The following is a 56309-nucleotide window of genomic DNA, read 5'->3' on the forward strand; positions in this document are numbered from 1 at the left end:
TCGCTGTCATCGGAAGCTCGTCACGGAACTCGATGATCCTCGGATACTTGTACGCCGCGAACTGCGCCTTGCCCCACTCCAAGAGTTCTGCCTCGGTCAGCGTCACACCGTCGCGGCGCACGACGACGGCCTTCACCTCTTCGCCGTGCACCTCGTGCGCAACACCCACGACCGCAACCAGGGAAACGTCCTCGTGTGTCATGAGAACCTCCTCCAGCTCCCGCGGGTACACGTTAAAGCCGCCGCGGATGATGAGGTCCTTCATGCGGTCGACGATGTAGTAGAAGCCCTCGGCGTCCCGGCGCGCGAGGTCACCGGTCCTGAGCCACCCGTCCCGCAGGGCGGCCGCGGTCGCCTCGGGCCGCTCGTGGTACCCCCGCATCACGTTGTGGCCCTTGACCGCGATCTCACCAACGCCTGAGAACTCGTCGCCGTCGCCGGGCGGAGGGAGCGGGTGCCAGTCCTCGTCGAGGAGTGCGAGCTCGACGCCGGGCAATGCCCGCCCGACCGAGCCCACCCGGACCGGCTCGCCGAGCCGTGCGGAGCTGGCGGCCGGCGAGGTTTCCGACAATCCGTACCCCTCCAGGATCGTGACCCCGAACGACCTCTGGAACCGCGCGTGCGTCTCGGCGGCGAGCGCCGCGCCACCCGAGGCCGCGACTCGCAGTGTGCTGCCGATCCGGTCGGTGCGAACGCCCGCGTCCCGGGCCGACTGCAGGGTGTTGATCAGCCTCCAGTACATCGTCGGCACGCCCGCGAACACCGTGACACCGTCATCGGCCATCCTGCGCAGGACCTCGACCTCGTGGAACCGGTCGAGCAGGACGAGTTTCCCACCGGAGGCGACGGAGGCGTTCTGCAGGCAGGTCTGACCAAACGCGTGGAACAGCGGCAGCGCGCAGAGGAACGTGTCCGGGGGATCGGTCCGGATCTCGTACACCGCGCTGCTCGCCAGTGCGTTGTCGCGGAGGTTCCGGTGCCTTAACTGCGCCCCCTTGGGCTGACCGCTGGTCCCGGAGGTGTAGATGAGGACCGCGACGTCGTCGGAGTGCACGTCCAGGGTGCCGAAGTGGGGACTGCGCTCGGCCCATGGCACGACGCCGCCCGGGCCGACCTTGATGGGGTACACGTCCGGCACCGCATTGGATCGGCCCACGTCCGCACCGGCGAGGTCCTCGACCGCGCGGTACGCGATGTGGAACCGGGCACCCGAGTCGCGGAGGTGGTAGGCGATCTCCCGCGGACGAAGGAGAACGTTCAGCGGGACGACGACACCTCCGGCCTTGAGGATTCCGTAGTACGCAGCGGTGAACTCGGGGACGTTGGGACAGGAGAGAGCCACGGATTCACCCCGGCGGAGGCCGAGACCGGTGAGATGTCCGGCAACCTTGTTCGCCTCGGCCAGCAGTGCCGCGTAGGTCCAGCTCCTGTCCTCGTGCGCGACGGCCACTCGATCCGGATGGGCGGCGGCCGTGACGTCCAGGAAACTCGCGAGATTGACCATGAAACCTCCACCCGGCCACACGAATGCAACATTTGACGTCAATGTAGCAATCTCGCGGTGGGACCGGTACCCTTGCCCGGAAGTGACGGCGACCTCACCGGAGCACGCACAAGGATCGGAAGCCTCAACGATGAGCGCGATTACCCTCAACGGCGACGAAATCCACTACGCCGACGTTCCCGGACCCACGCACGACGCGCCGGTTCTGGTCTGGGCACACGGCTTTCTGTTGTCGGCCAAGTTCTACCTGGACATCATCTCCACACTGCCCGCCTACCGGCACGTCATCGTCGATCACCGTGGCCACGGCCGGTCCGCGGCCATCGAGACCGATGCCACGCTGCGGCGCATGGCCGACGACATCTGGGGCGTCGTGTCATCGCTGGGTATCAACCGTTTCGGCTACGTCGGGCACTCCATGGGAAGCGCGGTCGGCTGGCGGCTCGCCGCGGAGCATCCCGCCGCCATCGCGGCCGGAGTCGCCATAGCGGGTATCCCGGTCACCGGGAAACGGCCGGAGAGCCGGGAGTGGGTGCTGAGCATGATCGACATGGCGGGAAAAGAAGACGTACTGGCAGAGATGATCGGTGGCCTCTACAAGCATCTCGCCCCGGGGTCCGATCACGTGCGCTCGGCCGGCGCGGAGGCGGCGCTGGTGCCACGCGAATGCATCCGCGAGATCGTGACCGGCCAGTTCCATGTCGACCAGCGTGCCGAAGCCTTACCGGCCCTGACCCAGCCGTGGCTGTTCGTGGTCTCGTCGGACGACGAGTCCGAACCCCCCGAGCACCAGCTCACGTGCTCGGCACTGCTGCCCGACTCGACCTCGGTCATCCTGGAAGGAGAGGGGCACATGGTCTGCCAGGAACGACCTGAACAGGTCGCCCGGCACATCGCGGATTTCCTCGGCCGCCTCCAACTCCGATAGGGAGCGCTCAGGCCCGGCGACTGCGCCACGGACCCAACTCGTCTGGCGCGAACAGTCCTGCGTGAGCAAATAGATCAGTTCGGGACCCAGCGAGGAACCCGTCCGGCCTACAGGGCCAAAGCCAATCCGGCGTCCAGGACAGGGCCTCGAACGAAACCAGGACGCTGGCGGTATCCGTCGCGCCGAACCTTGGCATGAGCGGGCTTCACAGCGACCGGTAACCCGCTGACCACCTGGAACCGCGCCCGGGTGGTGTCAGCGTCGCGCAAGGTGCCTGTCGCCGAGGGAACACCAACGCGGTCGCCGTTCCACTGACCCGGCTGTGTCCGAACAGGACTGAAATCAAAGCCGTCGTGGTGCACTGGTGGTGAGCTGTGCCCCCGGCAGGATTCGAACTGATCCCGTCTCGACCCGTTCTCAAGAGGGACAAGTCCAGAGCAACCGGCTAACGGGCAGTCCCCACTTGCGCCGCCGCCTCGCGTAGGACGAGGGCGAGCAGGCCGGGGAAGCGTTGCTCCAGATCCTCGCGGCGGAGGGAGTTGATGCGGCGCGTTCCCTGGTCCCGTTGGCGGATCAGGCCGGCCTCGCGCAGGACGCGGAAGTGGCGACTGCTGGTGGATTTGCCGACCGGGAGGTCGAAACAGCCGCAGGCCACCTCGGGCTCGGCGCCGAGGGTGGCCACGATGCCCAGGCGGACCGGGTCGCTCAGCGCGGCCATCACCGTGAACAGGTCCAGGTCCCGCACGTCGGGGTGCAGCAACGGGGACGAGGTTCGGCTGGCCACGCCATCAGTATCCACGAGGCAGTCCATGTTCGCATTTGAGCGAACATGGGATACGGTGGCGATCACCAGCCGGCCACGCCATCCGATGGGAAGGGGAACTGCCATGTCCTCTCCGGTCTCGTCCACGCCCGCAGCCGGGTCGCCGGCCCCGATCGGCGTCGGCATCGTCGGGCTCAGCGCCGGCGCCGGCCGGGCTGGGACGGCCCACGTTCCCGCCCTCGCCGCCCTGCCCGGCGCCTACGAACTGCGCGCGCTGAGCACCAGCAGCCCCGAATCGGCCAAGGCGGCCGGGGCGAAATTCGGTGTTCCGCTGGCGTTCGGCAGCGTCGAGGAGCTAGTGTCCTGCGCCGGAAATCGTGTGACTAAGTCTAGTATGGGTGGATGGCGCGGACTGGGCGACCGAAGGTCGAGTTGGTGTTGACCGCTGAGGAGCGGGAGACGTTGCAGCGGTGGGCGCGTAGGTCGACAAGCGCGCAGGCGCTGGCCCAGCGGTGCCGGGTCGTGCTCGCGTGCGCGGAGGGGTTGTCCAATGTGGAGGTCGCGGCGCGGCTGGGGGTGCATCGGACGATGGTGGGCAAGTGGCGTGCCCGGTTCGCCTCGGACGGCTGGACGCCCTGATGGATGAGGACAGGCCGGGCCGGCCTCCGTCGATCACGGTCGACCGGGTGGAGGACGTCATCGTGGCGACGCTGGAGCAGACTCCCCGCAATGCCACGCATTGGTCGCGGGCGTCGATGGCGGAGAGGTCGGGGTTGAGCAAGTCGACTATCGGCCGGATCTGGCGCGAGTTCGGGCTCAAACCTCATCGTGCGGAGACGTTCAAGCTCTCGACCGATCCGCTGTTCGTGGAGAAGGTCGTGGATGTCGTTGGTCTGTATCACAACCCGCCCGAGCGGGCGGTGGTGCTGTGCGTGGATGAGAAGAGTCAGATCCAGGCGCTGGATCGTTCCCAGCCGGCGTTGCCGATGATGCCGGGCATGCCCGAGCGGCGCACCCATGACTACGTCCGCAACGGCATCACCAGCTTGTTCGCCGCGTTCGATATCGCCGACGGAACGGTGATCGGCGAGTTGCACCGCCAGCACCGCGCCGCTGAGTTCAAGAAGTTCTTGATCACGATCGACAAGGCCGTGCCCGCCGAGTTGGACGTGCACCTGGTCTGCGACAACTGTGATGATGATCAGGTGCCGTCCCGGGCTGTGGCCTGACCCGTGCGACAACCGGCCGTGGTGCCTTTCCGTAGATCTGTCGGCTCCAGCCTGGGACGGTGCTTGCTGCCGCCGGACCGGCGGGGCGTGTCCCGATAGGGGCCTTGCCGTGAACAGGGCACCATCACAGTTCTGACCGCCTCGACCGGCCCGGCGACGGCCATCCGTTCCCGAGTGGTCAGGAGACAGACGACTGTGCCCAGCATGCCCCACACCGCCCTGCCCAGCCAAGACGACGCCCCGCCCGCGAGGTCGTTCTCGGCGTGGATACGCACAAGGATCTGCATGTTGCGGCGGTGATCACGGCCCTCGGTGCCCTGCTGACGTGGGCACGTGCGTTCGGTCCGCTGCAGCGGGCTGGGGTGGAATGCACTGGCTCCTACGGCGCGGCGCTGGCTCGGCACTTGCGCACCGAAGGCGAGCAGGTGATCGAGGTCAATCAGCCGGACAAGGCCACTCGCCGCCGACGCGGCAAGACCGACGCCATCGACGCGGAAACGGCCGCTCGCGCCGTCCTGTCCGGCCGGGCGACCGGCAGCATGAAGACTGGTGACGGGCCGGTGGAAATGCTCCGAATATTCAAGCTGGCCAAGGCATCCGCTATCAAGGCCCGGACGCAGACGATCAATCAGCTCAAGGCCGTGCTCATCGCTGCCGACCCAGCGCTACGCGAAGCATTGACAGGTCTGAGCAACCCCATACTCTTCCGGCGCTGCGCGGAACTCCCGCCCACCACACCCAACGACGTCACCAGCGCCGCGGTCTACACGCTTCGCCTGCTGGCCCACCGGATTCGTGAACTGACCGGCGAGATCCGCGATCTGGAACACCGGATCACCGATGCTGTTGCCGCGCATACTCCGGCACTGCTGGAACGTCCCGGAATTGGCCCCGACAGCGCGGCCGCCCTGCTCGTCACAGCCGGGGACAATCCAGACCGCCTGCATAGCGAGGCGTCCTTTGCGGCGTCAGCCCCGTGCAGGCATCCTCGGGCAAGACACACCGACGCCGACTCAACCGCGGTGGCGACCGCCAGGCCAACGCCGCGCTCTACCGCATCACGCTCTCCCGCCTGCGCTGGGACCAGCGCAGCCGCGACTACCTCGACCGACGCACCGCCGAAGGCAAGACCCGTCGCGAGGCCATCCGCTGCCTCAAACGCTACATCGCACGGGAGATCTACCACTTGATCACCAGTCCCGCATCCACGCCGAGCACGCAATCACAACCCGCCGCCGCTTGACATCCATAGGGGCATCTACGGCACGCACAAGACCCCCGCGATCAAGGCCTGGCTCGCCCGCCATCCCCGGTTCCACATGCACTTCACCCCGACCGGCTCCTCGTGGATCAACCAGGTCGAACGCTGGTTCGGGTTGCTGGCGGAGCAGAAGATCAAACGCGGCGCCCACAGGAGTGTGCAGGCGCTGGAGAAGGATGTTCGAGCCTGGATCGCCGATTGGAACACCCATCCCCGGCCGTTTCTGTGGACCAAGACCGCGGAAGAGATCCTCGAGTCCCTGGCTCGATTTTGCAGGCGGATTTCTGACGCAGGACACTAGTCGAGCGCGACGAGGTGGACCTGGTGGTGGTCTCGGTCAAGGTGCCGCACCACCTCGAGCTGGTCATGGCCGCGCTGGCGGCGGGCAAGAACGTGCTGAGCGAGTGGCCGCTGGGCAACGGGACCGCCGAAGCCGAGAAGATGGCCGCCTTCGCGAGTTCGCGGAATCTGCGGGGGTTTGTCGGGCTCCAGGCGCGCTTGGCGCCCCCGGTCCGCTACCTCCACGACCTGATCGCGGACGGCTACGTCGGAGAAGTGCTTTCCACCAGCGTTATCGCCTCCGGCCCGCACTGGGGCGCGACGTCCGACGACCGCCACGCGTACCTGGCCGACCGGGCCAACGGCGCGACGCTGCTGTCCATCCCCTTCGGGCACACCATGGACGGACTCGCCTCGGTGCTGGGCGAGTTCACCCAGCTCAACGCCACGCTCGCCAACCGGCGCCCCGAGGTCCGCCACGCCGGGACCGGAGCGGCCATGCCCAAGAACGTCGACGATCAGATCGCCGTGACCGGGCTCCTCGAGTCGGGCGCCGTCGCCTCCGTCCACTATCGCGGCGGAGTCACCCGCGCGACCAACTTTCTCTGGGAGATCAACGGAACCGAGGGCGACCTGCACGTCACCGGCGCCTCCGGGCACCTCCAGTTCGGACAGGTCACCATCCACGGCGCCCGGGGCGAAACGGACGAGCTGAGCGAGCTTCCGGTCCCGGCCCACTACGACGCGAACGTCCCCGCTCTCGCGCACGCCCGCGACACCATGGCCTACACCGTCGCCCACGCCTACGTCCAGTTGCACGCCGACCTCACGGAGGGCACCCGCGTGATGCCCGACTTCGCCCACGCGGTGCGCCGCCACCGTTTCCTCGACCAGGTCGAGCAGGCGGCCGCCACCGGTGCACGCCAGTACGTCGGCTGACCAGGGCTGCAGATCCGCCCACTCGGTCGGCACCGTGGAGTGACGTAGGACACAACGCCAGGAGAACCGGTCAGCCGAAGCCCGCGTCTTCCCCGATGCCGGAGGGGATTCGGCAAGCAGGCGGGCAACGAGGCAGGGGGCAGACCGGTGACGACACGGGTACTCGGCACGGATCGTGTGGAACATCGGCGGCAAGGGACGGCGCGGGTGCTCGGCATCGAGCTGCGCCGGTCGACCGCGCCGGTGGCCGGCGCGCTGGCACTGGTGCTGGGGCTTGTCTCGGTGCTGTACCTGCTGAGCGGCATGGAGCCCGCGTTTGGGCAATGGACCACCTTCACCGGCCTGCTGCGCGACACCCTGGAATTCCTCTGCCCGGTGGCTCTGGGCGCCGGGGCCTGGCAGGGACGGCGGGAAGGCCGGCCCGAGGTGGCCGAGCTGATCACGACCACCGCGCGGCCCGCTTGGCGGCGCGCGCTGCCGGTCGCCGGCGCGCTCGCGATCACCCTGACACTCGCGTACCTGCTCGTGTTCGCCTACGGCGCGGTCCAGGTCGCGGGCAACACCTCGTACCAGCACCTCGGCTGGTTGCCGCTGCTACTCGTCGGCGAGCTGTCGCTGCTCGCGGCCGCGTGGCTAGGCCTGGGCATCGGCACCGTGTTGCCTTCGGTATACACCACGCCGATCCTCATCGTCCTGAGCTTGGCCGTGCTGCGGGTCCTGGCGTTCGCGGTCACCGGGAAGTCTTCGCTGCTGGGCCCCGGGACGCACTTGCGCAGCCAGATGCTGACCATCGCGCCGCAGGTCACTCTCGGCCAGGCGTTCTGGTTCACCGGGCTGGCCGTGGGCGGCCTGGTGCTGGTGATGGTCCCCGGACGCCGCCGTTACCTGGCGTTGCTGGCGATCGGCGCCGGGCTCGCGGTGGCGCTGCCGCTGTTCCCGGCCACCCGGGACGAGGCCAGCGTCATCGACGCGGAAGCCGCCGCACCGGTCTGCACCACGGACGCGCCGCGCGTCTGCGTCGCCAAGGCCCACGCCGATGCGCTGGACGACATCACCGGCCCCGCCCGGGACGCGCTGCACCGGCTGGCGCCGCTGGCCTCCGCGCCGGCCTCGGTCTCGGAAATCACGGTGAGCCCCTACGACAACAGCCCGAAGCCCCAGCCGTCCGGGGTGGTCTCGTTCGACCTGTACAGCGCCGACCTGGACGACCAGTCTCAGCCGAAGGTGCCCGCGGAAGAGCTGGAAACCCGGATGCTGGAGGGCGCCGGGACGACGTGGTGCACCGTGCTGCCCCCGGAGGAGCAGCGGGACCGGGAAGCCATGGAGCGGCTGGACCGCGAGTACTCCGCGCGGGAGCTGTCGGCCTCGATGCTGCTCGGCAAACCGGTGGGGACCTTCGACTCCGAGGCGGCCCCGTTCTGGCCCGTGCTGCACGCGCTCCCGGCCGCGGAACAACAGCGACGGCTCAGCGCCCTGCGTCAGGCCCTCCTGTCCTGCCAGGGTGACCCGCTGGCCATCCTCACCCAGGGTCTGGCGCCGCAGTGACGTTCGGGCAGAGATCGTTGCGGCGGTTGAAGTCCGGTGACCGTCGGTGGCAGCGTCGGACTCGCACTGGCCGGCCCGGAACTCACCCAAGGAGCGTTCACGAATGAGTATCTCGCGCAAGGCGGGGGCGACCGGTCTCCTCGTCGCCGTCTCCACGGCCGTCGCGATCGCGGCCGCCGGTACCGCCAACGCCGGCGCCGGCCCGCCGCAGATCTACGGCTCGTACGGCGACTGCATGGCAGCGGGCAACACGCTGGCGCAGCAGGGTGAGGCGCACGGCTTCCACTGCGTGGACATCGGCGCGGCCCCAGTCGGCGTCCCGTCCTCGCAGTGGAAGCTGGTCATCGACTTCTGATCTCCGGCTGCTCCGTCCAGAACGCCCGTACCGCGGTTCTGGACGGAGCAGTTTTCACTTGGCCGCCAAGGATTCCAGGGCCGCCGCGGTCTCCAGCGAGATCAGCCGCGAGTTCTGCAGCGCCGCGACCTGCCAGCGGTCGTCCTGCCACACCATGGCGTACAGCTGCAGGAAGGACCGGTGCGCCGGCGGCTCCTGCTCACCTGGCATCAGCATGGCCATCCGGTGGTGCACCACACCCCATCCCGGCCGGACGATCCGCGCGAACTTCACCTCGCCGCGCACCAGCCGGGTGCCCTTCAGCACCGTGTCGAACAGGGGCCGGTGGAACGCGATCAGCTCGTCGCGTCCTTTGTGGATGGATCCCTCGAAGTCGACCAGCTCGCCGTCGTCCGTGAAATCGGCCAGGAACGCGGCCGCGTCACCGGCGTTCCAGCCCTCGTTCATCCGGCCCGGAATGGCGCTCATCGACTCGGCCGACTGTTCCATGCGATCACCTTTCTCCGCTGTGACCGCCATCCTCGCCGGACCGCGCGCCCGGCGCCTTGATCATCCGCGCACGGTTGCTGGACGTCAGTGCCGCGGCGTTGTACCCGTAGGTCGCCTTGAATAGCCGGCTGAAGTGCGCCGGATCGGCGAATCCCCATCGGGCGGCGACGGCCGCGACCGTGCGGTCGCTGCCGGCCAGGTCCGCCCGGCAGCGCTCCAGGCGGCGCCGCCGGATCAGCGCCGCCACCGTCAGCGGCTGGTCCTCGAAGAGCTTGTGCAGGCGGCGCACGGAAAGGTGGTGCGCCGCGGCGACCTTCGCCGGGGTCAGGTCCCGATCGGACAGTCGCGCTTCGATGAAGCCGACGATCCGATGGCGCAGCGCCTCGTCGGGGGCCGGGCGCGCCTCGCCCAGCTGAGCCGACAGCGCCACCGCGATCAGCTCGATCACCGCGGCCGCCGACCGGTCCGCCTCGTCGGCCCGGAACCCGGCCAGCGACCGCGCCATCTCCCGCGCGAGCGAGGACACCAGCGCCCCGGGGCCGCGGTCGCCGCGGATCCGCACCCCAGCGAGCCTCGCCGCGTCGTTCGGCCCGAGCCGCAACGCCGGCCGGGGCACCAGCATGGTCACGCTGGTGGTCTCGGAAGTGGCGAACCGCACCGGCCGCACCGGGTCGATCAGGACCAGGTCGCCGGGTTCCAGCACGGCGATGTGGCCGCCCTGCTCGGCCCGCACCCGTCCCCGCGTGACCAGCTCTATCTGCCAGGATTCGCTGTCGGCCTCGCGCGCGGACCGCGCGTCCCGGAAGCACTCACCCGCTGGGGAGACCAGTTCGGCCAGTCGCAACGGCCCCAGCTCACCGGTCACCAGGCCGGCGCGGAAGCCGTCGCCGACCTGCCGGCGGCCGCGCAGGGGCGGCAGGCCGCTCGCCGCGAACGCCTCCAGGAATGCCTCGGCACCAGTCATGACCCGACGTTACCCGCCGGTCCGCCCGTTGCCCGTCACGCTGTTCATCGGCTAGTCGAGGTGTCCGGCTGCCCGGAGACGAACCCGGCCAGCGCGAGCAGCCACTGCCAGAGCGCGCTGGTCGAGGTCTCCGCGCGCTCGCCGAGGTTGTAGACCGGGCCGCTGCCGGCGAGGATCTGCTCGACGGCGCGGGTGAAGATCAGCCCGTCGTCACAGATCCAGCGGGTCAGGTAGCCGAGGATCGCGATGAGCACGACCGCGACCACGGTGATGACCCGATTCCAGTGCCGGCTCGCCGTTTCCGGCCCGTGGGACGGAATTTCGACGACCGGCGCCGGGGGTGCGTAAACAGCCATGAGAGAACTCGTCCTCGCGCAATAAGGTGGCGAATTCCGACCGATTCCCGGGTACGGGAGAAGGGGTCGTCAGTGGTTCAGGATGAGTTCCATCGTGGCAGCGCGGGTTCCGGGTCCCGTCATGATCACGTCCGGGTTCTGTGACAAAAACGGTTCCGGGCAAACAAAAAGCGGGCACGGCCACCGGCCGCACCCGCTTTTCGAGCCTTCAGCTCAACCGCGCCAGCGGTTGTTCAGGAAAGCGTCGTCCTCGTCGTCGATCTCCTCCGTGCTCATCCGGCGCCGGCCGCCCGGCGCGGGCCGCGCCGGCGGGGCCGCCGGAACCGGGGGCGCCGGCGGAGGGGGCGGAGTCGGGGCCGGGGGCGCCGGCGGAACCGGCTCCGCCGCGTGACGGCCGGTCCTCGGCGGGGTGGGCACGATGTCCTCGATGCCCTGGGAGCCGTTCTCGGCCTGGTGCCCCTCGGGCTCGAAGTCGAATTCCGACACCCCCTGCGGCTTCGGACGGCCCTTCTCGTCCTCCCGCTTGCCCAGCTCGCGGCGGTGCATGACGTAGCGTTCGGCGGCCTTCGCCTGCTTGGTCATGAACTCGTGCGCGCGGGCCTTGATCTCCTCGCCGCGCTGCTCGGTCAGCGTCCGGCGATCGCTCTGCTCCCGGACGAGGGCGTCCATCCGGGCCTGCATCGCGTTCACGTCGTCCATGCCTGGCCTACCTCCTCGTCCGGAACGTCGGCGACAAATCGTCGTCGTCGTCGAGCGAACCGGTGATCCGCTGGGACGGCTCGGGACCCGCGTCGAACAGGACGCCGCCGTCCACATTGTAGGCCCGGGAGCCGCGTTCGTGGTCGCCACCGCCGCCGGCACCACCGCCGCCGCCCATGGCGCCCATGCCGCCCATCATCCCGCCGCCCGACTGGCCGGGGGCCCCGGCCGGCGTCGCGGACTGGCCCTGCTGCGCCGGGTAAGTGTCCGCGCCGCTGTGCTGCGGCACCCCTTCGTGGCTCGCCCCGGTCATCGAGGGCGCGCCCAGCGACTGCCCGGACGCGGCGTCGGCGAGGTGCGCCGGGACGCCCGGTACCCCCGCCCCGCCGGCGTGGCTGGGCGGCGTGCCCCCGTCCGGCATGCCCGCGGGGACGGCCGAACCCGAGTCGCCCACGTGCTGCGCGGGAACCGAGGTGCCGTCGACGGGCAGCGGGGCCGAATCCGGCGTGGTCCCGGGCGGCATCTGCGTGCCGTCGACCGCGTGCAGCGGCGCCGAATCCGGCGACATCTGCGTGCCGTCGACCGGCTGCAGCGGCTGGCCCGTGGTGCCGTTGGGCATCTCCGGGCCGTGGTCGATGATCGGCTGGCCCGTGGTGCCGCTCGGCATCTCCGGGCCATGGTCGATGATCGGCTGCTTGTCGGTGGTGCTGCTCGGCATCTCCGGACCGTGGTCGCTGATCGGCGGCGCCGGGTGCCCGCTGCTGCCGGGCGCGTCCTTCTCCCCGAGGGTGTAGGTGGACGGGTGGCCGGTGCCGTCGTCGACGGTCACCTTGGTCGGGCCGTCCGGGCCGTCCGGGCGCTCCGCGGTGATCTTGACGTCGCCGTCCTGGATGTGGATCTTGCCGTCCGGGCCCGGGTGGTACACGCGCCCGGAACCCGAGCCGTCGCCGCCGCCGGCCGGGCCGGTGCCGCCGTCGTGGCCGGTGCCGCCCTTGCCGTCGTCGGACCAGTCGAGCTTGAAGTCCTTCGGGTCGCCGTGGCCTTCGCCGACCTTGATGTCCATCTGGCCGTCTTTGCCCGGCTCGGTCATCTCGAAGGTCTTGCCGTTCTGCTCGACCTTCAGCGTCTCCTGCGGGTCGGCCTTCCCGTCGCCGCCGGGCGCGTTCGGGTCCGAACCGCCGCCGCCGGCACCGCCGCCGCCGTGGCCGCTCGGGTCCGAACCGCTGCCGCCGTGGCCGTCGGGTGAGTTCGGGTCGCTGCCGTTGCCGCCGCCGGGGCCACCGGGGCCGATTTCACTCGGGGGCAGGTTCAGGTCCGGCATCTTCGGCGTGCCGCCGCCGCTGCCGCCCGAATCGCCGCCCGAACCGGAGCCGCCGCCCGAACCCGAGCCGCCACCCGTGTCGCCCGGGGGCAGGTTCAAGTCCGGCACCTTCGGCGTGCCGGAGCCGCCGCCCGGGGAGCCCTGCGGCAGGTCTGTGTTCGGAATCGGCGGCACGTCCCCGCCGCCACCGCCCGAGCCCGAACCGGAGCCGCCGCCCGAACCCGAGCCGCCACCGGAGTCACCTGGGGGCAGGTTCAAGTCCGGCATCTTCGGTGCGCCACCGCCGGAACCCGAGCCACCGCCCGAACCGCCACCCGGGGAGCCCTGCGGCAGGTCCGTGTTCGGGATCGGCGGCATGTTCGCGCCGCCACCGCCGGAACCCGAACCGCCACCGGAACCGGAGCCGCCGCCCGAGCCACCACCGTCGCCGCCCGGGGGCAGGTTCACGTCCGGCACGTTCGGCGTGCCGCCACCGCTGCCGGAGCCACCGCCACTGCCGGAGCCCCCGCCGCCCGGGGAACCCTGCGGTACGTCCGTGTTCGGGATCGGCGGCGGGTTCCCGCCACCGCCACCCGAGCCCGAGCCGCCGCCGGAACCGGAACCGCCGCCCGAGCCCGAGCCACCGCCGGAGCCGCCACCTGAGCCGGAGCCACCGCCAGAACCCGAGCCACCACCGGAACCCGAGCCACCGCCCGAACCCGAACCGCCACCGGAGCCACCGCCCGAACCGCCCGAACCGGAGCCGCCCGAGCCGGAGCCGTCGGTCCCGGTGCCGAACTCGTTCTTGACCTTGCCCATGACCTTGTCGAGCTCGTCATAGGCCTGGTCGACCAGGTCCTTGGTGTCCTTGCAGTTCTTGACGAATCCCTGGAACAGCCGGTCCCACATGTCCGGGATGAAGTAGTTGGTGATCCACTGCTTGGCGAGCTTCTCGCCCTCGGCCTTCATGTCGCTCTTGTCGCAGCAGCCCCGGTCGTTGAGCGTCGCCACCAGGTTGGTGCCGAAGTTCATGTCCAGGAAGCCGGCGATCGCGGTGAGGTCGTCGTCGCTGGCGGCCGAGCCGTTCGCCACGTTCACGATCCGCTGGGCCATGGTGAAGTCGGCCTTGGCCACGTACTCGGTGTACGCCTGGTTGACCGCGTCGGCCTTGCCCTTGCACAGGGTGAACACCGTGGTCGCCGCGGCGATGGTGGCCTTGGCCGCGCCGTCGAGCGTCTGGTGCAGCTTGGTCGCCTTGGGCCCGATGTCGTCGTTGTAGTGGTCCCACGCCGCGTCGGCGCCCTTGCCCTTCCAGTCCTGCTGCAGGGTGGTCAGGGCGGTGGTGGTGTCCTTGGCGGTCTTGTCGACGCTGTCCGCGCCGGTCTGGAAGTGCGCGGCGTCGTCCATGAAGTTCTTGAACGAGATCCCGCGCTGCTCGTCGAACGGGACGTGGATGTCCTTGTCCATGTCGATCGCGTGGGTGTTGCCGCGGCAGTCGTCCGGGAATTTCGCGATCAGCGAGCCGAAGGTCTCGAACAGCTTGAGCGCGGGCACGGCCGTGTCGAACACCTCGTCCGAGGTCTTCGTGCCGCCGCCGTCGGACGTGGGCGGCTGCTTGCCGCCGAGGTCGTTCTTGCCGTCGTCGACCGCTTTCTTCTGCATGTCTTCGTTGTATGCAGCCTGATCGCCCGCGCCTTTGGCGTCGTTGTAGGCGTCGTCGGTGCTTTTGTAGTCGGCGGAGAAGGCGCCGTTCGGCAGATAGGCCTTCTGGTACTTGTCCGACTCGTCCTGCGGAATCGAGACGCCGTCCATGATGGCGCTGGCGAGCAACGTTTTCTTGTCGTCGCTCGGCACGGCCGGATCGTCGAGGACCTTCTTGATCTCATCCCACGACTTGGCCATCAGAGGTTACCCCCAGCACCGTAGATCTGGCCGTACTGATCGTCTTCGTTGCCGGCGTACTGCGACCCGGCCTGCTCGAGGCTCGAGCCGAACGTGGTGAGTGTGCCGTTGTAGCCGTTGACCGAGTCCGACAATGCCTTGGCCCCGTCCAGGTACTTCTGCGCGTGATCCCCGTGCGCCTTGCCGAAGCCGTCCTTGGTGACCTCGGTGGTCGCCAGGTCCGGGTTGGCGTCGAGCAGGTCCTTGCCCAGCTGGGTGACCTTCTTCGACGCTGTCGCTATCGCCTCGGTGGACGCGGTGTAGCCCCCGCTGCCGCTCATGTGCGCTTCTCTCCCTAGCTGGCCCGGCCGGTGCCGGTGCGTTCGTTCAAGGCTTCGGCGAGTACCTCGGCCACGGCCGCGATGTCCGTGAACCGGTCAAGCTGATCGAGGTCGATCGTGACATCGTGGTGGACTTCCAGCGCTGCGAGCAGCCGTACCCGGCCCTTGGAGTCGATGCCCAGCTCTTCGAGCGGGCTGTCCTGCGACACCAGTCCCGGGTCGAGCCGGAAGGTGTCGACCACGACCTTCGCGACCTCGGCGCAGAGATCATCCACGACCGTCACCGTACCGCTCCCTCGCCGCTGACCGGGCGACTTTGCCGCTCGATGTGCGCGGAAGGCCTCCAGGACCGACCAAAGTGACCCTCCGCAGCGTCAGGCCGTATTCGGCGGACACCGCGCGGAGCACGGCCCGGCGTACCCCGGTCTCGTCCGCCTCCCCGTTCCACTCGGCCGCGACCATCGCGCCCTCCCCCTCGTCCTCGTCGATCCGGAAAGCCGCGACCCGGCCGCGGCGAATCGCCGGATGGGCTTGCTCCGCGGTCACTTCCAGGTCCTGCGGATGGTAATTGCGGCCGTCGACCACGATCAGGTCCTTCAGCCGCCCGGTCAGGTAGAGCACGCCGCCGTGCCACACGCCGAGATCGCCGGTGCGCAGCCAGCCGCCGTGGCCCTCCAGCCACGCGTCGAACGTGTTGTCCTCGCGCCCCCAGTAACCGGTGCCGACGTGCGGGCCGTGCACCCAGACCTCGCCGACGGAGCCGTCCGGGGCCACTTCGCCGTCCCGCACCACGCGCACCAGCTGCCCGACCGGGTGACCGACGGACACCAGTTCCTGTCCGCCCTCGATCTCCACGGCCTCGCCGGCAGCCAGCGCCTCGCGGTCGAAGGTGGCGCTCGTCGGTCCTTCCGGGCCGGCGCTCGTCACGTACACGGTCGCCTCGGCCAAGCCGTACGACGGCCGGTGCGCCTCGCGCCGGAAGCCGAGCGGGCCGAACACCTCCTGGAACCGGGCGACCGTCGCGGGGCGCACGGGCTCGCTGCCGTTCAGCGCGACCGAGACGCCGGAGAGGTCCAGGCCTTCCGGCGGGGGCGTCGCGGCGGCCAGGTCGAACGCGAAGTTCGGGGCCGCGGTGAACACGTCCGGGTGCTCGGCCAGCTGCCGCAACCAGCGTTCGGGCCGGTGCACGAACTCGACCGGCGACATGAACACCGACTGGCAGCCCGCGTGCACCGGGACGCACAGCAGCTGCACGAGCCCCATGTCGTGGAAAAACGGGATCCAGCCCGCGCAGGTGGTGCCGGGGCCGACGGAGTAGGCCACGCAGGCCTGCCAGCAGGCGGCGGACAGCGCCCGGTGCGGGATCACCACGCCGGCCGGGTCGCGGGTCGAGCCGGAGGTGTACTGCAGGTACGCGGGAGCCTCCGGATCGGGCCGGACCGGCTCGACGGGCGGCCCGCCCAGCTCGTCCACGATCACGAGCTGCCCGGCCGGCACGAACTCGCGCACCCGCTTCACCGCACGCCGCGAGGTCAGCACGAGCGAGGCGGAGCAGTCGGCGAGGATCCCGGCCAGCCGCTTGCCCAGGCCCGGGCTCGCCGGGTCCATCAGCGGCACCGCCGTCATCCCCGCGGCGAGCACGCCGAAGAACGCGACCGGGTAAGCGAGTTCCTGCGCCGCGATCACCGCGACCCGGTCGCCCGGCGCCGCTTTCTCCCGCAGCCGCCCCGCCACCACGCCGACGCGCTCGACCAGCTCGGCCCAGGTCAGCGTCTCGTCGACGCCGGCGGTGTGGTCCTGGTGGGTGAACGCGGGCCGGTGATCATCGGCGCGGGAGAACAACAACTCCACCAGGGAAACGCCCAAGACGTCCTCGGGCACAGAAACCGGCGCCTGCCGCACAGGCACCGAAGAAGGGGAGGACAACGGCTTCACCACACACCGGGAGCACCGGCGAAGGGAATCCGGCCGGCGCTCCCGCACCCGGCCGGCCGCGACCTGCCAACCACCTTACCGCTCACAGCAGACACTCCACCACACGCGGACCGGCCGGTTCAGGCGCCCCGGTGATATTCGAGCCGGATGTGCCCGAAGGTTCCCCATTCCACGTCATAAGAGACCTTCCCGCAGTTCACCACATTTCCATAAGTGAATATCCGCGGCGATTTCCGGCGAATTCGCTAACGTTAATTCGCTAATGTGAAGAAAATGCGGCCGAGGACTCCGGCAGTTGCGGGAGCGGGCCGGTGCGCGGTAGGCCGGACGGCCCGGCCGCCGCTCCCGGCTTACCGGATCGACCGCGGGGACCGGGTGCGGTATGCAAGGGGCATGACCACCGTCCGGTTCGGACTGCTCGGGGCCGTCGAGGCGCACGTCGGCGCCGAGGCCGTCGATCTGGGCCACGCGCGGCAACGCTGGGTGCTCGCGGCGTTGCTCGCCGACGCCAACCGGCCGGTGTCGACCGACCGGCTCACCGAGCGGGTGTGGGCGGACCGGCCGCCGTACCGCGCGCACCGGCTGCTGGCCAGTTACCTCTCCCGTCTGCGCCGCGTGCTCGCCGCGGCCTGTGACGTCGCGATCCGCCACGGGCCGGCCGGGTACGTGCTCAGCGTCCCGCCCGAGTCGGTGGACGTGCACCGGTTCCGCGCGCTCGTCACCGAAGCGCGGGCGCAGCGCAGCACCGCGCTGTATGACGAAGCGTTGACGCTGTGGCGAGGCGATCCGTTCGCCGGGCTCGACACGCCGTGGGCCGACACCGCCCGCCAGACGCTCGCCGCCGAACTCCTGTCGGCGCAACTCGACCGCACGGACCTGGCGTTGGAAGACGGTGGCCACAACGCCGTGCTCGCCGAAGCGGCGGAACGGGCCGCGGCACACCCGCTGGACGAACGCGTGGCGGGCCAGCTGATGCTCGCGCGGTACCGCGCCGGGCGGCAGGCAGGCGCGCTCGAGGAGTTCGACCGGATCCGGCGGCGGCTGGCCGACGAGTTCGGCGCCGATCCCGGGCCTGCGCTGCGCCGGCTGCACCAGCGCATTCTCACCACGGACCCGGCGCTGGCGCCGCTCACGGAAACGGCCGTGCCGCGGCAGCTGCCCGCGCCGCCGCGCTGGTTCGTCGGCCGTGACCCCGAGCTGGCCGCGCTCGACGAGGTGATGGAAAGCCGCGGCGGCACCCTCGCGCTGTCCGCGATCGGCGGTCCCGGCGGCATCGGCAAGACCTCGCTCGCGCTCCGCTGGGCGCACCAGAACCTCGCGCGGTTCCCGGACGGCCAGCTGTACGTGAACCTGCGCGGCTTCGACCCGTCCGACGGCCCGCTGCCGCCCGAGGCCGTGGTCCGGCAGTTCCTCGACGCGCTGGGCGTGGCCCCCGCGGCGGTCCCGGCGGACCCGACCGGCCAGTTTTCGCTCTACCGCAGCCTCGCCGCCGGACGGCGTCTGCTGGTCGTGCTGGACAACGCGCGGGACCTGGCGCAGGTCGAGCCGCTGCTGCCGGGCAGCGAAACGTGCACGGTGCTGGTCACCAGCCGGCACCGGCTGGGCGGGCTCGGGGTCCGCGGCGCGCGGCTGCTCGACCTGGACGTGCTCGGCTCGACGGAGGCGCGGGAGCTGCTGGTGCGCCACCTCGGCGCGGACCGCGTGGCGGACGAGCCGACGGCGGTGGACCACCTGGTCCGTTGGTGCGGCGGGCTTCCGCTGGCGATCAGCATCGTCGCGAGCCGCGCGGGGGCGAACCCGCGGTTCCGGCTGGAGGTGCTGGCGCGCGAGCTGCAGCAGGAGTCCGCCCGGCTGGACGCGCTCGACGCGGGTGACCTGAGCACGAACCTGCGAGCGGTGTTCTCCTGGTCCTATCAGGCACTCGACGCCGAGCCGGCGCGCGCGTTCCGGCTGCTCGGCTCGGCGCCGGGGCCGGACATCGGCCTGGCCGCGGCGGCTGCCCTGCTCGGGCTGCGGATGCCGGACGTGCGCGCGCTGCTGCGCCGGCTCAGCGCGGCGCATCTGGTGCAGGAGCACGTGCCCGGCCGGTACCGGATGCACGACCTGCTGCGGCTGTACGTCGACGAGCTGGTGGACGACGCGGAACGGCCGGAACCGTTGCGCCGCTTGGTTGATCACTACCTCCACACGGCCTGCGCCGCGACGCCGCTGCTGCGCCCGGAGCGTCAGCCGATCGAGCTGGGCCCGCCCGCGCCCGGCGGCGCGCCCCTTTCGCTGGCAGACCGGGCCGAGGCGGCGGCGTGGTTCGCGGATGAGCACGCCTGCCTGATGGCCGTGCTGGATTCGGCCGTGCAGCGCGGCGCGCACGAGGACGTGTGGCGGCTGGCCTGGAGCGTCAGCGGGTTCCACGTGATCCGCGGGCTGCTGGTCGCGGACCTGGCCTCCTGGCGCGCGGCGGTGGCGGCCGCGCAGGCGCTGGGACGGCCGGAGCCGTTGGCCATCACGCACATGTACCTGGGCACGGCGCACACCCGCGTCGGCTCGCACGACGCCGCGGTCCGGCACGTGCGGGAGGCGCTCGACCTTGCGGTGGCAGCGAAATCCCCGGCCGTGGAGGCGGACGCGCAGCGGGCGCTGGGCTGGGCGCTGGGCCAGAGCGGCGACTTCGGCGGGGCGCTGCGGCACACCGCCGAGGCGCTGACGTACTACCGCGCCGTCGGCAACGGGCTGCGCCAGGCCGACGCGCTCAACACCCTCGGCTGGTACTCCGCCCGCCTCGGCCGGCTGCGCGAGGGCCGGGACTTCTGCACGCGGGCGTTGGAACTCTGCCGCCTGCACGACCACCGCCGCGCCGAAGCCGTGACGCTCGACAGCCTGGGTTACATCGCGCAGGAACTCGGCGAGTACGTCGTCGCACTCGGCCACTACCGCTCGGCGCTGGCGCTCGCCCGCGAGACCGAGGACGTCTACGACGAGCCCGGCATCCTCGCCAACCTCGGTGACACCCACGCGTCGCTCGGCCAGACCGCGGACGCGCGCGCGGCGTGGGAGCAGGCGCGGGACCTCTACCGGGAACACCGGCGTGCGCGGGAAGTCGAGCTGCTCGAGGCGAAGCTGGAATCCTGACCTCACAACGATTCTTGGGCCCGCAAGCTTGTTGGACGGGCCTGCTTGACAGCGCGCCGGCGTGAGCAGATACTAACGACGTTAGGAGTTCTAACATCGTTAGGAGTTGCGGGTATGGGTCGGCGGGAAGAGGTGCGCCGCCGGACGTTCGACGAGATCCTGTCGGCCGCTCGCCGGGTGGCGGAGGACGAGGGCTGGCCGGCGGTGACGATCCGGCGGATCGCCGGCGAGATCGGTTACAGCGCGCCGGTGATCTACCAGCATTTCGAGAACAAGGACGCGGTGCTGCACACCGTGCTGGATCAGGGGAACGCGGCGTTGCTGCAGCGGATGCGGGACGGGGTGGGCTCCGGTCCGGCGTCGGACGGTGTGCGTCGCGCGGCGGTCGCGTACCTCGAATTCGCCCGGTCCCAGCCCAGCCTCTACCAGCTGATGGCCGGTTCGGTGGTCGACGCCGCCGCCCGGCACCGGGCCGCCGCCGCGGTGATCGAGTTCACCGGGCAGGTCATCGAGAAGTGGGCGGCCGCCGAGTCGGTGCGGCTGCGCAGCGTCGAGGACGCCTGTGACCTGCTCTGGGCCACGACACACGGCCTGACCGGCATCGGGCTGCTCGCGGACGTCGGATTCGACCGCGCGCTGCGCTTGGCCGATCAGGCCGTCACCGCCCTGCTCGCCTATTGGTCGGCACCACTTTCACCAGAAAGGCGTGGGAAATGATTTACCACCACAACCGGATCGTGTTCAAAACGAGCGCGACCGCCGAACAGCGCGCGGAAGCCCTGGCCAGCCTGCGTAATCAGGGCGAGAAAATCGACGCGGTGATCCGTTACGTCGTCGGCAAAGACATCGGCGGCGAGTTCGAGTACAGCGCGGTTTTCGTCCTCGAGGACCTGAAGGGGTACTGGGAATACTTGACCGCTCCGTCGCACACGCACACCGACAATATCGGCCTGCCGCTGGTGGAGAAATTCGTCTCCTACGACACCACCGACAGCGACGACCCGGACATCGCCGAGAAGATCGCCGAATTGCACACGCGCCGTTACTCCGGCAATCCCGCCCTGACCAAACTCGTCGCCGATTTGCCCTCGTACGCCGGCAGCAGCGCACCAGCCCCGAGCTAAGGGGCTGCGGTCACATTAGGATCGCCTCGCCCAACGCGGTCCGCTTCGTCTGGGACACCGGCACCGGTGAGGGCCACGCCATCGCGGGCCTGTTCGGCCAGTGGTTCACCGGGCACGGCTTGCCCTACGCCGACGAACCGTACGACGCCGTCGGCTCCGACCACCTCCCGTTCCACGACCTCGGCATCCCGGTCGGCGGGATGGACAGCGGCGTGCTCGGGGTGAAGACCCCGGCGCAGGCGGCCGAGTACGGCGGCCAGGCCGGGCAGCAGTTCGACCACTGTTATCACCAGTCCTGCGACCGCCTCGCCGGCATCAACCGGACCGCGCTGGCCGAGAACGCGTCCGCGATGGCCTGGGTGCTCGGCTCGCTCGCCTCGGACGCCACGCTCGGCCGCAGCTGACACTGAAGCGTAGGTCGGACGCCCGACCAGTGCCCGGCGTCCGTCAAGGACTCCTTGCCTGCGTTGAGGGTGGGCAAGGAGTCCTTGACGGCGGCGCGGCGCAGCCACAACACGTCACGCCCGAACGACCAGACCAGCAGCACCAGCGCGGAAACCGTGACCGCCAGGGCGAAAGCGGCCGGGAGCAACCCGGAGCCCGCCGCCACCAGCAGCACGCCCTGCAACGCCGCGACGACCTTGCGTGCGCGGCTCGGCGGCAGCTCCCCGCGCAGCCACGGCAGCACCCGGGCGGCCGCCACGAAGGCGTAACGCATCAGGCCGATCGCCAGCACCCACGGGCCGAGCGAACCGGCGACCAGCGCGCTCAGCACGAGGATCAGGAACGCGTCCGCCTCCATGTCGAACCGCGCGCCGAGGGCCGAGGACGTGCCAGTGCGGCGGGCGACTTGGCCGTCCACGGCGTCCAGCGCCAGCGCGACGGACGCGAGCGGGACCACCACGGCCATCGGGGCTCCCCCGTTCAGGTGATCCACGACCAGCGCCGTGACTCCCCCGATCAGCACCGCGCGGGCGAGCGTGACGTGGTCGGCCGGGCCGAGTGAACGCGCGCCGGCCCGCCGGGCAGCGCCCGCGAGCAGGGCCCACAGCCCCGCCGTGTACGCGAGGCCCGCAGCCCAGCCGGCGGTGCCGAGCCCCGTGGTGAGCCCGAGAACGGCCAGCAGCACCAGCTGGCCGCTCGCCCCGGCGGCCTGTTCGAGGGCGACTGAACCCACGCCGGGGTGTGATCGTGTAGTGGTGGTGACAGCCATCGAACCCCTCGATCTCGCCGCGGGTGCGGGTATCCCGCCGGACAGGTGGACATCCATGACACGTAAGGCAAGGGCCCTCTGGTTCACCGCCGCCGGGACCGGTGAGATCCGGGACGCCGTGGTCCCGGCCCGCGGACCGGACGAGGTGCTGGTCAGGACGCTGTTCTCGGCCATGAGCCGCGGCACGGAGAGCCTGGTGCTGCGCGGCGGCGTGCCGTCGAGCCAGCACGACGTCATGCGCGCGCCGTTCCAGGAGGGCGACTTTCCGTGGCCGGTCAAGTACGGCTACCTGAACGTCGGCCGGGTCGAGGACGGGCCCGCGGACCTCGTCGGCCGCACCGTCTTCTGTCTCTACCCGCACCAGACCGAGTACGTCGTGCCCGCGACCGCGGTCATCGTGGTGCCCGAAGCCGTGCCGGCCGCGCGCGCGGTGCTCGCGGGCACCGTGGAGACGGCGGTGAACGCGCTGTGGGACGCCGCCCCGCTGGTCGGCGACCGGATCGCGGTGGTGGGCGCGGGCATGGTCGGCAGCAGCGTCGCCGGGCTGTTGTCCCGCTTCCCGGGCGTGGACGTCCAGCTCGTGGACGTCGACCCGGAACGCGCGAAGATCGCCGAAGCGTTCGGCATCCGCTTCGCCACACCGGACGAGGCCGAGGGCGAGCTGGACCTGGTGGTGCACGCCAGCGCGTCCGAAGCCGGGCTCGCCCGCTCGCTGGAACTGCTGGGGCACGAGGGCACGGTGGTGGAGCTGAGCTGGTACGGCGACCGCCGGGTGAGCGTGCCGCTGGGCGAGAACTTCCACTCGCGGCGGCTGACCGTGCGCGGCAGCCAGGTCGGCACCGTCTCACCCGCCCGCGCCGGCCGCCGCACGTACGGCGACCGGCTGGCGCTCGCGCTGCGGCTGCTGGCGGACCCGGCGTTCGACGTGCTGATCACCGGCGAGTCGGCCTTCGATGAACTGCCCGGCCTGATCACCCGCCTCGCCGGCGGAGAGCTGCCCGGGCTCGGCCACCGGATCGTCTACCCGTAATCGCTTGTCCACCAAAGGAGAAACCTTGTTCAGCGTCACCGTGCGAGACCACATCATGGTCGCCCACAGCTTCCGCGGTGAGGTCTTCGGACCCGCCCAAAGCCTGCACGGCGCCACTTTTGTCGTTGACGCCACGTTCCGCCGCGCCGAGCTGGACGCGGACAACATCGTGGTCGACATCGGCCTCGCCACCGAGCGGCTCGGCACGGTGCTGGCCGACCTCAACTACCGCAACCTCGACGAGGTGCCGGAGTTCGCCGGCGTCAACACGTCCACGGAGTTCCTGGCTAAGGTGATCGCGGACCGGCTGGCGGGCCACGTGCACGCCGGCGACCTCGGCGAGGGCGCGCACGGCCTGGCCTCGATCTCGGTGACGCTGCACGAATCGCACGTCGCCTCGGCCGGTTACGAGCGCGACCTGTGACCACAGTGGACGCTTCCGGCTACGCGCCGGAGTGGCTTCGCCTGCGCGAGGGCGCGGACGCGGCGGCGCGCGCTGCCTCCCTTGTGGACAAACTCAGGCTGACGCCGCCGTTGACGATCCGGGATCTGGGCTGCGGCACGGGTTCCATGGGCCGCTGGCTGTCCGGACGGCTGCCCGGGCCGCAGCACTGGATCCTGCACGACCAGGACCCGCGGCTGCTCACGCTGGCCGCGCGCAGCCTGCCGGACGGCGTCACCACCGAAACCGAACAGCTCGACGTCACCCGGCTGACCGCCGCAGATCTCGCTGAAACGTCGCTGGTCACGGCTTCGGCGCTGCTGGACTTGTTCACGCACGCGGAGATCCGCCGTCTTGTCGAGGGTTGCGCGGGCGCGCGTTGCCCGGCACTGCTGACGCTTTCCGTGGTCGGCCAGGTGGAGCTGTCCCCCGCGGACCCGCGGGATGGCGCCGTCACGGCGGCGTTCAATGCTCATCAACGGCGCGAGGGGCGGCTTGGTCCTGAGGCGGTTTCCGTTGCTGCGCAGGAGTTCACCGACCGCGGCTACACGGTTCACCGGGCGCCGAGCGTCTGGCGGCTCGGTTCGGCGGACTCGGCGTTGATCGCGGCCTGGTTCCACGGCTGGGTCGAGGCTGCGGCCCAGGAGGACCCGAGCCTGGCGCGGTATCGGGACCAGCCCGCCACCGTCACCGTGCACCACGAGGACCTACTCGCTCTCCCCTGACTCACGTCGCGCACGGGCACGGCGCTTACCCTCATGCATCGCGGCGACGCGGGCGATCGGAATAGTGTGCCCCTCCTCAACGAGGTCGGCCGGAAGCTGCTGCGGCGCAGGCATTTCCGCAACCCACGGGTCGTCACCGCCCAGCAGTTTCAGCGCACTGTGGACAGTGAAGTCCTCCGGCGTCACGTTCTCCGCATCGGACCACGGCACCGGGAACGAGACGCGCACGCCCGGACGTACCCGCGGGCTGTAGGCGGCCACTACGGTCGCGCCGCCGGCTCGGGTGGAGTCCAGGAAAACCTTGCCATGGCGGTCTTCGCGGATGAACGCCGTGGTCGCCCGGTCCGGGTCGAGGCGCTCGGCCCGGGCCGCGACCGCGCGGGTGGCCGCGGCGACGTCGTCCATGGCCTGGCCCGGGGCGAGCGGCACGAAAACGTGCACCCCCTTGGAACCGCTCGTCTTCAGCGCGCCCGCGAGCCCCGCGTCGGCCAGCGCGCGGCGCACGAGTTGCGCACCCTCGACGGCGAGGCCGAACGCGGCACCCTCCGGCGGGTCGAGGTCCATGATCAGGTGCGTTGGCCCGGCTTCGTGGTCGATCCGGGTGAGCGTCGGGTGGTACTCGACCGCGCGCTGGTTCCCGAACCACAGCAGCGTGCGACGGTCGTTGCACAGCGCGTACGAGACGTTCCGCTTCGAAGTCTCCGCCCACAGCTTCACCCGCGGCACCCACTCGGGGGTGTACTTCGGCAGGTTCTTCTGCATGAACGCCTCCTGCCCGCGCAGCACCCGCACCACGGACAGCGGCCGGTCCTCCAGCACCGGCAGCAGCCGCGCGGAGACGGCGTCGAGGTAGTCCAGCAGGTCGCGCTTGGTCGCCCCGGCCTCGGGGAACAGCTGCTGGTCGAGGTTGGTCAGCGGCACACCCTCGCGCACATCCTGGCTGGTCATGGCCTCACCATTGCCCACTCCCCGCGCCCGGTCAACCGGTCACACGAGCGGGCGACCGGCGCGCCGTCGGCGGCGAAGATCATGCAGGTAGACGTTGAACGGGAACTGCCGCGCCACCCCCGGCAGCCGTTCGACCACGAGGCTGAGCCCGCGCATCAGCCGCTCGAACCGCCGCTGGTCCGCGGCCGACCACGGCAATAGCATCTGCTCGCGGAAGCGTCCGGGCAGGAACCCCGTGGTCACGAACCGGTGGAACCGTCCGAAGAGGACGGAGAACGGCCGGGGCAGGAAGCGCAGGTCCACCAGATCGGTGAGGTACGCGCGGGTGCGATCGTCGATCTCGACCCGGCCGAGCCCCGCGGCCCAGTACTCCGCGAACGCCTCCCGATCGGCCGGCCACATCTCCGGCCGCACCTGCAAGGTCGTGCCCAGCACCGCGGCCTGCTCGTAAAGCCCCTCGGATGCCGGGCGGCCCATGACCTCGAGGATGTCTTCGATCCCCTGGTAGAGGCAGGCGGCCACCCACAGTTGCAACTCGGGGTCAAAAGCGTTGTAGCGAACGGGACTCTCATCCGTCGAACGCACCTGGACGTGCGAGGTGTTCACCGCCTGCCGGTATGCGGCGCGCTCCTCGTCGGTCCCGAGCACGGCCACGGCCAGGTAGGTGTAGGTGGTGCGCGCGCGTTTCAGCGGATGCCGGAACAGGTCGCCGCTCTCGACGCTGCTCTCCATCACGCCGTAGCCCACGGCCGGACGACCCAGTTGCATGATCACGTTCGCCGTGCCGGCCAGCAGCCCGGCCCCGAGCAGGGACTCCCGCAGCTCGTCACCCATGCCAGCACCTCCTGGTCTCCAGAGAACGCTGCTATTGACTACATGTCAAGAGTGCGCTTGACTTCAAGAGAACTTGAAGTACCACGCTCTCGCCATGAGCATCCAGACCGAACACGCCGGCTTGCCCGATCCCGCCCGTCCCGACGTCGCCGTCGTCCGCATCCGCCGCGGTGACGGCGAGCCGGCGTTTCTGACCGGACACCGCGCACCGACACCGTGGCCCGAGGGGCTGCTGAGCTTCACCGGCTACACCAGCGAAAACGGCTGGTTCAGCTACGAGCAGTGGGCCATCGAGCCCGAGCCGGACGGCAGCGAGTTCCGGCTCTACCGCAGCGGCACCCGGCCGGGCGCGCCCGTGCCCGGCTGCATCGTGCTCGTGTCCGTCGAGTTCGACGGCCCGGACGAGGCCCGTTTGAAGCGCTGGGTGGACCTGGTGTTCGAGGCCCTCGGCGACGAGCGGACCCCGCACCCTGGCGGGATTTCCGCCCACTTCCACCTCAGCGAGGACGGCACCCGCATCGCCAACTACGCCGAGTGGCGCAGCGCGGCCGACCACATCGATGCCCTCGAATCGTCCGGCCGGGGCACCGTCGGGAAGTCGCCCAAGTTCGAGGAAGTGAAGGCCTTCCCGGGGGTGGTGGCCAGCGACGTCCAGCGGTTCCGGCCGGTTGTCCACCGCACCGCCGAGCACCCGAAGGAGAGCTGAATGTTCCTGGTACTGGGGGCCACGGGCCATGTCGGCGGCGAGGTCGCGCGGCAACTGCACCAACGCGGCGAGGCGATCCGCGCGCTCGTCCGCGATCCGGCCAAGGCGAAAACGCAGCTGCCGGACGGCGTGGACATCGTCCAGGGCGACCTGGCACGGCCGGACACGCTCAAGGCCGCGATGGCGGACGTCACCGGCGTTTTCCTGATGAACCGCATGGGCGAAATCGGCGAGGCCGTCAAAGTACTGGCCGGCGCCGAGCGGCTGGTCTTCCTGTCCTCGGCCGCGGTCGTCGACGACGTGGCCGAGCAGTCCAACATGATCGGCCGCGCCCACGCCGTGGTCGAGGACGCGATCCGCGCGTCCGGCACGAGCTGGACCTTCCTGCGCCCCGGCGGTTTCGCGACCAACACCCTCGGCTGGGCCACGCAGATCCGTGACGGCGACATCCTGGAGGGCGTCTACGGCGATCGCGCCCAGCCGTTGATCCACGAGGCCGACATCGCGGCGGTGGCCGTCCGCGCGCTCACCGAGGACGGCCACGACGGCGCCCGCCACCTGCTCACCGGGCCGGCGCCGATCAGCCAGATCGACCAGCTCTCGGCCATCGGCGCGGCACTCGGCCGGCCGTTGCGCTGGGTGGAGATCGGGCTGGACGAGATGCGCCGCCGGCTCACCGCGGAGATGCCGCCCGGAATCGCCGACGTCTACCTCGGCGGGCTGGCGTCCTCCGCGCCCGTGACCGGTGTCGTCGAAAAGTTCACTGGTCAGCCGGGCCGGACGTTCGCCCAGTGGGCCGCCGGGCACGTGGCGGACTTCCGCTGACCGCGGGCCGGGGGGTACCGGCGGCCCCGGCCGGTCTGATCGAATACCCGGCATGGACGTGCAGCTGCGACAAGCCGAGCCCGCCGACTACGACCGGATCATCACGGTCGCCGACGAGTGGTGGGGGCGGCCGGTCAGCTCGATCCTGCCCCGGCTGTTCCTCGACCACTTCTTCCGCACCAGCCTGATCGCCGAGGAAGCCGGCTCGCTGGCCGGCTTCCTCGTCGGGCTGCTGTCGGACTCCGACCCCGAAGCCGCGTACATCCACTTCCTCGGCGTCGCACCGGAATTACGCGGCGCGGGCCTGGCGCGACGGCTCTACAACCGGTTCTTCACCCTCGCCGAGGCCGACGGCCGGTCGCACGTCCGCGCGGTCACCTCACCGCAGAACGCCACTTCGATCGCCTTCCACGGCGTGATGGGCTTCAGCGTCACCGGCCCGGTCGCCGGGTACGACGGGCCTGGGGTGGACCGGATCGTGTTCCACCGCAGCCTTTCCTAGGGCTCGTGAGTGTTTATGACGGTTAGAACCGTCCTAAACACTCACGAGCCTGTTCAGTAAACCCGCGTGACCGGGTGCGGCCCGGTCTGCGGCGCGGTGCCGGTCGGCCATTCGGCGGCGCAGTGGGTGCCCTGGGCCGGGCGGGCGAGCGTCAGCAGGTACGTGTCGATCGCGTCGCGGGCGCAGGTGCTGTTGCCGTAGTCGCCGTGGCCGGTGCCGTCGTAGGTGAGCAGGACGGTGTCCGGCAGCTGCTGCGCGACGTTCGTGGCCCACTCGTACGGGGTGGCGACGTCGTGCAGGCCGTTGGTCATCAGGATCGGCGGGGCCTGGGTGACGTGCAGCTCGTGCTGCGGGTTCGACACCGGGCCGGTCCAGCCGAGGCAGTTGGTGATGTCGGAGAAGAAGCCGCTGAAGTGCGTGTGCGGCGCGAGGGCCTCGACGTTCTCCCGCAGCTTGCTCAGGCTCGCGAAGTCACTCACCTCGGGCCAGCGCCAGTCCGAGCACCAGATGGCCTGGTAGCTGTTCCCCACCAGCTCCGCCGCGGCCTGGGCCGAGGCCGACGGCGCACCGGTCCCGGCAAGCGACGCGAGCCGACTGGCCAGGTAGCCCCACTGGTCAGCCGGGTGGTACATGTTGCCGAACACGTTGTCCCGCAACGCTTCCACCGACAGCGGCTTGCCCGAGGCCGGGTCGATCAGCTTGCCCGCCGACGCCTGGGCGTACAGCTTGTCCCACAGTGCCAGCACGTCCTGGCCGTGCAGCGCGCACGAGGCCGTCCGGTCGCACCACGCGGCGAAATCGGTGAACGAGTTCTCGAACGCCTTGTTCGCGGCGGCCAAATAGCCCTCGGACTGGACGCTGTGATCCATATTGGAGTCCAGCACCAGCGCGCGCAGCCGCGAGCCGAACAGCTCCGCGTACTGCTGGCCGATCTGCGTGCCATACGAGACGCCGTAGAAGCTGATCTGCTCTTCCCCGAGCGCGGCGCGGATGCCGTCCATGTCCCGCACGACGCTCTCGGTGTCCACATGGGAATCGAGCCCGGCGTTGTGCTTGGGGCAGTCCTGCGCGATCGCGCCGTTGCGCGCCAGCAGGTCCGTGTACTGCTGCTCCGTGGCCGGGATCAGCTGGACGGGCTGCGAGAGCACCGCCTTGTCGCACTGGATCTCGCTGCTCTGCCCGACCCCGCGCGGGTCGAAGCCGATCAGGTCGAACGAGTCCAGGATGGACTGGGAGAAGTAGTTGCCGGCCGAGGCCGAGTACACGAAGTTGAGACCCGAGCCCCCGGGCCCGCCGGGGTTGACCAGCAGGGCTCCCTTGCGCTGCTCGGGTTTCGCGGCCTTCAGCCGGTTGATCGCGATGCCGACCTTCGCGCCGTCCGGCCGGCTCCAGTCCACCGGCAGCTGGACCGTCGCGCACTCCACGTTCTGCCCGTCGGAGCAGGGACTCCAGTCGATTCCGGCGGCGGACGCCGGGAGTGCGGGGACGACAAGCGCGACCGTGGCCGCGAAAACGACCGTGAGCAGTTTCCGCACGCGGGACCCTTCTGTCGGAAAAGCCGGGACCCACCCGAGATTAGCGAGGGGCGGCCATACTTTCGTCGGGTTCACGCACCGTCGTCCTGGCGAAGTCGATCAGTGCCCGGGCGGCGGGCCCGGCCGGCCCGCCGTCGCGCCAGGCGAGCGCGAGCTTGCCGCGCAACCGGGGCCGCAGCTGCAACGTGTGCAGCTCGGCCGAGTAGTACCGCGCGAGTGATTCCGGCACGAGCGCCACGCCGAGTCCGCGGATTGCCAGCTGTGCCAGCACATTCGGGTCGCTGGCCTCGATCGTCACCCGCGCCCGCACGCCGGCGGCGGCGAACCCGCGGTCGAGCACCCCGCGCACCCCGGTGCCCTTGGGCAGGCACATCAACGACCGTTCGGCCAGCTCGGCGAAGGTCACCTCGCGGCGGCCGGCGAGCGCGTCCTGCCGCCCGGTTACCGCGACCAGTTCCTCGTCCAGCACGGTCTGCGTGGCCAGCCCGGCCGGCTCCCCGTCCGCGAGCCCGATCACCGCGAGGTCCAGCCGTCCGTCCCGCAGCTTTTCCACCATCACATCGGAATTCGCCTCGGCCAAGGTGATCTCGACCCCCGGGTAGCGCTCCGCGAAGGCCGCCAGGAACTCCGGCAGCGCGACCGGCCCGGCCGAGGTGACGATGCCGATCGCGACCTGCCCGCGGACGAGCCCCTCGAACTCCGCGACCGTCTCGCGCACCGCGTTCACCGAAGCGAGCGCGGCGCGGGCGTGCGGCAACACGGCGGCGCCGACGTCCGTGAGCCGCACCGCGCGGCCCGACCGGTCGAACAGCGGCTGCCCCAGCTCGCGTTCGAGCCGGCGGACCTGCGCGCTCACGCCGGGCTGCGCGACGTGCAGCCGCGCCGCGGCCCGCGTGAACCCGGCCTCCTCGGCGACGGCGACGAAGTATTCGAGCTGGTGCAGTTCCATAAGCATTGATTCTAGCCAGGGGAAGGAACATCTGTTGGACTTCTGGCCGATCCCGCGTCAGGCTGATGGCATGTTGACTTTCACCCCTGGTCAGGACGGGTACGAGACCGAGGTCGCCGGCTTCCAGACCGGCGTTCCGTCGAAGCCGCAGCTGGTCGTCGGCGCCACGAACGCGGACGACGTCGCCGAGGGCGTCCAGTACGCCGCGGAGCACAACCTGCCGATTTCGGTGCAGGCAACCGGCCACGGCCTGCGTGAACCGGCCACCGGCGTGCTGATCTCGACGCGCCGCATGACCGGCGTCTCGATCGACCCGGCGCGCGCCGTCGCCCGGGTCGAGGCCGGCGCGACCTGGGGCGCGGTGATCGAGGCCGCGGCCAGGCACGGTTTGGCTCCACTGAGCGGTTCGGCGCCCGGTGTCGGCGTGGTCGGCTACACCCTCGGCGGCGGGTTCAGCCTGATGGGCCGCCGGTACGGCCTGGCCGCGGACCACGTGGTCGCCGCCGAGTCCGTCGCCCCGGACGGCACGCGCGGCCCCGGGCTCGACGGCGTGGTGACGTCGCTGGAGTTCGGCCTGTTCCCCGTCACCACGCTCTACGGCGGCGCGCTTTCCTTCACCGCACAGGAAACCGCCCTGCGCGCTTGGCGCGACTGGACCGAGGACCTGCCGGACACGCTGACGACGTCACTGGCCCTGGTCCCGTACCCGGACCTCCCGATGATCCCGGAACCCTTGCGCGGCAAGCACATCGCGCAGGTCCGCGTGGCTTACCTCGGCTCGGCCGACGAGGGCGAGAGCCTGGCCGCCCCGTTGCGCGCCCTCGGCCCGGTCATGGACACCCTGGCGACGCTGCCGTTCACCAAATCCGGCACGATCGCCGCCGAGCCGCCGAACCCGCATGCCTACGTCGGTGACAACCGGACGCTGTCCGCCCTGTCCGAGGAGGCCGTGGACGCCATCCTCACCACCGCGGACGCCCCGGTCGTGCAGATCCTGGATCTCCTCGGCGGCGCGTATGCCCCGGGCCGCCACCTGGCGCCGAACTCCCGTTTCGCGGTCCGCGCCCTGTCCGAGCCCGACGAGAACTCCGGGCAGGAGAAGCTGTTCGAGGCCTTCGCGCCGGTCACGACGGGACGGCTGGCGAGCTTCGTCTACGGCCAGCCGCTCTGATTTCCCTCAGACGACGGGGATGATGCCGCCATCGGCCTGCCGACCGCCGTGGTGGTGCTGGACCACCTCGACGAACTCACCCGGCTGCTCGCCCCGCGACCGGACGTCGACGGACGCATGCGGGGCCGCCTCGCCGTGAGCGCCCTCGTGATGGCTGCGGTCCGCGGACCCCAGCTCGGCGGCACTGCCGCCGAGCTGGCAAACGCCGCACTCGCGCTGGCACACGAACTTCTGGACCGCGGCTAGCGCCTTGGAGCAGGGTTTGCGCCCCAATGGGGACTTTTCATCCTGTTGGTGCTGGTCAGTGTGGTTGACAGTGTCGGTTGTTGTTGTGTGGCACCAGGGCGGGGAGTGTCAGCGGGAGATGCTGGAACGAGACGGAGCCCCCGGATGTTGATCAAGATGTGACCCAAGATCTGCACCACGGGGGCTCCGAGCCCATTGTCTATCAGACGGCGCTGCCCGTCTCGGCCAGCCAGCTGCGCATGCTCACCGAGCTGATCCGGGAGCATCGCCGGAATATCGGATCACGGTGGCGCACCGCGGTTCCCAGCCGGCAAGCCATCCTGGCGCTCGCATGGCTCCGGCATGACCAGCGACTCCTGGACCTGGCCCGCGCCAACAGCACCTCCGCCTCCACGATCCGCCGGTGGGGCCTGGAGGCCATCGGGCTGCTGGCCGCCCGAGCGCCCCGCCTGGACCGGGTCCTGGCCCGTCTGGCCGCCCGCGGGCACACGGTCGTACTGGTCGATGGCACCCTGATCCCGACCCGCCGACGCACCGGCACCGCCAACCGCCCGAACTACAGCGGCAAACACAAACACCACGGCCTCAACGTCCAAGCCCTCACCGACACCCACGGCCGGCTCCTCTGGCTATCCCCACCCCTGCCCGGGAAAACCGCGGACATCACCGCCGCCCGCCGCCACCGGCTGCTGGACCGCCTGCACCACCACGGACTGGCCGCCATCGCCGACAAGGGCTACCAAGGCTGGCACAAAGACCTCCGCCACCAAACCGGACGCGACCAGATCGTGCTCACCCCCTACAAAGCCGAAACCAACCGGCCCGTGACCAGCGCACAACAGACCACCAACACCATCCTCAACGGAGTCCGCCGCGCCGTCGAAACCGGATTCGCCACCCTCAAAACCTGGCGCATCCTGAACAAACTCCGACTCCACACCCGCCACGCCAGCACCTTGCTACGCGCCCTGCTCACCCTCATCCAACACGAACAACACCCCCTGACAACCCCCACCCAACCCCACCACTAACACACCCAGCCAACCCCACCCCACCAGCACAAACCAAGATGAAAAGTCCCCAATGTGGCGTTCGGTGCACTGAGCGCAACCAACGCCACATTGGGGTTGTTTCATCGTGGTTTGTGCTGGTCGGGGTGGGGTGGTCTGGTGTGGTAATGGTCAGGTTGTGGCGGGTTGGGCTGTGTCGCGGACGCTCTGCTCGTGCTGGGTGAGTACGAGCAGGGCCCGCAGCAACGTCGTGGCATGGCGGGGATTGAGCCGGAGTGTGGTCAGGATTCGCCAGGCTTTGAGGGCGGCGAAGCCGCCCTCCACCGCGCACCGCATCCCACTGAACGCCGCGTTCGCCTGCTTCTGCGCTTTGGTCAACGGCCGCTTGGCCTCAGCCTTGTAGGGAGTCAGCACCACCTGCGCACACGACCCGCCACACGACTCGCAGTCGCGGGTGTCGCGGACATCTTTGTGCCAGCCATGGAAACCCTTATCGGCGGCCGGAGTCAGACCATGCTCATGCAGCCGGTCCCGCAGACGTAACCGGCGGGCGGCGGTGATGTCAGCGGTCCGGCCCGCCAGCGCCGCCGACACCCACACCAACCGGCCGTCCTCATCGGTCAGGGCCAGCACGACCAGTCCATGGTGTTTGTGTTTCCCGTTGTAGTGGGCCCGGTTGGCTTTCCCGGTCCGGCGGCGAGTCTTGACCAGGGTCCCGTCCACCAGCACCACCACCGCACCCCGCCCGGCCAGCTTGCGCAAGACCCGCCCCAACCGCCGGGCACGGGCCGCGAGCAGACCGATGACCTCCAGCACCCAACGCCGCACCGTGGAGGCCGACACACCCTGACCACCACCGATATCAGCCAGCCGCTGATCGTGGCGCAGCACTGCCAGCACCACCAGTGCCTGCCCGGCCGGGGTGGCCTTGCGCCACCGCGACCGCAGCCGGCGCCGTCGGCCACGGATCAGGCCGGCGACCATGCCCAGGGTCTGCCGCGACAGGGGCAGCGTGACCTGGTAAGAAAGAGGCTCGAAGCCCTCGGCGGGTTGTTGACTCACATCATGATCTTGCCGAGGGCTTCACTCATACCCAAGAACGCCACACCGTCCCACCACCACTTCCTGCCACACCAACCACACCAACCCTGCACCACCCACCGTGACCAGCCACAACCACGATGAAACAACCCCATTGGGGCGCGGCGCAGGTGTCAGACGGCGGGCGCGAGACCCGGGGTGACGGCGCCGACGTCGATGGTGTGGCTGGCCGCCGAGGCGTCGACGTCACCGAGGTTCCACGGCACCGAGATCTGCGGGTCGCTCTGGTCGCCGCGCGGGGTGGTCTCCTGGGGCGCCGTGACGTCGATCGCGAGCGGGGTCTGCTGCTGCGCGGGAGCCTCGATCGCCGTCCAGTGCAGCGGGATGTAGGCGGACGAGCCGTTGGTCAGCTGCACGGCCGGGCCGTCGGCGGGGAGCTGGTTCACCAGCACGTCGTGGGCGCCGACCAGGTCCACCGGCAGCGAGGCGGGCAGCGTGCAGGTCTCGCCCGGCTTGGCGGTGAGCTGGATGAAGCCCTCCCGGTTGCCCGCGCCGGCCCCGCCGTAGACGAGCTTGGTGGTGAGCTGGCCGGAGGTGCAGTTGAAGTCGGTCGGCATCGCGTTCGCGGTTCCGGCGGCCAGCGCGGTCAGCCCGGCGGCAGCGACGGCGACGGCGAGGGCGGCAACGGTGCGGCGAAGAGTGTTCATCGGTTTTCCCCTCCTGCTGGGCCCGGGCGGACGCTCCGCCCGGGGCAGGCGATCTTCTGGTGATTCATTCACTTCGATCGCCATCACAGTGGTAGATGCTCACCACCCCCGCGGGGATGCGTTGCTGTGGGATCGTCCGCACGCAGGCAACCCGGCTGCGCCGCGCACGTCACCGGCCGCAAAATGCCCCATTTATACTTCCGCCACCGAACGTCTACGGGGGTCCAGCCGGTGCGCACCATGAGCCATGACGAGTACCTCGCCATGCGCAGGTTTCCCGGCCTCGACGGGCTGCGGGCGATCGCCGCGACGATCGTGGTGTTCTTCCACTTCGCCGGGCCGAAGTGGACCTGGCTGTCGGGCTGGGTGGGCGTTTACGTCTTCTTCGTGCTGTCCGGCTTCCTGATCACCACGCTGCTGCTGCGCGAGCAGGACCGCACCGGGCGGATCTCGCTCGGGGACTTCTACCTGCGCCGCGTGTTCCGGATCCTGCCGCCGTACCTGGTGATCCTCGGCGGGATCATCGCGTTCGTGTTGCTGCGCGGGGAGTTCCTCGCCCGCGACTTCCCGCACGCGCTGAAGTACTACCTGAGCTTCCTCAACGAGTTCTTCCCGGCTTCCGGCGGCAACGGCTCGGACAACTTCTTCTCCGGCTCGTGGACGCTCGGCATCGAGGAGAAGTTCTACCTGGTCTGGCCGTTCCTGCTGGTCGCGATCGGGATCGGGGCGGCGCGGCGGAAGGTCGCGCTGGTGCTGGCCGCGATGATCGTGCTGCTCGCGCTCGTGCCACTGACCACCAACGGCTGGCTGCTGGACGCCACGCCGAGCATCTACCGCTCCAGCATCCACTACTTCATCCTGCTCAGCGGCTGCCTGCTCGCGATCGTGCTGCACCACCGGCGCAGCTTCGCGGTACTTCGGCCGCTGACGCACCCGGTCGCCGGGCTGATGATCGTCGCCGCGTTCCTGGTGCTGCACACGAACCTGGACTCGCTGTGGAACGAGACCCGGCAGAACCTGCTGCTGCTCGTCGCCTACGCCGGGGCGACCATGCTGCTGCTCGTGGTCCTGGTCTCGCCCGGGCCGGCGCGCTGGCTGCTGGCGACGCGGCCGATGCGGTTCGTCGGGGAGCGCTCGTACTCGCTGTACCTGTTGCAGGGGCCGGTGCACTTCGCGGTGATCCAGGCGGTGCCGTCGCTGGGGCAGAACCGGCTCGTCTCGGCGGTGACGGTGTTCGTGGTGGCGCTCGCCATCGCGGACCTGATCCACCGCTGGGTCGAGCAGCCGATGATCGCCACGGGCAAGCGGCTGATCGCGTGGCGCCACGCGCGTAAAAACGCCAAAGCCGCCCAGCCGACGGTGGCGGAAGAGCCCCGGGTCGAGGCGGCCGTCGGCTGAGCGGCTGGACGGCGGGGCTCAGCGCTCCAGCACGAACACCGGGATGAGGCGCGTGGTCTTCTTCTCGTAGTCGGCGAAGCCCGGGTTGTGGGCGACCATGCCGGCGTACAGGCGGTCACGCTCGGCGCGGTCTTCGATCAGCTTCGCGGTCGCGTCGAACTTCTCGGTGCCGATCTCGACCTTGATCTTCGGGTTCGCGACCAGGTTGTGGTACCAGTCCGGGTTGGTGTCGGCGCCGCCCTTGGACGCGGCGATGACGTACCGGTCGCCGTCGGTGGTGTAGACGAGCGGCAGGACCCGCTCCTTGCCGCTCTTCGCGCCGGTGTGCGTGATCAGCACCATGTTCATGCCCTCGAACATGCCGCCGACCTTGCCCTCGTTCGCGTGGAACTCGTCGATGATCTGCTGGTTCCAGTCCGACATGCGTGCCTCTCCCAAGTTGTTGATGTTGACAACAAACGTAGTTTGCCAGCAAAGCCGAAGTCAACGAACCCGGGGCCCGGCAGCCGGGCGGTAAGGTCTCGGGCTGGGAGAGGTGATCGTGTGGACCCCGAGGAAAAAGAGCCCGGCCTGAGTGTGGCGGACGGGGTCCGCGAGCTGCTCCTGCTGATGCCGCGCCTGGTCGGACGCGCGAAGCGGGCGCCGGTGCCGGCGCAGCTGGCCGACCTGTCGCTCGCGCCGCGGCACCTTTCCCTGCTGTCCTACCTGCTGTTCGACGGCCCGATGACGGTCACCGAACTCGCCGGCCGGCTCAAGGTCGCGCCGACCACGACCAGCCTGATGGTCGGCGACCTGGCCCGCCAGGGCCTGCTCGACCGCACCGAGGACCCGGACGACCGGCGCCGCACCATCGTGAGCATCAAGGAAGACAAGCGCTGCGCCGTGGACGCGTGGCTGGCGCGCGGCGCGCAGGCCTGGGAACGCGCGCTGGCCCCGCTCACTCCCGCCGAACGTCAGCTGGTGATCTCGACGCTGCGGGCGTACGAGGCCGACGTCGAGGAATGCTGCCCGAAAGACGGCTGACTGGGGCACGGGAGTCATTGCGGCACAACAGGTTCAGCCGCCCAGCCACTGCGCCTGCGGCCCGGTGCAGCGGTGCGGCCGCGGGCTGTCGTGCTGATACCACCAGGCTTCGCTGACGCGGCCGTTCGGCAGCGTGTAGCGCGGCGGGCCCGCGGCGCGGCGCAGGCCGGCCGCCTCCAGTGAGCGGCCGCTGGCGACGTTGCCGACCTCGGCCCCGGCGCGGACGCGGAACAGGCCGAGGTGCTCGTGCGCCAGCAGCAGGCCCGCGGCGAACAGGTCGCGGCCCAGGCCCTGGCCGCGGTAGTCCGGGGCGAGGTAACCGCCGGTCTCGGGACCGCCGTCCTCACCGGAGTGGACGCTCACCAGCCCGGCGCACCGGCCGGCCCCGAGATCGATCGCGACGATGTCCACCGAATGCGGGTCGGGCGTCGCCCAGTCCGGCCCGGTGCCCGGCACCACGCGCATGGCCTCCGCGCGCAGGGACTCCTCGACCACCGAATCGGGCAGCCAGCCCAGCCAGCGCTGCGCGGCCTCGTCACTGCCGCACGCCACCGCCGCGGCGTACTCCCACGCCGTGGGGGTGCGGAAAAGAAACCGGCCGAGGGCGAACGCGTGCCCGCGCCGGTCGCAGGTCCGCTTCGCCATCAGGCGGCCACGGCGGGTCAGCCTGCCGAAAAGCGGGGCTTCGGACACGTTCGCCATCTCGCGGGAAATGGTACTCGCGCCCAAGTCCGCCCGGAAACGATGCTCAACCTGTGAACACGCCGCCTGCTGAACCGATTCGGCCACGGTCGATGCCGCTGGTTGTTATGGTCTCCGGATGACGGTCGTACCGGAGTCAGCCGAGCCGGACACCGGGCGGGCGGCCCAGCCTCGGCAGCTGATCGTGTCCGTGTACGGCTTCTATCACCGCAGCGGGGGCGGCTGGCTGTCTGTGGCCGCGTTGATCGGGTTGCTGGCGGCGGTCGGGGTCGACGAGCCGGCCGTGCGCTCGTCCATTTCGCGGCTCAAGCGGCGCGGCATTCTCGAGGCGGTCCGCCACGAGGCCACCGCGGGCTACGAGCTTTCCGAGGCCGCGCTGGACATCCTGCGTGAGGGCGACGACCGCATCTTCCGCCGCGACCGCGCCACCCTCGCCGACGGCTGGCTGCTCGCCGTGTTCTCCGTGCCCGAGGCCGAGCGGCACAAACGGCACGTGCTGCGCACCCAGCTCGCGCGGCTGGGCTTCGGCACCGCGGCATCCGGGGTCTGGATCGCGCCCGCGCACCTGCACCGGGTGACCGCCGAGACGCTGACCCGGCTCGGCCTGGCCGGGTACGCCGACCTGTTCCGCGCCGAGCACCTGGCCTTCGGCGACCCGGCCGGAAAGGTCCGCGAATGGTGGGACCTCGACCAGCTCGACGAGCTGTACACGGCCTTCCTCGACGAGCACGCGCCCGTGCTGGAGCGCTGGCGCCGCCGTCGCGCGACCCCTGGCGACGAAGCGTTCGCCGACTACATCCGCGTGCTCACCGGCTGGCGTCGCATGCCCTACCTCGACCCGGGCCTGCCCGCCGAGCTGCTGCCCGCCGGCTGGTCCGGCATCCGCGCCGCCGGGGTGTTCTTCACGCTGCACGAGCGTCTCGAAGCCCCGGCCCGCGCGTACCTGCTGGAGTCGCTCAGCGGTTGAGGACCGCGAAACCCTGCACCTCGACCAGTGCCTCGACGTCCCACAGCCGGCTCACCCCGATGCCCGCCATCGCCGGGTATTCCTTGCCTGCCAAGCGTTTCCACACCTGGCCGATCTCCCGCGCGTGCGCTTTGTAGTCGTCCATGTCGACGATGTAGATCGTCACGCTGCACAGGTCGGCCGGTTCGCCGCCGGCCGCGCGCAGTGACGTCAGCAGGTTGCCGAGCGCGCGTTCGAACTGCTCGACCACCCCCTCGCCGGTGATCTTGTTGTCCGCGTCCAGCGCGGTCTGCCCGGCCAGGAAAACCACCCGGCCCTCGGCGGCCACGGCGTGCGAAAAGCCGGACGGACGGCCCAGCTCGGGCGGGTTGAAACGCTCCATGCGGCCGAGCCTAACTCATCTATCGCATTCTTGACGATCGTACGTCAGGCGACATATCCTCATCGTCGTGCGGATATCGGTTCTCGGCGGCGGCCCGGCGGGCCTGTACTTCGCCGCCCTCGCGAAGCAGCTCGGGCCCGGGCACGAGATCACGGTCTGGGAGCGCAACGCGCCGGACGACACGTTCGGCTTCGGCGTGGTGTTCTCCGACGAGACGCTCGGCGGCATCGAGCACGCCGACGCGGGCGTGCACGAGGCGATGAGCCGCGAGTTCGCGCGCTGGGACGACATCGACGTGCACTACCGCGGCACGGTCACCACTTCGGGCGGGCACGGGTTCGCCGCGATGAGCCGCAAACGGCTGCTGGCGATCCTGCAGCAGCGCTGCCGGGAGCTCGGTGTCGACGTCCGCTTCCACACCGGCGCGCCGGACGTGGCCGAGCTGGCCCGCGAGTACGACCTGGTGGTGGCGGCCGACGGGGTGAACTCCGCGGCCCGCACCCGCTTCGCCGGCACCTTCGAGCCGACCGTCGAAACGCGCCGCTGCCGCTACATCTGGCTCGGCACGGACCTGGTTTTCGACGCCTTCAAGTTCCACGTCCTCGAGACCCCGCACGGGATCATGCAGATCCACGGCTACCCGTACGGCCGCGAAGGCAGCACGTTCATCCTGGAGCTGCACGAGGACGTCTGGCAGCGCGCGTTCGCGCCGATCGCCGCGGCGGACCTGGCGCCGGGCGAGAGCGACGAGAAGTCCATCGAGCTGATCCGCGAGCTGTGCGCCGAAGTCCTCGACGGGCACCGGGTGCTGGCCAACAACTCCAAGTGGGGCACCTTCGGCACGGTGCGCTGCGAGCGCTGGGTGCACGAGAACGTCGTGCTGCTGGGCGACGCCGCGCACACCGCGCACTTTTCCATCGGCTCCGGCACGAAGCTGGCGATGGAGGACGCGCTCGCGCTGGCCGCGTGCCTGCACGAGCAGCAGTCGGTGCCCGAGGCGCTCAGCGCGTACGAAGAAGAGCGACGCCCGGTGGTCGCGTCCACGCAGCGCGCGGCGCAAGCGAGCCTGGAGTGGTTCGAGAACCTGGCGCAGTACACCCATCAAGCGCCGGAGCAGTTCGCGTTCAACCTGCTCACGCGCAGCCGCCGCGTCACCTACGACAACCTGAAACTGCGTGACCGCGAGTTCGCCGGCGCGCTGGACGAATGGTTCGCCGGCACGCTCGGCACCACCGTGGCGCCGCCGATGTTCCAGCCGGTGCGGATCGGCGCGCTGGAGCTGCCGAACCGCGTCGTCGTGTCGCCGATGGACATGTACTCCGCCGAGGACGGTGTGCCCGGCGAGTTCCACCTGGTGCACCTGGGCGGCAAGGCGCTCGGCGGCGCCGGGCTGGTGATGAGCGAGATGATCTGCGTTTCAGCCGAGGGCCGGATCACGCCGGGCTGCCCCGGGCTCTACACCGAGGAGCAGGAACGCGCGTGGGCCCGCGTCGTCGACTTCGTGCACGGCCAGACGCGGGCGAAGATCGGGCTGCAGCTGGGCCATTCCGGGCGCAAGGGCTCCACGAAACTCATGTGGGACGGCATGGACGACCCGCTGCCGGAAGGCAACTGGGAGGTCTGCGGACCGTCGCCGCTGCCGTACCGGGCGGACAGCCAGACGCCGCGCGAGCTGAGCGTCGACGAGCTGGCGGAGATCCGTGCGCAGTTCGTGGCCGCTGCGCGCCGGGCCGCGCGGGCCGGGTTCGATCTGCTGGAGCTGCACTGCGCGCACGGTTATCTGCTGTCGTCGTTCCTCTCCCCGCTGACCAACCACCGGGCCGACGAATACGGTGGCACGGCGGAAAACCGGCTGCGGTTCCCGCTGGAGGTGTTCGACGCCGTCCGCGCGGTGTGGCCTGCCGAGCGCCCGATGACGGTGCGCATTTCGGCCACTGATTGGCACGACGGCGGGATCGGCGCCGATGAGGCCGTCGCGATCGCGCGCGCTTTCGCCGAGCACGGGGCCGCCGCGATCGACGTGTCCACCGGCCAGGTGGTGAGCCAGGAGCGGCCGCAGTTCGGGCGGAGCTACCAGACCCCGTACGCCGACCGGATCCGCAACGAGGTCGGGATCCCCCACGGCATGGCGGTGATCGCCGTCGGCGCCATCTCCTCCTACGACGACGTGAACTCGCTGATCCTGGCCGGGCGCGCCGATCTGTGCGCGATCGGCCGCAGCCACCTTTACGATCCACAGTGGACGTTGCACGCGGCGGCGGAGCAGGACTACGCGATGCCGTGGCCGAAACCGTGGGCCGCGGGGAAGCGCAAGCCGCAGACCGGCCGCACGGACGGGCCCGAGCCGCGGCTGGAGCTGGTCCGCACCGGCGGCCACCACACCGCCCACGCCCGCTGGCGCCCGGGGAGTGACCGATGAACGCCTTCGCCCTGTCCGCCGAGCAGCGCGCTTTCACCGCCTCGGTCCGGGAAATCGCCGCGGAGCAGCTGCGTCCACTCGCCGAGGCCGGCGCGGAGGGCGCGGTGAACCGGCCGCTGCTCAAGGCGATGGGCTCGCTGGGCCTGCTCGCGCGGCTGTTCCCCGGCGTCGAAAGTGGCAACCTGGGACGCCAGGCCGCGGCGCTGGACCTGTGCCTGCTGCGGGAGGCGCTGGCCTCGCAGAGCACCGAGGCGGAGACGGCGCTCGCCTTGCAGGGATTGGGAAGTTACCCCGTACTCCAGTCCGGAATGGACGAACAGGTGCGGCGCTGGCTGCCCGCGGTGGCGGCGGGTGACGCCGTCGCGGCATTCGCGCTGACAGAACCGGACGCGGGTTCGGACGCGGCCGCGCTGAGCCTCGCCGCCGAGGCCGACGGCGACGGCTGGCGCCTCACCGGCGAGAAGATGTGGATCTCGAACGCGCCGGAAGCGGACTTCTACACCGTGTTCGCGCGCACGACGCCGGATGCGGGCTCCCGTGGCGTCAGCGCGTTTGTCGTCCCCGGCGACCGCGCGGGCCTGTCCGGCGAGCACCTCGACCTGGTCAGCCCGCACCCGATCGGCACGCTGACGTTCGACGGCGTCCGGGTGCACCGCGAAGAACTGCTGGGTGAGGAGAACCGCGGCTTCGCCGTCGCAATGCGCACGCTGGACCTGTTCCGGCCGAGCGTCGGCGCGTTCGCCGTCGGCATGGCGCAGGCGGCCCTCGACGCGACGGTCGAGTACACCGGGCAGCGCGTCGCTTTCGGCGGCCCGCTGGCGAAACAGCAGACGGTGGCGCACACGCTCGCCGAGATGGCGACCCGCACCGAGGCTTCGCGCCTGCTCGTGTACGCGGCCGCCTCCGCGTACGACGCGGGCGAGCAGAACCTCACAGGCCGTGCGGCAATGGCGAAACTGTTCGCCACGGAGTCCGCACAGTACGTCGTCGACGCGGCGGTGCAGCTGCACGGCGCGCGGGCGTTGCGGCGCGGGCACTTGCTGGAGCACCTGTACCGCGAAGTCCGCGCGCCGCGCATCTACGAAGGCGCGTCGGAGATCCAGCGGACGATCATCGCGCGGTCGCTGCGGTCCTGACTCGTGAGTGTTTATGACGGTTCTAACCGTCATAAACACTCACGAGCATTTTCAAGCAGCGCCTTGGCCGAGGTGATGGCCTGGTCGACGGTGTCGTCGGTGTACATCTGCTCGATGAAGAAGTGCTCGAAGCCGAGTTCTCCGGCCACGCGTTTGATGTCGTCGACGATCGTCTGCGGGGCGTCGCCCTTGGCGGGGTTGACCCGGACGATCGCTTCGATCGCCTTCGGGTCGCGCCCGGCCTCGACGGCGGCGTTCTCCACGATCGCCCGCTGGCCGCGGAGCCCCTCGATGTCGGGCTGCCCCGGCATCAGGATCGGCAGCCAGCCGTCGGCGCGGCGGCCGACCCGCTCGAGCCCGGCCTGGGAGAAGGCGCCGAGGTAGATCGGCGGCCGGGGCCGCTGGACCGGCTTGAGATTCGCGTGGTGGCGCGGCACGGTGACCAGCGTGCCCTGGTACTCGGCCGGGTCGGTGGTCCAGATGGCCTCGAGCGCGTCCAGGGTCTCGTCCAGCCGCTTGCCGCGCTGCCGGAACTCCAGCCCCACGGCCTCGTACTCCTCGGGCGACCAGCCGACGCCGAGGCCGGGCAGCAGCCGGCCGTTGCTGACCACGTCGATCGAGGTCAGCGCCCGCGCGAGCACCGCGGGCGGGTACCAGGTGGCGACGAGCACGTGCGTGCCGAGCTGAACCCGTTCGGTGGCCCCGGCGGCGACGCCGAGCAGGGTGAACGGGTCGAGCGCGGAGTTGAACTCCTCGGGGATGGTGTCCATCATCCCGCCGTAGCCGACGCTCGGGTCCACGGCCGCGAACAGCCGGTCGCCGACCCACAGGCTGTCCGCGCCCGCCGCCTCCACTTCCCGGGCGAACCGGGCGACCTGCCCGCCGTCCGAGGCCAGGCTGGAGTACTGCGGAATGCTGAAACCGATTTTCATGGAAGCGTTTCCTTTTCCGGCGGGCTTTCGCTACGGACGTCACTTCGAAGCTATGGTCCCGGCCGCCGGGACGGCCATCGATCCCGGCGAAGGGTGCCCGAACCCACGTCGGCAGGGCCCGGGATTACCACCGGTTCCGCCGTCGGCGATATCCCGCCTGCACCCGGACGCGAGCCGGTAGCTTGCCGGGTATGCCTCGTACCTCGGTCACCATCCCCACGCCGGACGGCACCTGCTCGGCCACGCTGCACACCCCGGCGGACGGCGGCGGCCACCCCGCGGTGGTGCTGCACGCCGACGCCGCGGGCGTGCGGGAAACGTTCGCGCTGATGGCGGATCGGCTCGCAGGGCTGGGTTATGCGGTGCTGCTGCCGGACGCGTACTACCGGACGCCGTTCGCGCCGTTCGACATCGCCACCGTGTTCAGCGTGCCGGAAGAACGCCAGCGGCTGAGCGCGCTGATGGCGAGCGTCACGACGGAGCTGGCGGTGCGCGACATGGGCGCGTACCTGGATTTTTTGGCCGGGCGTAAGGAAGTCTCCGGCACCGCGGTGGGCTCCACGGGGTACTGCATGGGCGGAAAGCTGTCGCTGCTGGCTGCCGTGCACTACCCGGAGCGCGTCGCGGCCGCCGCGTCGTTCCACGGCGGGAACCTCGCCGTCGAGGATGACGAGGGCAGCCCGTACCGGCTGGCGGACCGGATCCGCGCCACCGTGTACGTCGCTGCGGCGCAGAACGACAAGGCCTTCCCGGCCGACCAGTACGAGCGGCTGGAATCTGCACTTACCGACGCGGGGGTGCGGCACACCCTCGTGACGTACCCCGCCGAGCACGGGTTCGCCGTCTCGGACAACCCGACCTACGACAGTGAGGCCGGCCAGCGCCACTGGGAAGCGCTGGCCGGCCTCTACGCGCAGAACCTGCCGGGTTCAGCGCGGGCTTAGTGCTTTCGGCTTGCGGTCCAGCCAAAGCTGGGCCCCGATCAGCGCGACGGTCCAGCTGACCCAGGCCGCGATGGCGGCCACGGACTGCATGAAGGCGACCTCGCTGCCGCCGAACGTGGAGCCGATCTGCGGCTCCAGCACGATGATCGCGATCGGCGAGATGAGCCGGTTCAGGATGATGGACATGGTCAGCGCGAAGCTGCGCACCATCCACCGCCGGTGGTCGCCGAAGCGGCGTTCGCGGGCGGCGCGCCAGCCGGCCCAGGTGACGCCGAGCCAGAGCACCGCGAGCATCACGTCGCTGGCCCGGGTGGCGGGGCCGAACGGGCTGGCCGCGCCGATGGTCAGCGCCATCACCCCGGACGGGATCACCCCGGCGAACACGTAGGCCCGCCCGGCGTACCGGTGCACCTGCGGGAACCGTCGCCGCACCCACGGCCACACCTGCACCAGCGCCCCGATCATCGCGATCGAGCCGAACAGCACGTGCGCGACCAGGAACCAGTAGTGCGCGGCGAACCCCTCCGGCGCCGGAACCCGCGACTGCGCCGGATCGAACGCCAGGTAGGGCGGCAGCGAATAGGCCAGGAAGGCCACCACCACCAGCCCCAACGGCCCGACCCACGGCCTGCGCCACCACGGCCGCCTCGGCTCCCCCGGCTGAGCCGGCTTCACGCGCGGTGGTCGTAGGTCAGTCCCGGCCGTCATGTCCGCCACACTCCCTCTGCCCCAGGTGGTTGCTCCCGACCGTTACGACGTTAGGGGCCGGTAGGGGTGGCGAACCATGGTGCGCGCCTGCGTCCCTGGGGTGGGGAGAGCCTTACCTTCGGACGGGTGGATCTTGGCGCTCGAGTTGACGCGGGCAGCGGCGTTCGGGCAACGCCGGTGTCGGGTGACAGCTACTCGTACTCGGGGTAGATCGTGAAGAACGCGACGTGCACCGGCCTGAGATGTTCGAAATGCCGGCGATCCACCGTTGCGACCTCGGAGGTCTTGAGCCGCTCCGTCGTCGCGACCACTGCTGCGTCGGCGATCCCCAGCGGCCAGTCCGCGTACTGCCGCATCAGGACGGCCATGCGCCTGAAATCATCGTCCATCGGGTGGTAGATCTTGAACTGCGGCGAGCGCATCAGTTCCTCGATAAACGCGGCCTCTGCCTGCCCGCCCAGGTGCTTCTCGATGTACTGGCAGACCTCGGTCAGTACGAGCGACGGGATCAGCAGGTCTCGCGTGGATGCCGACGCCAACCACTTCGCAACTTGATGGTGGTGATCGTCTTTCGCGTTCACCATCGCGATCAGCGGACCGGTATCCACCACGATAGGACGTGCCATCGATGTTCTACGACTTCGCTACAGCGACTCAGGCGATTTCGCGGCCACGGACGACTGCCTTTACACGCTCCGACGAGTCGTGCGGCAGTTCGAACATCCCGAGGAACGACGGCGGAGCGTACGGCTCCGAGACCGGGGGCTTCTTCGCCGGGGGCGTCGCCACCGGCTTCCGGACGCGAGGCCGTCCTGCATCTACCGTCTTCAGCGCTTCGTGAAGCCTCCCGGCCACCGGCTTCACCGCCTTTTTCACGGTCGCCACCGTCGGCTTGCGCAGGCCCGAGGCAGCAGCGCGCGACCGACCGGCGGTACCGGTCGGCTTCCCGGGCTTCGGCTGCTCAGTGGCCATAGTCACCGATAGTACATGACTGCCTATCCCGAGGTCAGCGCCTCAGCCACCCTCGTTCGTCGTCGACCGGCGTCCTCGCTGGGCAGCAAAAGATGAAAAAGGGCGCCCCGAAGGACGCCCTTCTCCACCACCTCCCCCGAGGGTCAAGCCCCGCGAACCCGGCGAACCGTGTCGCGGTAGAAGTAGCCGCTCTGCTTGATAGTCCGCTGCTGCGTCTCGTAATCAACACGCACCAGGCCGAACCGCTTCGCGTACCCGTACGCCCACTCGAAGTTGTCCAGCAGCGACCACGCGAAGTACCCGCGGATGTCCGCCCCCTGCTGCCGAGCCGCAGCAACCGCAGCCAAGTGCGAGGCCAGATACGCAGTGCGCCCCTCGTCGGCCACAAAACCCGACTCATCCGGCTCATCGTCGAAAGCAGAGCCGTTCTCCGTGATGAAAATCGGCAACCCCGGGTAATCCCGGCCGAGACGGGTGAGCAGTTCGGTGAACTTGCCCGGCAGGATCTCCCAGCCCATCGCCGTGGTCGGCTCGCCGAACGGGATCGGGCGCTGGGCCGGGAAACCGTCGTCTCCCACGGTGCGGCCCTGCTCATCGACGCCGGAGTACTGCTGGCCGAAGTAGTAGTTGACGCCGAGGAAGTCCAGCGGCGTCGAGATCACCGACAGGTCGCCGTCTTCGATCGGGAGGGCGGCGCCGCGGACGGCGATGTCGGACAGGACATCCGACGGGTAACGGCCGTGCACCAGCGGGTCCAGGTAGATCCGCACGCCCATGCCGTCGGCGTTGCGGGCCGCGTCCTGGTCCGCCGGGCTGTCCGACGCCGCGTCGGACGTGCCCATGTTCAGCGTGATGCCGAACTGCGTGCCCTCGGGCGCCGCCGCGCGCATCCGCTGCGTCGCCAAGCCGTGGCCGAGCAGCAGGTGGTGGACCGCGCGCATGCCGGCGCCGAAGTCACGGTGGCCCGGCGCCATCACGCCGTGCACGTAACCGTGCATCGCCGAGCACCACGGCTCGTTCAGCGTGGTCCAGTGCTTGACGCGGTCGGACAGGCGGTCGAAGACCAGCATCGAGTAGTCGGCGAAGCGGTACGCGGTGTCGCGCGCGGGCCAGCCGCCCGCGTCCTCCAGCTCCTGCGGCAGGTCCCAGTGGTACAGCGTGAGCCACGGGGCCAGGTCCTTCTCCAGCAGCTCGTCCACGAGCCGGTCGTAGAAGGCCATCCCGGCCTCGTTGAGCGGGCCCTTGCCGCCGGGCTGGATCCGCGGCCACGCCACGGAAAACCGGTACGTGTCGGCGCCGAGCTCCTTGATCAGCCCGACGTCCTCGGGCATCCGGTGGTAGTGGTCGCACGCGACGTCGCCGTTGTCGTTGTTGTCGATCGCCGACGGCACCCGGCAGAAAGTGTCCCAAATGGACGGTGTGCGCCCGTCCTCGGCCACCGCGCCCTCGATCTGGTACGCCGCGGTCGCCACCCCCCACCGGAAGTCCTGGGGCAGCGAGTCGATCAACGCCTGCTGCTCACGGGTCGCAGCGTCGGTGGTCTCGGTCAACGGTTCTCCTTCTTCTACGACAACTACGACAGCGACAACGTGGCGGCGGCGGCAGCGGTGGTGTCGCCCTCGGCCGGGTGCAGCCAGCACGCGACGGTCCGCATGGTGTCGTCACGGTCGGCGGGCGCGCCCAGCACCGGCACGTGGCCGGCGCACGGCTCGAACGCGTGCGGGCACCTCGGCGCGAACGCGCAGCCCAGCGGCAGCGACCGCTGGTCCGGCGGCGAGCCGGGGATGCCGGTCAGCTCGCGGCGCGGGCCGCGCAGGGCGGGGAACGAGTGCAGCAGGCCGTCGCTGTACGGGTGCAGCGCGTCGCGGTAGAGGTCCACGCCGCGGGCCTGCTCCACGATCCGGCCGCCGTACATGATCGCGATCCGGTCGGAGAACTCCACCAGCAGCGAGAGGTCGTGCGTGATGAACAGGACCGAGAAGCCCAGCCGCTCCCGCAGTTCCACGAGCTGCGCCAGGATCTGTCGCTGCATCACCACGTCGAGCGCCGTGGTGGGCTCGTCCATGATGACCACCCGCGGCTCCAGCGCCAGCGCCATCGCGATCATCACGCGCTGGCGCATGCCGCCGGAAAGCTGATGCGGGTACGCGTCGAGCCGGTCGGCCGCGATGCCCACCAGCCGCAGCAGTTCGCGCGCCCGCGCCAGCCGCGACGCCCGCGTGCTGCGCGGGTCGTGCGCCTTGATCACGTCCAGCAGCTGCGTCGAAACCTTGTGCACCGGGTTGAGCGAGTTCATCGCGCCCTGGAACACGATCGACGTCTCCGCCCAGCGGAAGTCGCGCAGCTGCTTGGGAGTCAGCTGCAGGACGTCGTACGGCTCGCCGTCGTCAGGGTGGTAGATCACCTCGCCGCCGCGGATCACGCCGGGCGGCGGCAGCAGCCGGGTCAGTCCGTAGGCCAAAGTGGACTTTCCGCTGCCGCTTTCCCCGGCCAGCCCGAGCACCTCGCCGCGGTGCAGCGTCAGGTGCACGTCCTGCACGGCGTGCACGGCCTCGGCGCCCACGCCGTAGTCGACGTCGAGGCCCTTGATCTCCAGTACGGGTTCGTTCATGGTTTCTCCCGGCCGAGCACCGGCGTGAAGCCGACGCGCAGGCGCACGGTGCGGCCCTCGGCGTTCTTCGCCTTGGTCTTGCCGCCCGAGCGCAGCCGCGGGCTGACGAACTCGTCGATGCCGAAGTTGAGCAGTGAAAGCGCGGTGCCGAGGATCGCGATCGCCAGCCCGGCCGGCACGAACCACCACCAGGCGCCCTGGGCCAGCGCCTGCTGGCTCTGCGCCCAGAACAGGATCGTGCCCCAGTTCCACTCCGAGAAGCTGGAGACGCCGACGAACGCCAGCGTGATCTCCGACATCACCGCGAACACCACCGTGCCGACGAAGCTCGACGCGATCACCGCGGTCAGGTTGGGCAGGATCTCGAAGAAGATGATCCGCCACGTCGACTCGCCGCTCGCGCGCGCCGCCTCGACGTATTCCCTTCTGCGCAAGGAAAGCGTCTGCGCCCGCAGGATCCGCGCGCCCCACGCCCACGAGGTGAAGCCGATGATCACGGCCACCAGGTAGTCACCGCCGCTGGGCAGCGCCGTGCCGATGATGATGATCAGCGGCAGCGCCGGGATCACCAGGAACACGTTGGACAGCGCGGAAAGCCCCTCGCCCGGGGAACCGCCGAGGTAACCGGAGGTGACGCCGACGAGCACGGCCAGGATGATCGCCACGATCCCGGCGGTCAGCCCCACCAGCATCACGCTGCGGGTGCCGACGATCACCTGGCTGAAGATGTCCTGGCCGAGGTGCGTGGTGCCGAACCAGTGCTTGCCGGACGGCGATTCGAGCAGGTCGTTGCTGCGCGCCGACGGGTCGAACGGCGCGATCCATGGCCCGATCACCGCGATCACCACGAAAAACGCCAACACGATCAAGCCGGTCAGGGTTTTGCCGCCGGTGAGGAACCGGAACCGCCGTCGTTTCGCGGCCGGCCCGGCGACTGCTTCGGCCGGCAGCGGCGCGACGGCCTTGAAGTCGGCTGCGGGGAGTGCCATTCAGCCCTCCTTCCGGGTGCGCGGGTCGAGCACGAGGTACGCGACGTCGGCGAGCAGGTTCGCCACCAGCACCGACAGCGTGATGATCAGGAAGATGCCCTGCATCAGCGGGTAGTCCTGCGAGCCGACCGCCTGGAACAGCTCGTAGCCGACGCCGGGGTAGGAGAACACGATCTCCACCAGCAGCGTGCCGCCGACGATGAAGCCCAGCGCCAGCGCGAAACCGGAGACGCTCGGCAGCAGCGCGTTTCGCGCCGCGTAACTCACCATCACCCGGCGCTCGGAGAGCCCCTTGGCGTGCGCGACGGTGATGTAGTCCTCCGAAGCGACCGTCACCATCATGTTGCGCATGCCGAGGATCCAGCTGCCCATCGAGCTGATCAGGATGGTCAGCGCGGGCAGCAGGCTGTGCTGGACCGCGCTGCCGATGAACGTGCCGTCCCAGCCGGGCACCAGCCCCGGGTCGTAGCCGCCGGACGCCGGGAAGAAGCTGCCCGGGCCGGCCAGCAGCGTGATCGCGATCAGGCCGAGCCAGAAGTACGGCACCGAGGACAGGAACGTGGTGACCGGCAGCAGGCCGTCCACCCAGGACCCGCGCTTCCAGCCCGCCACCACGCCGAGCGAGGTGCCGATCAGGAAGCCGACCACCGTGGTGATGCCGACCAGGATGATCGTCCACGGCAGGCTGTCGCCGATCACCGAGGTGACCGGCGTCGGGAAGAAGGTGAACGACAGTCCGAGGTCGCCGCGGAACAGCTGCGCCCAGTAGTGGAAGTACTGGGTGATCAGGCTTTCGTTCTTGTCCAGTCCGAACAGGACATACAGGGACTGGATGGCGTCCGCGCTCAGGTTGCCCTGGTTCTTGGTGATCAGCGACTGCACCGGGTCGCCCGGGATCAGCCGCGGGATGAAGAAGTTGATGGTGACGGCGGCCCACGCGGTGAACAGGTAGAAGCCGAGCCGCTGGAGCAGGTACCTCACTGCGTCACCGCCGAGTCGTACAGCCAGCACGCGGCCCAGTGGCCGGGGCTGTCGTCCACCTCGAACCGCGGCGGCAGGTCGGTCTCGCACCGCTCCATCGCGACCGGGCAGCGCGGGTGGAACCGGCAGCCGGACGGCGGCGCGATCAGGCTCGGCGGCTCGCCGGCACCCTTCTCCTCCGGCGCCTCACCCGGTTCCTTGCCGGTGCCCGGGTCCAGCCGGTCCGGGTCGGGCGCGGATTCGATGAGCAGCCGCGTGTACGGGTGCGCGGGCGACTGCGTGACGGTCTCACTGTCCCCGCCCTCGACCATGCGGCCCGCGTACATCACCAGCGTGTCGTCGGCGAAGTACCGCGCCGAGGCGATGTCGTGGGTGATGTAGAGGATCGCCAGGTGCAGCCGTTCCTTCAAGTCCCGCAACAGGTTCAGCACACCGAGCCGGATCGAAACGTCCAACATGGACACCGGCTCGTCGGCCAGCAGCGCCTCCGGGTCCGCGCCGAGCGCCCGCGCGATCGCCACGCGCTGGCGCTGGCCGCCGGACAGCTCGTGCGGGAACTTGTCGACATAACGCTCCGGCGGGGTCAGCTGCACCCGCGCCAGGAGGTCGTGCAGCGCCTGCTCGAGGTCCTCGCCCGCGCGGTCGTGGATCTTCAGCGCGCGGGTCAGGTGGTAGCGCACGGTGTGCACCGGGTTCAGCGACGCGAACGGGTCCTGGAAGATCATCTGGACCTGCCGGCAGTACGCCCGGAAAGCCTTGCCGCCCTTGACGGTCACCGACTTCCCGTGCAGCCGGATGTCGCCGCTGGTGCGGGGGTAGAGCTGCGCCAGCAGGCGCGCGACGGTCGACTTGCCCGAGCCCGACTCGCCGACCAGCGCGGTCACCCGGCCGCGGCGCAGCACCAGGTCGACGTCGTCGACCGCCCGGACACTGCGCTTGGTGCCGGTGAGCAGGTCGCGGCCGCGCTTGCGGACGGCGAAGTGCTTGGTCAGCCCCACCGCTTCGAGCACCACGTCGTCCGGGTCGGGGCCCGGGGCGGCCGCCCCCGCCGGAGCGGGGGCGGCTTCCCGGTCGGCCACCGCGTCCTCGGTGGCCACTGCGCCTTCAATGGACCCAGTGCCTTCAATGGACCCAGTGCCTTCAATGGACCCAGTGCCTTCAAGAGACCCGGCGTTGTTCTCTTCCGCCATAGGTCAGGCCGCGGGCTTCAGGTGCAGGACGATGTCCAGTGCGTTGCGCAGGGTCGGCTGCGCGGGGCCGTACTGGTTGTTCTCGTCCGGCCAGCCGGTCCAGTTGCGGGTGCTGTACTCGCCACCGGAGTTGGCCGCCATCAGCGGGATCATCGGCTGCTCGCTGATCATGATCTGCTGCAGCGTGGCCATCGCCGTGGCGCGGCTCGCGTCATCGGGGGCGTTGGCGTAGGTCTGCAGCGCGGCGGTCGCGGCGTCGTTCTTGTACCGGCCGTAGTTGCCGTTGATGCCGCCCTGGCCGGTCGGCTTGTAGCGGTTGCCGTCCATCACGTCGCGGTACATGTCGTACGGCGAAGCACCGTCGTTGGTCCAGTGCAGCACGCCCTCGAAGTCGCCGGTGTCGACCGACTTCGTCCACGCGTCCTGGTTCATCTTGTCGACCGTGGCGGTGATGCCGATCTGCGCCAGGTTGTCCTTGATGATCTCCAGGTCGGTGATGTAGTCCGACCAGCCGGACGGCACCGACAGCTTGAGCGTGACCGGCTTGCCGGTCGGGTCCACGAGCTGGTTGCCGTTGAGCTTGAAGCCCGCGCCGGTGAGCTGCGCCTTGGCCGCGGCCACGTCGACCTTCACGGTCTGGCCCTTGTACTGCGGCGCGATCCACGAGTCGCCCGCCGGCGACGGGATGCCGGTGACCTGGTCGTCCTTCGGGTAGAAGTAGCCGGCCTCGCCCTGGTTGAAGATGTCGTCGCGGTTGATCACCTTGTTGATGGCCTGGCGCAGCGTGACGTTGTTCCACGGCGCCTTCTCGGTGTTGAACCACAGGCCGTGCACGGCGAGCTGCGCCGGGAACCACAGCTTGTAGTGCTGCGGGTCCTTGTTCATGTAGACCGTCTTGTAGTTCGGGATGAAGACGAAGCTCCACTCGGCCGCGCCACTGGTCAGCGCCGAGACCTGCGCGTTGTTGTCGTTGTAGGAGGTGTAGCGGATCTCCTTGACCTTCGGCGCTTCCTGCCAGTAGCCGGTGCGCTGCGAGACGGTGATGGTCTGCGGCGTGAACGACTTCAGCGTGTACGGGCCGGTGCCCACCGGGTTCTTCACGGTGTCGGTGGTCGGGTCCTTGATCGCCGACCACAGGTGCTTGGGCACCACGATGGTCTGGAGGATCTTGACCTGGTTGACGAACTGCGAGTTGTCGAAGCCGAGGGTGACCTGGTTCCCACTGGCGGTGATGTCCTTGTACGGGACCGAGTCGATGTTCAGCGCCTTGTTGTCGCGCAGCAGCTGGAACGTGTACGCCACGTCGTCGCCGGTCATCGGCGTGCCGTCGGAGAACTTCACCCCGTCACGGATGGTCAGGACCAATTTCTTGTAGTTGTCCGACCAGTCCCATTTCGTGGCCAGCCAGGGCTTGCCGGGATCCTGCGGCTTGACCCGGTTGAGCATCACCAGGGGCTCGTAGATCACGTACCGGTAGCCCAGCGAGGCGGCCGCCGAGGTCTCCAGGAACGGGTTGTTGTTCTCGGCCTGCGGGCCGTTCGGCATGCCGACGTTCAACACGGCCGCGGCGTTGCCGCCCCCGGCGTTCGTCGAGCCGCCGCCACAGGCCGCGAGCATTATTGCCGCCACCACGGCGGCGAGCGCTGCGACGATGGAGCGCTTGACTCGCATTCGTCCTCCTAGGTCCGGAAACGGGTCCTGCTGCTGCGGGCCTCGCCCCCGCCCCCGTCATCAACTGACTCCAGGGCCCGGACCGGCCGCACGACAGGAGGAGTCAACCCGGGTGACTCGGGTCACGTCAATAACACGGCGGTAACATTTTGTACCTAAGTTTAAGTACTAAAAGAAAGGGTCACACTCAGTGGCCGGCTGTCGAACCCCTTGCCCGGCAAGGAATTTCAGCCGGCGGAAGGGCCGCCCGAGGTCAGCAGCGCCGCCACCGGCAGGGTAGCGGCGCCGAGGGCCACCGCCTCCGGGCCGAGCTGGCCGAGCTCCACCAGCGTGCTCTCGGCGAGGTAGCCGAGCGCGTGCCGGGCGGCGGCGTCGCGCACGTGCGCGAGGATCGCCGGGCCCATCACCGCCCCGGCCGAGCCGGCCAGCACCACCCGGTCCGGGGCCAGCAGGTTGATCAGGTTGGCGATGCCGATGCCCAGGTACTCGCCGGTTTCCGCGAGGGTGTCGGCGGCCGGCCCCGGCACCCCGGCACGGGCCACGACCTCCGCGAGCCGCGCCTCGCTCTCGACGCCGAGCACCGGCTCCGCGCCGGGCGCCTCGCTGTACCGGCGCACCACCGCCTCCGTGCCGACGTACGCCTCCAGGCAGCCGCGCGAGCCGCAGCGGCAGGCCGCCCCCGCCGCCTGGACGACGGTGTGCCCCCATTCGCTGGTGGTGATCCCGGGGAACGAACCGCCGCCGGTCACGAAGGCCGCGCCGACGCCCACCCCGAGCAACGCGATCACCGCGCGTTCCGAACCCCGGCCGGCGCCGCGCCACATCTCGGCCTGCCCCAGCGTGCGGGCCCGGTTGTCCAAGTGCAGCGGCGCGGCGGCGAATTGCAAGTGGGCGCGCAGCAGATCGGCGAACGCGACGCCGGCCCAGCCGAGCGTCGGCGCGTGCACGATGCCGCCGTCACGCACCGCGCCGGGCACCCCGACGCCGACGCCGAACACCCCCGCCGCGTCCGCGCCGCTGTCGGCCAGCACCTCGGCCACGCCCGTGCGCACGAGTTCCACGACCTCGACCGGGTCCAGGCTGGTGCCGTCCAGCGGGTGCTGCACCGTCGCGAGCGTCTCCAGCGCGCAGTCGAACAGGCCCACCCGCACGTGCGTCTCGCCGACGTCCACGCCCACGACCTGGCCGTATTCGGGCCGGACCCGCAGCAGCGTGCGCGGACGGCCGCCGTCGGACTCGACCGAGCCCGCCTCCGCCACTACCCCGTCGCCGATCAGCTCGGCCACCACGTTCGTCACGGTCGCCGGGCTGAGCCCGGACTCGGCGACCAGCTCCAGCCTGCTGACCGGGCCCCGCAGGTAGAGCGACGACAGGAGCACCGCCCGGTTGTGCCGCCTCAGATCCCGGGTCGTCTGCCGCAACACCCTCGTCACCCAGGGGATTCTGCCAGACGACCAGACGTTCGGGACTTAGTTCACTAGTTAATACATGGCAACAACTTACGGTGATCAGGCATTCTGGTGTCGGGACACTTCAAGGGCCGGATGGGCATACATGGTTAGCAAGCGCACCACCGTCCGCGATCTGCGGCGGCACAACCGTTCCCTGCTGCTGTCGAAACTGTACTTCGACGGCCCGCTTTCGCGACACGAGCTGAGCCGGCTCACCGGCCTGTCGGCCGCCACGGTCAGCAATGTGACCGCGGAGCTGGGCGAGGAACGGCTGATCACCGAGGCCGGGCTGGTGGAATCCGACGGCGGGCGGCCGCGGGTGCTGCTGCGCGTGGACCCGGCGTACGGGCACGTCGCGGGCGTCGACATCGGCGAGACGGGCGTGCGGGTGGAGCTGTTCGACCTCGCGATGCAGCGCCTGGCGCTGGTGGAGCACGAGCTGTCGCCGGCGCGCACCGAGCCGGGCGCCGTGGTGGCCGCCGTGGTGTCGGGACTCCGCGAGGTGATCGCGACCGCGGAGGTCGAGGAGAGCGCGGTGCTGGGCGTCGGCGTCGGCGTGCCGGGCACCGTCGAACAGGGCGAACGGGTGCTCGTGCACGCCCCGACCATCGGCTGGGACGCCGTGGCGCTGGGCGAAGAGCTGCGCGCGGCCGGCATCGACCTTCCGCTGTTCATCGACAACGGCGCCAAGACCCAGGGCCAGGCCGAGATGTGGTTCGGCGCCGGCCGCGGGGCCCGGCACGCGGTGATAGTGCTCATCGGCTCCGGCGTCGGCGCCGCCGTGATCGCGGACGGCGTCACCTACCGCGGCTCCACCAGCAGCGCCGGCGAATGGGGCCACACCACCATCGTCTACGGCGGGCAGGCCTGCCGTTGCGGCTCGCACGGCTGCCTCGAGGCGTACATCGGCGCGGAGGCGATCCTGGAGCGG

At 70.2% G+C, this 56309-nt stretch carries 56 protein-coding genes and 2 pseudogenes (2 of these 58 running past the window's edge); 27 read left to right on the plus strand and 31 right to left on the minus strand.

What is annotated here, in order from left to right; all coding sequences use genetic code 11:
- On the minus strand, positions 1–1504 hold the 5' portion of the coding sequence (locus tag OG371_RS10125; protein ID WP_329072980.1) for a long-chain-fatty-acid--CoA ligase. 32 nt of this gene lie to the left of the window's left edge; only the first 1504 of its 1536 coding nucleotides appear in the window; it begins with the start codon at positions 1502–1504; its stop codon lies off the left edge, out of view.
- 130 nt (positions 1505–1634) lie between these two features.
- On the opposite strand from OG371_RS10125, the gene OG371_RS10130 reads away from it, so the two are divergent.
- Positions 1635–2432 (plus strand): alpha/beta fold hydrolase, encoded by a 798-nt coding sequence (locus OG371_RS10130; protein ID WP_329067878.1) that lies wholly within the window; start codon positions 1635–1637, stop codon positions 2430–2432.
- Between the two features lie 445 nt (positions 2433–2877).
- Here the strand turns inward: OG371_RS10130 and OG371_RS10135 are convergent, their stop codons facing one another.
- Positions 2878–3216 carry an ArsR/SmtB family transcription factor gene (locus OG371_RS10135; protein WP_329067880.1) on the minus strand — a complete coding sequence of 113 codons (339 nt, stop codon included), beginning with the start codon at positions 3214–3216 and terminating at the stop codon, positions 2878–2880.
- Positions 3217–3597: 381 nt separating this feature from the next.
- On the opposite strand from OG371_RS10135, the pseudogene OG371_RS10140 reads away from it, so the two are divergent.
- From OG371_RS10140 to OG371_RS10165, 6 genes and pseudogenes are all read left to right on the plus strand, one after another.
- A pseudogene (locus OG371_RS10140) lies at positions 3598–4385 on the plus strand (IS630 family transposase); the annotation flags it as partial.
- Between the two features lie 302 nt (positions 4386–4687).
- Positions 4688–5667, plus strand: a pseudogene (locus OG371_RS10145) (IS110 family transposase).
- 13 nt (positions 5668–5680) lie between these two features.
- Positions 5681–5986: a transposase gene (locus OG371_RS10150; protein WP_329072982.1), complete on the plus strand. Its 306-nt coding sequence runs from the start codon at positions 5681–5683 to the stop codon at positions 5984–5986.
- 23 nt (positions 5987–6009) lie between these two features.
- Positions 6010–6903, plus strand: a complete 894-nt coding sequence (locus OG371_RS10155) for a Gfo/Idh/MocA family protein (protein ID WP_329067882.1) — start codon at positions 6010–6012, stop codon at positions 6901–6903.
- A 147-nt stretch (positions 6904–7050) separates the two neighbouring features.
- On the plus strand, positions 7051–8448 hold the full coding sequence (locus OG371_RS10160) for a hypothetical protein (RefSeq protein ID WP_329067884.1): 1398 nt from the start codon (positions 7051–7053) through the stop codon (positions 8446–8448).
- A gap of 103 nt (positions 8449–8551) precedes the next feature.
- Entirely contained in the window at positions 8552–8803 is a 252-nt protein-coding gene (locus OG371_RS10165; RefSeq protein ID WP_329067886.1) for a hypothetical protein, read from the plus strand.
- 54 nt (positions 8804–8857) lie between these two features.
- Here the strand turns inward: OG371_RS10165 and OG371_RS10170 are convergent, their stop codons facing one another.
- From OG371_RS10170 to OG371_RS10205, 8 genes are all read right to left on the minus strand, one after another.
- A complete protein-coding gene (locus OG371_RS10170) occupies positions 8858–9292 on the minus strand; it encodes an SgcJ/EcaC family oxidoreductase (protein ID WP_329067888.1) in 435 nt (144 codons plus the stop codon).
- 4 nt (positions 9293–9296) lie between these two features.
- On the minus strand, positions 9297–10256 hold the full coding sequence (locus tag OG371_RS10175) for a helix-turn-helix domain-containing protein (RefSeq protein WP_329067890.1): 960 nt from the start codon (positions 10254–10256) through the stop codon (positions 9297–9299).
- 44 nt (positions 10257–10300) lie between these two features.
- Positions 10301–10612 carry a hypothetical protein gene (locus OG371_RS10180; protein ID WP_329067892.1) on the minus strand — a complete coding sequence of 104 codons (312 nt, stop codon included), beginning with the start codon at positions 10610–10612 and terminating at the stop codon, positions 10301–10303.
- A 213-nt stretch (positions 10613–10825) separates the two neighbouring features.
- Positions 10826–11311 carry a hypothetical protein gene (locus OG371_RS10185; RefSeq protein ID WP_329067894.1) on the minus strand — a complete coding sequence of 162 codons (486 nt, stop codon included), beginning with the start codon at positions 11309–11311 and terminating at the stop codon, positions 10826–10828.
- 7 nt (positions 11312–11318) lie between these two features.
- A complete protein-coding gene (locus OG371_RS10190) occupies positions 11319–14513 on the minus strand; it encodes a WXG100 family type VII secretion target (protein WP_329067896.1) in 3195 nt (1064 codons plus the stop codon).
- Positions 14513–14833, minus strand: coding sequence for a hypothetical protein (locus OG371_RS10195; RefSeq protein ID WP_329067897.1), 321 nt, complete (start codon positions 14831–14833; stop codon positions 14513–14515). The genes OG371_RS10190 and OG371_RS10195 overlap by 1 nt, the downstream gene beginning before the upstream one ends.
- A gap of 14 nt (positions 14834–14847) precedes the next feature.
- Positions 14848–15108 (minus strand): acyl carrier protein, encoded by a 261-nt coding sequence (locus OG371_RS10200; protein ID WP_329072984.1) that lies wholly within the window; start codon positions 15106–15108, stop codon positions 14848–14850.
- Positions 15101–16735 (minus strand): fatty acyl-AMP ligase, encoded by a 1635-nt coding sequence (locus tag OG371_RS10205; protein WP_329072986.1) that lies wholly within the window; start codon positions 16733–16735, stop codon positions 15101–15103. Before OG371_RS10205 ends, OG371_RS10200 begins: the two co-directional genes overlap by 8 nt.
- Positions 16736–17161: 426 nt before the next feature.
- Between OG371_RS10205 and OG371_RS10210 the strand changes: the two genes are divergently transcribed.
- The 4 genes from OG371_RS10210 (at position 17162) to OG371_RS10225 (ending at position 21422) form a co-directional block, all read left to right on the plus strand.
- Complete coding sequence (locus tag OG371_RS10210) at positions 17162–19894, plus strand: AfsR/SARP family transcriptional regulator (RefSeq protein WP_329067899.1); 2733 nt, start codon at positions 17162–17164, stop codon at positions 19892–19894.
- A gap of 114 nt (positions 19895–20008) precedes the next feature.
- Positions 20009–20611, plus strand: a complete 603-nt coding sequence (locus tag OG371_RS10215) for a TetR/AcrR family transcriptional regulator (protein WP_329067901.1) — start codon at positions 20009–20011, stop codon at positions 20609–20611.
- Entirely contained in the window at positions 20608–21018 is a 411-nt protein-coding gene (locus tag OG371_RS10220) for a Dabb family protein (protein ID WP_329067903.1), read from the plus strand. Before OG371_RS10215 ends, OG371_RS10220 begins: the two co-directional genes overlap by 4 nt.
- 119 nt (positions 21019–21137) lie before the next feature.
- Positions 21138–21422: a M28 family peptidase gene (locus OG371_RS10225; protein WP_329067905.1), complete on the plus strand. Its 285-nt coding sequence runs from the start codon at positions 21138–21140 to the stop codon at positions 21420–21422.
- Here OG371_RS10225 and OG371_RS10230 read toward each other — a convergent pair.
- Positions 21305–22195 carry a CDP-alcohol phosphatidyltransferase family protein gene (locus tag OG371_RS10230; RefSeq protein ID WP_329067907.1) on the minus strand — a complete coding sequence of 297 codons (891 nt, stop codon included), beginning with the start codon at positions 22193–22195 and terminating at the stop codon, positions 21305–21307. The genes OG371_RS10225 and OG371_RS10230 overlap by 118 nt on opposite strands.
- Positions 22196–22286: 91 nt before the next feature.
- On the opposite strand from OG371_RS10230, the gene OG371_RS10235 reads away from it, so the two are divergent.
- From OG371_RS10235 to OG371_RS10245, 3 genes are read left to right on the plus strand one after another with little or no spacing between them, the layout of a single operon-like run.
- On the plus strand, positions 22287–23261 hold the full coding sequence (locus tag OG371_RS10235) for a zinc-dependent alcohol dehydrogenase (protein ID WP_329067909.1): 975 nt from the start codon (positions 22287–22289) through the stop codon (positions 23259–23261).
- Positions 23262–23286: 25 nt separating this feature from the next.
- Positions 23287–23685 carry a 6-pyruvoyl trahydropterin synthase family protein gene (locus OG371_RS10240; protein ID WP_329067911.1) on the plus strand — a complete coding sequence of 133 codons (399 nt, stop codon included), beginning with the start codon at positions 23287–23289 and terminating at the stop codon, positions 23683–23685.
- Positions 23682–24428 (plus strand): class I SAM-dependent methyltransferase, encoded by a 747-nt coding sequence (locus tag OG371_RS10245; protein ID WP_329067913.1) that lies wholly within the window; start codon positions 23682–23684, stop codon positions 24426–24428. Before OG371_RS10240 ends, OG371_RS10245 begins: the two co-directional genes overlap by 4 nt.
- On the opposite strand, the gene ligD is transcribed toward OG371_RS10245, so the two are convergent.
- Together ligD and OG371_RS10255 are read right to left on the minus strand one after the other, a co-directional pair.
- The gene (gene ligD / locus OG371_RS10250) at positions 24411–25376 is read right to left on the minus strand and encodes a non-homologous end-joining DNA ligase (protein WP_329067915.1); all 966 of its coding nucleotides are present in this window, start codon (positions 25374–25376) and stop codon (positions 24411–24413) included. The genes OG371_RS10245 and ligD overlap by 18 nt on opposite strands.
- Before the next feature lie 39 nt (positions 25377–25415).
- Positions 25416–26210 carry an oxygenase MpaB family protein gene (locus OG371_RS10255; protein ID WP_329067917.1) on the minus strand — a complete coding sequence of 265 codons (795 nt, stop codon included), beginning with the start codon at positions 26208–26210 and terminating at the stop codon, positions 25416–25418.
- Positions 26211–26304: 94 nt separating this feature from the next.
- Here OG371_RS10255 and OG371_RS10260 point away from each other — a divergent pair, with 94 nt between their 5' ends.
- The 3 genes from OG371_RS10260 to OG371_RS10270 are packed head-to-tail and all read left to right on the plus strand — an operon-like array spanning position 26305 to position 28243.
- Complete coding sequence (locus OG371_RS10260; RefSeq protein ID WP_329067919.1) at positions 26305–26916, plus strand: antibiotic biosynthesis monooxygenase; 612 nt, start codon at positions 26305–26307, stop codon at positions 26914–26916.
- A complete protein-coding gene (locus tag OG371_RS10265) occupies positions 26917–27741 on the plus strand; it encodes an NAD(P)H-binding protein (RefSeq protein ID WP_329067921.1) in 825 nt (274 codons plus the stop codon).
- A gap of 52 nt (positions 27742–27793) precedes the next feature.
- Entirely contained in the window at positions 27794–28243 is a 450-nt protein-coding gene (locus OG371_RS10270; protein ID WP_329067923.1) for a GNAT family N-acetyltransferase, read from the plus strand.
- A 53-nt stretch (positions 28244–28296) separates the two neighbouring features.
- Here OG371_RS10270 and OG371_RS10275 read toward each other — a convergent pair whose 3' ends face one another.
- Together OG371_RS10275 and OG371_RS10280 are read right to left on the minus strand one after the other, a co-directional pair.
- Positions 28297–29778: an alpha/beta fold hydrolase gene (locus tag OG371_RS10275; protein ID WP_329067925.1), complete on the minus strand. Its 1482-nt coding sequence runs from the start codon at positions 29776–29778 to the stop codon at positions 28297–28299.
- 40 nt (positions 29779–29818) lie between these two features.
- Entirely contained in the window at positions 29819–30727 is a 909-nt protein-coding gene (locus tag OG371_RS10280; RefSeq protein ID WP_329067927.1) for a LysR family transcriptional regulator, read from the minus strand.
- A 70-nt stretch (positions 30728–30797) separates the two neighbouring features.
- Here OG371_RS10280 and OG371_RS10285 point away from each other — a divergent pair, with 70 nt between their 5' ends.
- The 3 genes from OG371_RS10285 to OG371_RS10295 all read left to right on the plus strand — a co-directional run bounded on the left by OG371_RS10285 (position 30798) and on the right by OG371_RS10295 (position 33175).
- On the plus strand, positions 30798–31898 hold the full coding sequence (locus OG371_RS10285; RefSeq protein ID WP_329067929.1) for an FAD-binding oxidoreductase: 1101 nt from the start codon (positions 30798–30800) through the stop codon (positions 31896–31898).
- A 48-nt stretch (positions 31899–31946) separates the two neighbouring features.
- Positions 31947–32144: a hypothetical protein gene (locus tag OG371_RS10290; protein WP_329067931.1), complete on the plus strand. Its 198-nt coding sequence runs from the start codon at positions 31947–31949 to the stop codon at positions 32142–32144.
- Between the two features lie 158 nt (positions 32145–32302).
- Positions 32303–33175, plus strand: coding sequence for a transposase family protein (locus tag OG371_RS10295; RefSeq protein ID WP_329067933.1), 873 nt, complete (start codon positions 32303–32305; stop codon positions 33173–33175).
- 150 nt (positions 33176–33325) lie between these two features.
- Here OG371_RS10295 and OG371_RS10300 read toward each other — a convergent pair whose 3' ends face one another.
- Together OG371_RS10300 and OG371_RS10305 are read right to left on the minus strand one after the other, a co-directional pair.
- On the minus strand, positions 33326–34216 hold the full coding sequence (locus OG371_RS10300; RefSeq protein ID WP_329064032.1) for a transposase family protein: 891 nt from the start codon (positions 34214–34216) through the stop codon (positions 33326–33328).
- A 152-nt stretch (positions 34217–34368) separates the two neighbouring features.
- Positions 34369–34902 carry a DUF4232 domain-containing protein gene (locus OG371_RS10305; RefSeq protein WP_329067935.1) on the minus strand — a complete coding sequence of 178 codons (534 nt, stop codon included), beginning with the start codon at positions 34900–34902 and terminating at the stop codon, positions 34369–34371.
- Between the two features lie 240 nt (positions 34903–35142).
- Between OG371_RS10305 and OG371_RS10310 the strand changes: the two genes are divergently transcribed.
- A complete protein-coding gene (locus OG371_RS10310; RefSeq protein WP_329067937.1) occupies positions 35143–36300 on the plus strand; it encodes an acyltransferase family protein in 1158 nt (385 codons plus the stop codon).
- A gap of 18 nt (positions 36301–36318) precedes the next feature.
- On the opposite strand, the gene OG371_RS10315 is transcribed toward OG371_RS10310, so the two are convergent.
- The gene (locus OG371_RS10315; protein WP_329067938.1) at positions 36319–36723 is read right to left on the minus strand and encodes a nitroreductase family deazaflavin-dependent oxidoreductase; all 405 of its coding nucleotides are present in this window, start codon (positions 36721–36723) and stop codon (positions 36319–36321) included.
- Positions 36724–36909: 186 nt separating this feature from the next.
- Here OG371_RS10315 and OG371_RS10320 point away from each other — a divergent pair, with 186 nt between their 5' ends.
- On the plus strand, positions 36910–37323 hold the full coding sequence (locus OG371_RS10320; RefSeq protein ID WP_329072988.1) for a MarR family winged helix-turn-helix transcriptional regulator: 414 nt from the start codon (positions 36910–36912) through the stop codon (positions 37321–37323).
- A 33-nt stretch (positions 37324–37356) separates the two neighbouring features.
- Here OG371_RS10320 and OG371_RS10325 read toward each other — a convergent pair whose 3' ends face one another.
- Positions 37357–38025 (minus strand): GNAT family N-acetyltransferase, encoded by a 669-nt coding sequence (locus tag OG371_RS10325; protein ID WP_329067940.1) that lies wholly within the window; start codon positions 38023–38025, stop codon positions 37357–37359.
- 118 nt (positions 38026–38143) lie between these two features.
- Here OG371_RS10325 and OG371_RS10330 point away from each other — a divergent pair, with 118 nt between their 5' ends.
- Positions 38144–38992: a PaaX family transcriptional regulator gene (locus OG371_RS10330; RefSeq protein WP_329067942.1), complete on the plus strand. Its 849-nt coding sequence runs from the start codon at positions 38144–38146 to the stop codon at positions 38990–38992.
- Here the strand turns inward: OG371_RS10330 and OG371_RS10335 are convergent.
- A complete protein-coding gene (locus tag OG371_RS10335) occupies positions 38982–39374 on the minus strand; it encodes a RidA family protein (RefSeq protein WP_329067944.1) in 393 nt (130 codons plus the stop codon). The two genes, OG371_RS10330 and OG371_RS10335, sit on opposite strands and share 11 nt — an antisense overlap.
- Positions 39375–39441: 67 nt before the next feature.
- Here OG371_RS10335 and OG371_RS10340 point away from each other — a divergent pair, with 67 nt between their 5' ends.
- Complete coding sequence (locus OG371_RS10340; protein WP_329067946.1) at positions 39442–41793, plus strand: bifunctional salicylyl-CoA 5-hydroxylase/oxidoreductase; 2352 nt, start codon at positions 39442–39444, stop codon at positions 41791–41793.
- The gene (locus tag OG371_RS10345) at positions 41790–42929 is read left to right on the plus strand and encodes an acyl-CoA dehydrogenase family protein (protein WP_329067948.1); all 1140 of its coding nucleotides are present in this window, start codon (positions 41790–41792) and stop codon (positions 42927–42929) included. Before OG371_RS10340 ends, OG371_RS10345 begins: the two co-directional genes overlap by 4 nt.
- Positions 42930–42958: 29 nt before the next feature.
- On the opposite strand, the gene OG371_RS10350 is transcribed toward OG371_RS10345, so the two are convergent.
- Positions 42959–43861 carry a TIGR03619 family F420-dependent LLM class oxidoreductase gene (locus tag OG371_RS10350; protein ID WP_329067950.1) on the minus strand — a complete coding sequence of 301 codons (903 nt, stop codon included), beginning with the start codon at positions 43859–43861 and terminating at the stop codon, positions 42959–42961.
- 191 nt (positions 43862–44052) lie between these two features.
- On the opposite strand from OG371_RS10350, the gene OG371_RS10355 reads away from it, so the two are divergent.
- The gene (locus OG371_RS10355) at positions 44053–44805 is read left to right on the plus strand and encodes a dienelactone hydrolase family protein (RefSeq protein ID WP_329067952.1); all 753 of its coding nucleotides are present in this window, start codon (positions 44053–44055) and stop codon (positions 44803–44805) included.
- Here the strand turns inward: OG371_RS10355 and OG371_RS10360 are convergent.
- The 10 genes from OG371_RS10360 to OG371_RS10405 form a co-directional block, all read right to left on the minus strand.
- Positions 44791–45513: a DUF2306 domain-containing protein gene (locus tag OG371_RS10360; RefSeq protein ID WP_329067954.1), complete on the minus strand. Its 723-nt coding sequence runs from the start codon at positions 45511–45513 to the stop codon at positions 44791–44793. The two genes, OG371_RS10355 and OG371_RS10360, sit on opposite strands and share 15 nt — an antisense overlap.
- 191 nt (positions 45514–45704) lie before the next feature.
- Complete coding sequence (locus tag OG371_RS10365) at positions 45705–46139, minus strand: type II toxin-antitoxin system VapC family toxin (RefSeq protein ID WP_329067956.1); 435 nt, start codon at positions 46137–46139, stop codon at positions 45705–45707.
- Positions 46140–46167: 28 nt separating this feature from the next.
- Positions 46168–46485, minus strand: coding sequence for a hypothetical protein (locus OG371_RS10370; protein WP_329067958.1), 318 nt, complete (start codon positions 46483–46485; stop codon positions 46168–46170).
- Positions 46486–46628: 143 nt separating this feature from the next.
- The gene (locus OG371_RS10375) at positions 46629–48035 is read right to left on the minus strand and encodes a GH1 family beta-glucosidase (RefSeq protein WP_329067960.1); all 1407 of its coding nucleotides are present in this window, start codon (positions 48033–48035) and stop codon (positions 46629–46631) included.
- Positions 48036–48058: 23 nt separating this feature from the next.
- On the minus strand, positions 48059–49096 hold the full coding sequence (locus tag OG371_RS10380) for an ABC transporter ATP-binding protein (protein ID WP_329067962.1): 1038 nt from the start codon (positions 49094–49096) through the stop codon (positions 48059–48061).
- Positions 49093–50085 (minus strand): ABC transporter permease, encoded by a 993-nt coding sequence (locus tag OG371_RS10385; RefSeq protein WP_329067964.1) that lies wholly within the window; start codon positions 50083–50085, stop codon positions 49093–49095. Before OG371_RS10385 ends, OG371_RS10380 begins: the two co-directional genes overlap by 4 nt.
- Positions 50086–51066 (minus strand): ABC transporter permease, encoded by a 981-nt coding sequence (locus tag OG371_RS10390; RefSeq protein ID WP_329067965.1) that lies wholly within the window; start codon positions 51064–51066, stop codon positions 50086–50088.
- The gene (locus OG371_RS10395; protein WP_442876153.1) at positions 51063–52079 is read right to left on the minus strand and encodes an ABC transporter ATP-binding protein; all 1017 of its coding nucleotides are present in this window, start codon (positions 52077–52079) and stop codon (positions 51063–51065) included. Before OG371_RS10395 ends, OG371_RS10390 begins: the two co-directional genes overlap by 4 nt.
- A gap of 180 nt (positions 52080–52259) precedes the next feature.
- Positions 52260–53927 carry an ABC transporter substrate-binding protein gene (locus tag OG371_RS10400; protein ID WP_329067969.1) on the minus strand — a complete coding sequence of 556 codons (1668 nt, stop codon included), beginning with the start codon at positions 53925–53927 and terminating at the stop codon, positions 52260–52262.
- A 227-nt stretch (positions 53928–54154) separates the two neighbouring features.
- On the minus strand, positions 54155–55360 hold the full coding sequence (locus tag OG371_RS10405; RefSeq protein WP_329067971.1) for an ROK family transcriptional regulator: 1206 nt from the start codon (positions 55358–55360) through the stop codon (positions 54155–54157).
- Between the two features lie 121 nt (positions 55361–55481).
- Here OG371_RS10405 and OG371_RS10410 point away from each other — a divergent pair, with 121 nt between their 5' ends.
- A protein-coding gene (locus tag OG371_RS10410; RefSeq protein WP_329067973.1) for an ROK family transcriptional regulator crosses the window boundary here: on the plus strand, positions 55482–56309 show its 5' portion. The gene runs 411 nt beyond the window's last position; 828 of the gene's 1239 nt are visible here — the first part of the coding sequence; the start codon lies at positions 55482–55484; the stop codon falls past the right edge of the window.

The sequence above is a fragment of the Amycolatopsis sp. NBC_01480 genome, assembly GCF_036227205.1.
GTDB lineage: Bacteria > Actinomycetota > Actinomycetes > Mycobacteriales > Pseudonocardiaceae > Amycolatopsis.

Bases quoted from the DNA above. Each gene is read 5' to 3' on its own strand.
- OG371_RS10130 (WP_329067878.1), top strand. From the start codon at position 1,635: ATGAGCGCGATTACCCTCAACGGCGACGAAATCCACTACGCCGACGTT.
- OG371_RS10165 (WP_329067886.1), top strand. From the start codon at position 8,552: ATGAGTATCTCGCGCAAGGCGGGGGCGACCGGTCTCCTCGTCGCCGTC.
- OG371_RS10170 (WP_329067888.1), bottom strand. From the start codon at position 9,292: ATGGAACAGTCGGCCGAGTCGATGAGCGCCATTCCGGGCCGGATGAAC.
- OG371_RS10175 (WP_329067890.1), bottom strand. From the start codon at position 10,256: ATGACTGGTGCCGAGGCATTCCTGGAGGCGTTCGCGGCGAGCGGCCTG.
- OG371_RS10180 (WP_329067892.1), bottom strand. From the start codon at position 10,612: ATGGCTGTTTACGCACCCCCGGCGCCGGTCGTCGAAATTCCGTCCCAC.
- OG371_RS10185 (WP_329067894.1), bottom strand. From the start codon at position 11,311: ATGGACGACGTGAACGCGATGCAGGCCCGGATGGACGCCCTCGTCCGG.
- OG371_RS10190 (WP_329067896.1), bottom strand. From the start codon at position 14,513: ATGGCCAAGTCGTGGGATGAGATCAAGAAGGTCCTCGACGATCCGGCC.
- OG371_RS10195 (WP_329067897.1), bottom strand. From the start codon at position 14,833: ATGAGCGGCAGCGGGGGCTACACCGCGTCCACCGAGGCGATAGCGACA.
- OG371_RS10210 (WP_329067899.1), top strand. From the start codon at position 17,162: ATGACCACCGTCCGGTTCGGACTGCTCGGGGCCGTCGAGGCGCACGTC.
- OG371_RS10215 (WP_329067901.1), top strand. From the start codon at position 20,009: ATGGGTCGGCGGGAAGAGGTGCGCCGCCGGACGTTCGACGAGATCCTG.
- OG371_RS10220 (WP_329067903.1), top strand. From the start codon at position 20,608: ATGATTTACCACCACAACCGGATCGTGTTCAAAACGAGCGCGACCGCC.
- OG371_RS10235 (WP_329067909.1), top strand. From the start codon at position 22,287: ATGACACGTAAGGCAAGGGCCCTCTGGTTCACCGCCGCCGGGACCGGT.
- ligD (WP_329067915.1), bottom strand. From the start codon at position 25,376: ATGACCAGCCAGGATGTGCGCGAGGGTGTGCCGCTGACCAACCTCGAC.
- OG371_RS10255 (WP_329067917.1), bottom strand. From the start codon at position 26,210: ATGGGTGACGAGCTGCGGGAGTCCCTGCTCGGGGCCGGGCTGCTGGCC.
- OG371_RS10260 (WP_329067919.1), top strand. From the start codon at position 26,305: ATGAGCATCCAGACCGAACACGCCGGCTTGCCCGATCCCGCCCGTCCC.
- OG371_RS10265 (WP_329067921.1), top strand. From the start codon at position 26,917: ATGTTCCTGGTACTGGGGGCCACGGGCCATGTCGGCGGCGAGGTCGCG.
- OG371_RS10270 (WP_329067923.1), top strand. From the start codon at position 27,794: ATGGACGTGCAGCTGCGACAAGCCGAGCCCGCCGACTACGACCGGATC.
- OG371_RS10280 (WP_329067927.1), bottom strand. From the start codon at position 30,727: ATGGAACTGCACCAGCTCGAATACTTCGTCGCCGTCGCCGAGGAGGCC.
- OG371_RS10285 (WP_329067929.1), top strand. From the start codon at position 30,798: ATGTTGACTTTCACCCCTGGTCAGGACGGGTACGAGACCGAGGTCGCC.
- OG371_RS10305 (WP_329067935.1), bottom strand. From the start codon at position 34,902: ATGAACACTCTTCGCCGCACCGTTGCCGCCCTCGCCGTCGCCGTCGCT.
- OG371_RS10310 (WP_329067937.1), top strand. From the start codon at position 35,143: ATGAGCCATGACGAGTACCTCGCCATGCGCAGGTTTCCCGGCCTCGAC.
- OG371_RS10315 (WP_329067938.1), bottom strand. From the start codon at position 36,723: ATGTCGGACTGGAACCAGCAGATCATCGACGAGTTCCACGCGAACGAG.
- OG371_RS10320 (WP_329072988.1), top strand. From the start codon at position 36,910: ATGCCGCGCCTGGTCGGACGCGCGAAGCGGGCGCCGGTGCCGGCGCAG.
- OG371_RS10325 (WP_329067940.1), bottom strand. From the start codon at position 38,025: ATGGCGAACGTGTCCGAAGCCCCGCTTTTCGGCAGGCTGACCCGCCGT.
- OG371_RS10330 (WP_329067942.1), top strand. From the start codon at position 38,144: ATGACGGTCGTACCGGAGTCAGCCGAGCCGGACACCGGGCGGGCGGCC.
- OG371_RS10335 (WP_329067944.1), bottom strand. From the start codon at position 39,374: ATGGAGCGTTTCAACCCGCCCGAGCTGGGCCGTCCGTCCGGCTTTTCG.
- OG371_RS10345 (WP_329067948.1), top strand. From the start codon at position 41,790: ATGAACGCCTTCGCCCTGTCCGCCGAGCAGCGCGCTTTCACCGCCTCG.
- OG371_RS10350 (WP_329067950.1), bottom strand. From the start codon at position 43,861: ATGAAAATCGGTTTCAGCATTCCGCAGTACTCCAGCCTGGCCTCGGAC.
- OG371_RS10355 (WP_329067952.1), top strand. From the start codon at position 44,053: ATGCCTCGTACCTCGGTCACCATCCCCACGCCGGACGGCACCTGCTCG.
- OG371_RS10360 (WP_329067954.1), bottom strand. From the start codon at position 45,513: ATGACGGCCGGGACTGACCTACGACCACCGCGCGTGAAGCCGGCTCAG.
- OG371_RS10365 (WP_329067956.1), bottom strand. From the start codon at position 46,139: ATGGCACGTCCTATCGTGGTGGATACCGGTCCGCTGATCGCGATGGTG.
- OG371_RS10370 (WP_329067958.1), bottom strand. From the start codon at position 46,485: ATGGCCACTGAGCAGCCGAAGCCCGGGAAGCCGACCGGTACCGCCGGT.
- OG371_RS10380 (WP_329067962.1), bottom strand. From the start codon at position 49,096: ATGAACGAACCCGTACTGGAGATCAAGGGCCTCGACGTCGACTACGGC.
- OG371_RS10385 (WP_329067964.1), bottom strand. From the start codon at position 50,085: ATGGCACTCCCCGCAGCCGACTTCAAGGCCGTCGCGCCGCTGCCGGCC.
- OG371_RS10400 (WP_329067969.1), bottom strand. From the start codon at position 53,927: ATGCGAGTCAAGCGCTCCATCGTCGCAGCGCTCGCCGCCGTGGTGGCG.